This is a genomic window from Anaerobacillus sp. ABA4_114 (assembly GCF_056159065.1).
On the sequence record NZ_JBSWUM010000001.1, the window covers coordinates 2,186,594 to 2,244,264 of the forward strand.

At 42.0% G+C, this 57,671-nt stretch carries 60 protein-coding genes and 1 tRNA gene (2 of these 61 running past the window's edge); 8 read left to right on the top strand and 53 right to left on the bottom strand.

The window, feature by feature from the left end; genetic code table 11:
- A protein-coding gene (gene selB / locus ACXAEY_RS11055; protein WP_474812019.1) for a selenocysteine-specific translation elongation factor crosses the window boundary here: on the bottom strand, positions 1-430 show its 5' portion. 1,463 nt of this gene lie to the left of the window's left edge; 430 of the gene's 1,893 nt are visible here — the first part of the coding sequence; its start codon is at positions 428-430; its stop codon lies off the left edge, out of view.
- 436 nt (positions 431-866) lie between these two features.
- Here selB and ACXAEY_RS11060 point away from each other — a divergent pair.
- The 3 genes from ACXAEY_RS11060 (at position 867) to ACXAEY_RS11070 (ending at position 2,261) form a co-directional block, all read left to right on the top strand.
- Positions 867-963: transfer RNA gene (locus tag ACXAEY_RS11060), tRNA-Sec, on the top strand.
- 145 nt (positions 964-1,108) lie between these two features.
- Complete coding sequence (locus tag ACXAEY_RS11065) at positions 1,109-1,678, top strand: hypothetical protein (RefSeq protein WP_474812021.1); 570 nt, start codon at positions 1,109-1,111, stop codon at positions 1,676-1,678.
- A gap of 157 nt (positions 1,679-1,835) precedes the next feature.
- On the top strand, positions 1,836-2,261 hold the full coding sequence (locus ACXAEY_RS11070) for a DUF2621 domain-containing protein (protein ID WP_474812024.1): 426 nt from the start codon (positions 1,836-1,838) through the stop codon (positions 2,259-2,261).
- 33 nt (positions 2,262-2,294) lie between these two features.
- On the opposite strand, the gene ACXAEY_RS11075 is transcribed toward ACXAEY_RS11070, so the two are convergent.
- The 10 genes from ACXAEY_RS11075 to yneA all read right to left on the bottom strand — a co-directional run bounded on the left by ACXAEY_RS11075 (position 2,295) and on the right by yneA (position 7,750).
- Positions 2,295-2,777, bottom strand: coding sequence for a CcdC family protein (locus ACXAEY_RS11075; protein WP_474812027.1), 483 nt, complete (start codon positions 2,775-2,777; stop codon positions 2,295-2,297).
- A gap of 107 nt (positions 2,778-2,884) precedes the next feature.
- A complete protein-coding gene (locus ACXAEY_RS11080; protein ID WP_270181935.1) occupies positions 2,885-3,343 on the bottom strand; it encodes a Na(+)/H(+) antiporter subunit B in 459 nt (152 codons plus the stop codon).
- A gap of 19 nt (positions 3,344-3,362) precedes the next feature.
- The gene (locus tag ACXAEY_RS11085; RefSeq protein WP_270181934.1) at positions 3,363-4,073 is read right to left on the bottom strand and encodes a cytochrome c biogenesis protein CcdA; all 711 of its coding nucleotides are present in this window, start codon (positions 4,071-4,073) and stop codon (positions 3,363-3,365) included.
- A gap of 106 nt (positions 4,074-4,179) precedes the next feature.
- Entirely contained in the window at positions 4,180-5,046 is an 867-nt protein-coding gene (locus tag ACXAEY_RS11090) for a M15 family metallopeptidase (RefSeq protein ID WP_270181933.1), read from the bottom strand.
- 113 nt (positions 5,047-5,159) lie between these two features.
- Positions 5,160-5,384: a YneF family protein gene (locus tag ACXAEY_RS11095; protein WP_224882311.1), complete on the bottom strand. Its 225-nt coding sequence runs from the start codon at positions 5,382-5,384 to the stop codon at positions 5,160-5,162.
- 91 nt (positions 5,385-5,475) lie between these two features.
- Positions 5,476-5,919 carry a sporulation inhibitor of replication protein SirA gene (gene sirA, locus ACXAEY_RS11100; RefSeq protein ID WP_474812029.1) on the bottom strand — a complete coding sequence of 148 codons (444 nt, stop codon included), beginning with the start codon at positions 5,917-5,919 and terminating at the stop codon, positions 5,476-5,478.
- Positions 5,920-6,069: 150 nt separating this feature from the next.
- Positions 6,070-6,354, bottom strand: coding sequence for a HesB/YadR/YfhF family protein (locus ACXAEY_RS11105; RefSeq protein WP_270181931.1), 285 nt, complete (start codon positions 6,352-6,354; stop codon positions 6,070-6,072).
- Positions 6,355-6,472: 118 nt separating this feature from the next.
- The gene (locus ACXAEY_RS11110; protein ID WP_270181930.1) at positions 6,473-6,709 is read right to left on the bottom strand and encodes a DUF896 domain-containing protein; all 237 of its coding nucleotides are present in this window, start codon (positions 6,707-6,709) and stop codon (positions 6,473-6,475) included.
- A gap of 67 nt (positions 6,710-6,776) precedes the next feature.
- Positions 6,777-7,427: a YneB family resolvase-like protein gene (locus ACXAEY_RS11115; RefSeq protein ID WP_474812031.1), complete on the bottom strand. Its 651-nt coding sequence runs from the start codon at positions 7,425-7,427 to the stop codon at positions 6,777-6,779.
- The gene (gene yneA / locus ACXAEY_RS11120; protein WP_474812033.1) at positions 7,424-7,750 is read right to left on the bottom strand and encodes a cell division suppressor protein YneA; all 327 of its coding nucleotides are present in this window, start codon (positions 7,748-7,750) and stop codon (positions 7,424-7,426) included. The genes ACXAEY_RS11115 and yneA overlap by 4 nt, the downstream gene beginning before the upstream one ends.
- Positions 7,751-7,903: 153 nt before the next feature.
- On the opposite strand from yneA, the gene lexA reads away from it, so the two are divergent.
- Both lexA and ACXAEY_RS11130 read left to right on the top strand, forming a co-directional pair.
- Positions 7,904-8,524 carry a transcriptional repressor LexA gene (lexA, locus tag ACXAEY_RS11125; RefSeq protein WP_270181927.1) on the top strand — a complete coding sequence of 207 codons (621 nt, stop codon included), beginning with the start codon at positions 7,904-7,906 and terminating at the stop codon, positions 8,522-8,524.
- Between the two features lie 104 nt (positions 8,525-8,628).
- Complete coding sequence (locus tag ACXAEY_RS11130; protein ID WP_474812036.1) at positions 8,629-9,387, top strand: sporulation protein; 759 nt, start codon at positions 8,629-8,631, stop codon at positions 9,385-9,387.
- Positions 9,388-9,456: 69 nt separating this feature from the next.
- On the opposite strand, the gene ACXAEY_RS11135 is transcribed toward ACXAEY_RS11130, so the two are convergent.
- From ACXAEY_RS11135 to ACXAEY_RS11180, 10 genes are all read right to left on the bottom strand, one after another.
- On the bottom strand, positions 9,457-9,687 hold the full coding sequence (locus ACXAEY_RS11135) for a hypothetical protein (protein ID WP_270181925.1): 231 nt from the start codon (positions 9,685-9,687) through the stop codon (positions 9,457-9,459).
- Between the two features lie 258 nt (positions 9,688-9,945).
- Positions 9,946-10,491, bottom strand: a complete 546-nt coding sequence (locus ACXAEY_RS11140) for a 2'-5' RNA ligase family protein (RefSeq protein WP_474812038.1) — start codon at positions 10,489-10,491, stop codon at positions 9,946-9,948.
- 34 nt (positions 10,492-10,525) lie between these two features.
- Complete coding sequence (locus ACXAEY_RS11145) at positions 10,526-12,193, bottom strand: acyl-CoA dehydrogenase family protein (protein WP_474812040.1); 1,668 nt, start codon at positions 12,191-12,193, stop codon at positions 10,526-10,528.
- A gap of 115 nt (positions 12,194-12,308) precedes the next feature.
- Positions 12,309-12,830 carry a dihydrofolate reductase family protein gene (locus tag ACXAEY_RS11150; RefSeq protein ID WP_474812042.1) on the bottom strand — a complete coding sequence of 174 codons (522 nt, stop codon included), beginning with the start codon at positions 12,828-12,830 and terminating at the stop codon, positions 12,309-12,311.
- A gap of 126 nt (positions 12,831-12,956) precedes the next feature.
- Positions 12,957-14,294 (bottom strand): type I glutamate--ammonia ligase, encoded by a 1,338-nt coding sequence (gene glnA / locus ACXAEY_RS11155; RefSeq protein WP_270181921.1) that lies wholly within the window; start codon positions 14,292-14,294, stop codon positions 12,957-12,959.
- A 230-nt stretch (positions 14,295-14,524) separates the two neighbouring features.
- A complete protein-coding gene (locus ACXAEY_RS11160; protein ID WP_474812044.1) occupies positions 14,525-15,793 on the bottom strand; it encodes a methionine gamma-lyase family protein in 1,269 nt (422 codons plus the stop codon).
- 11 nt (positions 15,794-15,804) lie between these two features.
- On the bottom strand, positions 15,805-17,067 hold the full coding sequence (gene hflX, locus ACXAEY_RS11165) for a GTPase HflX (protein WP_474812046.1): 1,263 nt from the start codon (positions 17,065-17,067) through the stop codon (positions 15,805-15,807).
- A 55-nt stretch (positions 17,068-17,122) separates the two neighbouring features.
- Positions 17,123-18,049, bottom strand: coding sequence for a stage V sporulation protein K (gene spoVK / locus ACXAEY_RS11170; RefSeq protein WP_270182068.1), 927 nt, complete (start codon positions 18,047-18,049; stop codon positions 17,123-17,125).
- Between the two features lie 78 nt (positions 18,050-18,127).
- On the bottom strand, positions 18,128-18,487 hold the full coding sequence (locus ACXAEY_RS11175; RefSeq protein WP_474812048.1) for a hypothetical protein: 360 nt from the start codon (positions 18,485-18,487) through the stop codon (positions 18,128-18,130).
- A gap of 14 nt (positions 18,488-18,501) precedes the next feature.
- Positions 18,502-18,687, bottom strand: coding sequence for a cold-shock protein (locus ACXAEY_RS11180; RefSeq protein WP_270181917.1), 186 nt, complete (start codon positions 18,685-18,687; stop codon positions 18,502-18,504).
- Between the two features lie 109 nt (positions 18,688-18,796).
- Here ACXAEY_RS11180 and ACXAEY_RS11185 point away from each other — a divergent pair, with 109 nt between their 5' ends.
- The gene (locus tag ACXAEY_RS11185) at positions 18,797-19,774 is read left to right on the top strand and encodes a tyrosine-type recombinase/integrase (protein ID WP_270181916.1); all 978 of its coding nucleotides are present in this window, start codon (positions 18,797-18,799) and stop codon (positions 19,772-19,774) included.
- A 46-nt stretch (positions 19,775-19,820) separates the two neighbouring features.
- Here the strand turns inward: ACXAEY_RS11185 and hfq are convergent, their stop codons facing one another.
- The 25 genes from hfq to yfmF all read right to left on the bottom strand — a co-directional run bounded on the left by hfq (position 19,821) and on the right by yfmF (position 48,505).
- Positions 19,821-20,054: an RNA chaperone Hfq gene (gene hfq / locus ACXAEY_RS11190; protein WP_224882269.1), complete on the bottom strand. Its 234-nt coding sequence runs from the start codon at positions 20,052-20,054 to the stop codon at positions 19,821-19,823.
- Positions 20,055-20,100: 46 nt separating this feature from the next.
- Positions 20,101-21,039, bottom strand: a complete 939-nt coding sequence (miaA, locus tag ACXAEY_RS11195) for a tRNA (adenosine(37)-N6)-dimethylallyltransferase MiaA (RefSeq protein ID WP_474812052.1) — start codon at positions 21,037-21,039, stop codon at positions 20,101-20,103.
- A 45-nt stretch (positions 21,040-21,084) separates the two neighbouring features.
- Entirely contained in the window at positions 21,085-22,947 is a 1,863-nt protein-coding gene (gene mutL / locus ACXAEY_RS11200) for a DNA mismatch repair endonuclease MutL (protein WP_474812053.1), read from the bottom strand.
- 22 nt (positions 22,948-22,969) lie between these two features.
- Positions 22,970-25,573, bottom strand: a complete 2,604-nt coding sequence (mutS, locus tag ACXAEY_RS11205) for a DNA mismatch repair protein MutS (RefSeq protein WP_474812055.1) — start codon at positions 25,571-25,573, stop codon at positions 22,970-22,972.
- Between the two features lie 138 nt (positions 25,574-25,711).
- Positions 25,712-26,263: an outer spore coat protein CotE gene (gene cotE, locus ACXAEY_RS11210; RefSeq protein ID WP_224882245.1), complete on the bottom strand. Its 552-nt coding sequence runs from the start codon at positions 26,261-26,263 to the stop codon at positions 25,712-25,714.
- A 232-nt stretch (positions 26,264-26,495) separates the two neighbouring features.
- Positions 26,496-26,912 (bottom strand): YlbF/YmcA family competence regulator, encoded by a 417-nt coding sequence (locus tag ACXAEY_RS11215; RefSeq protein WP_270181912.1) that lies wholly within the window; start codon positions 26,910-26,912, stop codon positions 26,496-26,498.
- On the bottom strand, positions 26,912-28,450 hold the full coding sequence (miaB, locus tag ACXAEY_RS11220; RefSeq protein WP_474812057.1) for a tRNA (N6-isopentenyl adenosine(37)-C2)-methylthiotransferase MiaB: 1,539 nt from the start codon (positions 28,448-28,450) through the stop codon (positions 26,912-26,914). The genes ACXAEY_RS11215 and miaB overlap by 1 nt, the downstream gene beginning before the upstream one ends.
- 309 nt (positions 28,451-28,759) lie before the next feature.
- Positions 28,760-29,938, bottom strand: coding sequence for a glycine C-acetyltransferase (locus ACXAEY_RS11225; RefSeq protein WP_474812059.1), 1,179 nt, complete (start codon positions 29,936-29,938; stop codon positions 28,760-28,762).
- A 43-nt stretch (positions 29,939-29,981) separates the two neighbouring features.
- Complete coding sequence (gene tdh, locus ACXAEY_RS11230) at positions 29,982-31,022, bottom strand: L-threonine 3-dehydrogenase (RefSeq protein ID WP_270181909.1); 1,041 nt, start codon at positions 31,020-31,022, stop codon at positions 29,982-29,984.
- A 188-nt stretch (positions 31,023-31,210) separates the two neighbouring features.
- The gene (locus ACXAEY_RS11235; protein ID WP_270181908.1) at positions 31,211-32,077 is read right to left on the bottom strand and encodes a 2-oxoacid:ferredoxin oxidoreductase subunit beta; all 867 of its coding nucleotides are present in this window, start codon (positions 32,075-32,077) and stop codon (positions 31,211-31,213) included.
- Positions 32,064-33,815, bottom strand: coding sequence for a 2-oxoacid:acceptor oxidoreductase subunit alpha (locus tag ACXAEY_RS11240; protein ID WP_270181907.1), 1,752 nt, complete (start codon positions 33,813-33,815; stop codon positions 32,064-32,066). The genes ACXAEY_RS11235 and ACXAEY_RS11240 overlap by 14 nt, the downstream gene beginning before the upstream one ends.
- A 108-nt stretch (positions 33,816-33,923) precedes the next feature.
- Positions 33,924-34,847 (bottom strand): dipeptidase, encoded by a 924-nt coding sequence (locus tag ACXAEY_RS11245; RefSeq protein ID WP_270181906.1) that lies wholly within the window; start codon positions 34,845-34,847, stop codon positions 33,924-33,926.
- 86 nt (positions 34,848-34,933) lie between these two features.
- A complete protein-coding gene (gene spoVS / locus ACXAEY_RS11250) occupies positions 34,934-35,194 on the bottom strand; it encodes a stage V sporulation protein SpoVS (protein ID WP_066231967.1) in 261 nt (86 codons plus the stop codon).
- 106 nt (positions 35,195-35,300) lie between these two features.
- Positions 35,301-36,095 carry a TIGR00282 family metallophosphoesterase gene (locus ACXAEY_RS11255; protein WP_270181905.1) on the bottom strand — a complete coding sequence of 265 codons (795 nt, stop codon included), beginning with the start codon at positions 36,093-36,095 and terminating at the stop codon, positions 35,301-35,303.
- 102 nt (positions 36,096-36,197) lie between these two features.
- Positions 36,198-37,760: a ribonuclease Y gene (rny, locus tag ACXAEY_RS11260; RefSeq protein WP_270181904.1), complete on the bottom strand. Its 1,563-nt coding sequence runs from the start codon at positions 37,758-37,760 to the stop codon at positions 36,198-36,200.
- 376 nt (positions 37,761-38,136) lie between these two features.
- The gene (gene recA / locus ACXAEY_RS11265) at positions 38,137-39,180 is read right to left on the bottom strand and encodes a recombinase RecA (protein WP_474812063.1); all 1,044 of its coding nucleotides are present in this window, start codon (positions 39,178-39,180) and stop codon (positions 38,137-38,139) included.
- Positions 39,181-39,360: 180 nt separating this feature from the next.
- Positions 39,361-40,929, bottom strand: a complete 1,569-nt coding sequence (locus tag ACXAEY_RS11270; protein WP_270181902.1) for a DEAD/DEAH box helicase — start codon at positions 40,927-40,929, stop codon at positions 39,361-39,363.
- 11 nt (positions 40,930-40,940) lie between these two features.
- A complete protein-coding gene (locus ACXAEY_RS11275; protein WP_270181901.1) occupies positions 40,941-42,170 on the bottom strand; it encodes a competence/damage-inducible protein A in 1,230 nt (409 codons plus the stop codon).
- A 91-nt stretch (positions 42,171-42,261) separates the two neighbouring features.
- Entirely contained in the window at positions 42,262-42,840 is a 579-nt protein-coding gene (gene pgsA, locus ACXAEY_RS11280; RefSeq protein ID WP_474812065.1) for a CDP-diacylglycerol--glycerol-3-phosphate 3-phosphatidyltransferase, read from the bottom strand.
- A gap of 136 nt (positions 42,841-42,976) precedes the next feature.
- Positions 42,977-43,894 (bottom strand): helix-turn-helix domain-containing protein, encoded by a 918-nt coding sequence (locus ACXAEY_RS11285; RefSeq protein WP_474812067.1) that lies wholly within the window; start codon positions 43,892-43,894, stop codon positions 42,977-42,979.
- 17 nt (positions 43,895-43,911) lie between these two features.
- The gene (locus tag ACXAEY_RS11290) at positions 43,912-44,697 is read right to left on the bottom strand and encodes a DUF3388 domain-containing protein (RefSeq protein ID WP_270181898.1); all 786 of its coding nucleotides are present in this window, start codon (positions 44,695-44,697) and stop codon (positions 43,912-43,914) included.
- 158 nt (positions 44,698-44,855) lie between these two features.
- Positions 44,856-45,110 (bottom strand): DUF3243 domain-containing protein, encoded by a 255-nt coding sequence (locus tag ACXAEY_RS11295; RefSeq protein WP_224882202.1) that lies wholly within the window; start codon positions 45,108-45,110, stop codon positions 44,856-44,858.
- 71 nt (positions 45,111-45,181) lie between these two features.
- Positions 45,182-45,892, bottom strand: coding sequence for an elongation factor P 5-aminopentanone reductase (gene ymfI, locus ACXAEY_RS11300; RefSeq protein ID WP_474812070.1), 711 nt, complete (start codon positions 45,890-45,892; stop codon positions 45,182-45,184).
- Positions 45,893-45,941: 49 nt separating this feature from the next.
- Positions 45,942-47,225 (bottom strand): EF-P 5-aminopentanol modification-associated protein YfmH, encoded by a 1,284-nt coding sequence (gene yfmH / locus ACXAEY_RS11305; protein WP_270181896.1) that lies wholly within the window; start codon positions 47,223-47,225, stop codon positions 45,942-45,944.
- Positions 47,226-47,227: 2 nt separating this feature from the next.
- Positions 47,228-48,505 (bottom strand): EF-P 5-aminopentanol modification-associated protein YfmF, encoded by a 1,278-nt coding sequence (gene yfmF / locus ACXAEY_RS11310; protein WP_270181895.1) that lies wholly within the window; start codon positions 48,503-48,505, stop codon positions 47,228-47,230.
- A gap of 271 nt (positions 48,506-48,776) precedes the next feature.
- On the opposite strand from yfmF, the gene ACXAEY_RS11315 reads away from it, so the two are divergent.
- Positions 48,777-48,923 (top strand): hypothetical protein, encoded by a 147-nt coding sequence (locus ACXAEY_RS11315; protein WP_474812072.1) that lies wholly within the window; start codon positions 48,777-48,779, stop codon positions 48,921-48,923.
- A gap of 92 nt (positions 48,924-49,015) precedes the next feature.
- Positions 49,016-49,138, top strand: coding sequence for a hypothetical protein (locus ACXAEY_RS11320; protein WP_270181893.1), 123 nt, complete (start codon positions 49,016-49,018; stop codon positions 49,136-49,138).
- A gap of 348 nt (positions 49,139-49,486) precedes the next feature.
- On the opposite strand, the gene ACXAEY_RS11325 is transcribed toward ACXAEY_RS11320, so the two are convergent.
- The 7 genes from ACXAEY_RS11325 to ACXAEY_RS11355 all read right to left on the bottom strand — a co-directional run.
- Positions 49,487-50,449, bottom strand: coding sequence for an ABC transporter permease (locus ACXAEY_RS11325; RefSeq protein WP_270181892.1), 963 nt, complete (start codon positions 50,447-50,449; stop codon positions 49,487-49,489).
- On the bottom strand, positions 50,450-51,502 hold the full coding sequence (locus tag ACXAEY_RS11330) for an ABC transporter permease (RefSeq protein WP_270182067.1): 1,053 nt from the start codon (positions 51,500-51,502) through the stop codon (positions 50,450-50,452). It lies immediately after the preceding gene.
- Between the two features lie 2 nt (positions 51,503-51,504).
- Positions 51,505-53,034 (bottom strand): ABC transporter ATP-binding protein, encoded by a 1,530-nt coding sequence (locus ACXAEY_RS11335; protein ID WP_270181891.1) that lies wholly within the window; start codon positions 53,032-53,034, stop codon positions 51,505-51,507.
- 126 nt (positions 53,035-53,160) lie between these two features.
- The gene (locus tag ACXAEY_RS11340) at positions 53,161-54,258 is read right to left on the bottom strand and encodes a BMP family lipoprotein (RefSeq protein ID WP_270181890.1); all 1,098 of its coding nucleotides are present in this window, start codon (positions 54,256-54,258) and stop codon (positions 53,161-53,163) included.
- Positions 54,259-54,864: 606 nt separating this feature from the next.
- Positions 54,865-57,207: an FtsK/SpoIIIE family DNA translocase gene (locus ACXAEY_RS11345; protein ID WP_270181889.1), complete on the bottom strand. Its 2,343-nt coding sequence runs from the start codon at positions 57,205-57,207 to the stop codon at positions 54,865-54,867.
- A 113-nt stretch (positions 57,208-57,320) separates the two neighbouring features.
- Positions 57,321-57,545, bottom strand: a complete 225-nt coding sequence (locus ACXAEY_RS11350) for a YlzJ-like family protein (RefSeq protein WP_270181888.1) — start codon at positions 57,543-57,545, stop codon at positions 57,321-57,323.
- Positions 57,542-57,671, bottom strand: partial view of a ClpP family protease gene (locus ACXAEY_RS11355; RefSeq protein WP_270181887.1) — the end only. Its footprint extends 623 nt past the window's final position; 130 of the gene's 753 nt are visible here — the last part of the coding sequence; its start codon lies off the right edge, out of view — the gene reads right to left on this strand; its stop codon occupies positions 57,542-57,544. Before ACXAEY_RS11355 ends, ACXAEY_RS11350 begins: the two co-directional genes overlap by 4 nt.

Sequence of the window (57,671 nt, forward strand, 5' to 3'; positions counted from 1 at the left end):
CGTCCTCAAAGGCAGACCCAGATATGTATTCGATAATATCTTCTTTTACAAGTTCAATCATCTCTTCGTCAACAGCATCTGCTTTCGTAATAACGATGATTGATCGTTCAATGCCAAGAAGCGATAAGATTTCTAAATGTTCCTTCGTTTGAGGCATCACACCCTCATCCGCTGCAATAACTGGTATTACTATATCGATTCCTGCTACACCAGCGATCATTTGCCTGACAAATCGTTCATGACCAGGTACATCGATAATCGATACTTTCATATCATCTGATAATTCGAAAGGTGCAAATCCTGGCTCAATCGAAACATTCCGCTCTTTTTCTTCCTTGAGACGGTCTGTATCTACTCCTGTCAGCGCTCCAGTTAACGTCGTTTTTCCATGATCGATATGTCCCGCAAGACCTATCGTGTAATAATTCATTCTTCTCACCTGCCTAAATGAAGTCATCCTTCATTAACATTAATGAAATAATGTTCCCTACGCAACTGAAAGCCCTTCGACTTTAAAACCTTGAATATGCATCGATGTATGTTTATTCAACCGTGTATACGAAAAAAGTTATGCACATTTATCCACATCAGCATCTGTTATACTGATTATTTCACGCTGTACTAACCCTCATCCTGTTATAGTTCTCAATCAAGAACTGTACCACTCACTCCAAATGTCGAACAATGTCAGATGATGGATTTCATCGAGATTTGTCGTAATTTCTGGTTTCTTAAATGAATCAATTATTAATCGTTCTGTTTCTTGCTAATTCGACATAACCTCACAAAATATCTAACTAAACGCAATCAAATCGTTCAAATTAGTTGATTCTATGAAACGTATGCTTTATCATTCTAATAGCAATGGGGCTGGTTGTACGTCTGGTGAGTGCCACGGTCTTCAAAACCGCTTGTGACCTGCGTGCCAGGTCAGCTGGGTTCGATTCCCAGACGGTCCCGCCAATTTTTCACCTGAGTCCTCTAATGACGTTTCATTAGAGTTTTTTTATGCAATTTATCTCGTTTTTTCAACTACCGAATGAAATTGTACGGATTGTTTAGCCTATTCATTAAATACGTACTAAACAACGAGGTGAATAAAGTTATTATGAAATCTTCACATAAACTACTCTTCCTCGTAGTCCTATTTAGTTTTCTAGGACTACCCTACAATAAAACTCATGCCATCCAACAGCCACATTCAGCTACACTAAGTTTTATGAAATCAGAAACAAATAAAGACGAGAAATTAGAAGAAGCTTTCAGTAAAATCTTTCAATTACAGCCCGGTGATGTTAAGTACTATTACAACCGTATCGATTTAAATGAGGATGGCACCCCTGAAACGTTCGTCTATTTGTCAGGACCTTTAGTTTGTGGAACTGGAGGCTGCAGCGCACTCATCTTCCAAAAGATCAATGAAGAATACAAAATGCTTTCGCGATTCAGTCTAGTTAGAACTCCAATTATCATTAGTGAAACATCCACTAACGGCTGGAAGGATCTCATTATGTATGTATCAGGTGGTGGTATAGAGCCCAGTTATAAGAAGCTAACTTTTGCCGAAGGAACGTACCCTCTAAATCCATCCATACAACAAGATGTAGAAATCGATGAAGTGAAAGGCGTTGGAATAATAAGTGACAACATGTCAGAGGATACAGGAATCACCTATTAAGCTTTATTACTCTAGGAAAATGAAAGAAGTAAGAATGTTTCCCTACAATTCCTTTCAGAGGTCCTAAATTGTAGCCCCCACTCCCCTACTCTACTTGATTTATGCGTGTTTTGAGCGTATAATGTGACCGAGTTCAAAAGCATGAGAGGTGAATGCGATGGCAGGTTGGTTTCAGTATTTTATCGTCGGTTGGACAGTCGTGTTGATCTCGCTAATGGCGATCGGCGGTTTCTTCATGTTCCGAAAATTCTTAAAGCGTCTCCCTAAAGAAGATGGAAAATCCATACTGGATTGGGAAGACTATTACATCCAACAAACGAAACACATGTGGAACAATGATCAAAAAAAGCTTTTAGAAGAATTGGTATCTCCTGTTCCAGAACTATTCCGTGATATTGCTAGAAATAAAATCGCTGGGAAGATCGGTGAACTTGCGTTGAAAGAGAACAGCAAGGAAATGACGCAAGATCTCATTATTAGAGGATATATCATCGCAACTCCAAAAAGAGATCATAAATGGCTTATCAAAAAATTACATGATAAACGGATCGATGTTACACCATATCAGCATTTATTCCATTAAAAAACTCGTTTAGCATGATGCTAAACGAGTTTTTTATAATGTACTTTGATGTAATTCAGGGTTATGGCTTCTCTCTGTTTTACGAAACTGATAATACATAGCGACGCGCCATGGCACAATCATTCCAAAAGCAAGTATAAAAAACAGTGAGCTCGTTTGGAGGACAGGTATTGACTGACCGATTATGGTTTTAAAAGCGATCCTTACAACGAGTAATCCGAGCAAGATAAATACAAACGCTTTCGAACGTGTTAAATAAATCTTATTGTTTTTAATTTCAAATTTAGAAGTACGAATCAATAGTAACGAAAATGCCCCACCAACAAGCAGTGCCTCCATCGCTTCATATAATGGTACTCTAGCTTCTGGTAATACAAACATAAAAAAGCCTGTCGCCATAAAAAAAGGCGGTAGGATAATTTTCTTTATCGTTGCAGGTTTTTTGGAAGCCTTTAACCTGATCATAATCACACCTAGAGCCATCAATGCTCCTACTACTGTACTGAAAATCAGCATATTTTCATCCCTCACCTATCAGGTTACTGCTTATCATTTCCATTGTATGTGTAAGAACAGAAAAAAACAAGCGCACATAAAAGAACAGGACAAGCGTCCTGTTCTTATCATTGCGTATTTTGTTTGGAAAGCTCCTCTTCACCTTCATCTGCAGCAATGTTCAAAATAATCGTCATCGTAACACCAACTACTGTAAAATACACCCCTAAATCAAACAAAATCGCCGTAGCCAAGTGAGTGTGCCCTAGGATTGGAAGCTCAAAGTAAGCATCCGTATGGCTTAAAAAGGGCTGGCCGAAGAAAAACGAGCCGATTCCAGTTAAAACCGCTATCAACAATCCGATTGGAATAAAGTTTTTGAAGTCAAACCGAATGACCCGTTCCATCGTTTTAAATCCATAGGAGATATAAAGCAGCACAAGCGCTCCAGAAGTCATTAATCCACCGATAAATCCGCCACCTGGCGCATTATGACCAGCGAAAAAGAGATAGATCGAGAACCCCATGATGATAAAGACGATGATCGTCGTTGTTGTTTTTAAAATAAGATCGTTGCTACGTTGCATCGAGTCGCATCCTTTCTAGTTAGAATCCTTGAAAACCGTTAAAGAGATTGTTAACAAGGAATGAAGTGAACATCGTCATGAAATTAAAGTATAGCAATACTCCCATAACGATCATTAAATATCCGCCTGCTTTCATAATGACTGTGCTGTTCTTCTTAATCCACTGTAACTTTCCGATAAAGAATGATAACAGGAAGAACGGAATGGAAAACCCTAGCGTATATGCAACCATATAGAAGAGACCAGCTCCCGGGTTTGAAACACCAAGTGCGATAACTGCTGCTAAAATCGGACCAGTACATGGAGTCCAACCAGCAGCAAAGCCCATTCCGATCAACACAGATCCAATGAAGCCTGATGGACGATTCCGAATCGTTAACCGTCGATCTTTCAAAAGGAAAGAAGGTTTCCAAAACCCTACGACAACGAGTCCGAAAACTACAATTAAGATCGCCCCTACTTGTCTCAATAAGTCTTTATATTGAACAAACAAGTTTCCAATAAGTGAAGCAGACATTCCTAGAACGAGAAAAATAATCGAAAAGCCTAATAAGAAGAATACTGTATGTAGAATTGCTCTCCGCTGCATCATTCCCCGTTCTTCTTTTAAGTCATTTACTGATACCCCTGTAATGTATGAAATAAACGCCGGATAAAGCGGCAATACACAAGGAGAGATAAAGGACAGGAATCCCGCTCCAAAAGCTAAAAAAATATTTAAATCAGCCATAACCTAACTCCCGTTCTATGCACGCACTTAGCATGCGCATTCTGAAATCGTTTCAACCCCATTGTACCGGTTTTCACATTAAATTGTGTGAACATTACGTAACGATTTACTTTGCAAAGAATTCTTCAAGAGTTATTCCAGCTTCATGAATTTCTTTGGCAGCTTCTTTTCCTACATACCGAACATGCCAAGGCTCATATTGATAGCCAGTAATGTCTTCTTTTCCTTTAAGGTACCTCACAACAAACCCGTATTTGTATGCATTTTCAGCTACCCATTCACCTTCAGGGGTACTCCCGAACTTCTCAGTTAACGCACCATTCAGTGAAGGTGTACTAATATCCATCGTTAATCCTGTCTGGTGTTCACTCTGCCCTGCATGTGCACTCACCTGATTTGCTTTCTCGGCACCGTATCTTTCTGCGTTGTAAGCAAAAATCGCTTCCTGTCTTTCATAAGAACGGTAACCAGAGACAGCTTTGATTTGCATATCAGCTTCTTCTGCAGCTGCAAACATTTCTTCAAGCGCCTTTGCTGCTTCGTCTACCATCAGTCTCTTCGGATCACCTTCATTTGCATAAAAAGGGACATTAGGTTCTACAAGGTTTTTCGGAACAAAATCAGCCGGCAAATTTCTGTTTTTGTTAGCCACAACATAGATACTATCAGGATTTGTTACGATTTTTTTGCCATTTTCTTCCGTCACCGTTTCACCCATAGCTGGATAAGCATTTTGTTGTGACTCATCAGGTTCGTTATTCGCACCATTTTGATTCGTATCTTCATTTGAAGAGCTATTTTCTTCGTTCGCTTCACTATTGGTCTTGTTATCTTCGTTTTTTTCTTCTTTATCAGGCTCAGTCTGCTCCGACTTTTCATCATTCATCGTCTGATCACTCTGCTCATTCGATGAACAACCTGCCACAAGAGCGAGCGATAGCCCTGATACGAATACTAGCTTTCTTACCGTCATCTCAACACTTCCTAATAAAATATAGTCTATCTTATCATATCATCATCTAGAATATGCCCGTCAACCAAAACCTCTCCATATAAAAAGCACTCTGTTCCCAGAGTGCCAGTACATTATTTGTTATTATCCATTTGACTATTCATAGCCTTCATCATCTGATTAATCTTCTTCTGAGAAGGTTTTTGCCCCATTTGCATCATCATTACGCGAAGCATATTTTCATTGATAGGGGGATTTTTCTTTAGATAATCCATCATATATTTGCGGGCAATAAAAAAGCCAAGCGCAGCCCCAGCAATTAATGCTAGAACGCCCACAAGCGTATACATCCACCACATGCTGTATTTCCTCCTTATTCTTTCTCTTCCATTAGTGTACTACAACCCTTCCTGATTATACAATAACGTCTACTAAAATAGTAGGGTTTGTTTAAACTAGCTTTTGTTTTTTGAGCGGGTTGAGCCATCCATATCGATTCGATTGATGATCGATGGCAAAGAAAGTAGGAGTGAGCTTTCTTAGCACCTCAAAGAAGATCGTCTCTGCTTCATATGTACCGTTCGAATATACGTTGATTTTCTTTTGGTTTACAAACAGAGAGCCGTCACTTTTCGATTGTAAAATCGTTAAACAATGCCCTCCATTTCGATATTCATAATTCCGGAATCCACCTAATTCTGAAACAAGATATCGATTCACATCTATTACAGGGATAGACTCTGAAATAAATTCAATTTGTTTGTCTAGCAATTCTTTTGCTTCTTTCCGAAGCGTACGTTTTCTTTCATTAAATAGTTGATATAACAGGAGTTCTTTTCCACCATATTGAACGGCTATTTCTTGCTTGATCAAGTGCATCTCATAATGCCTCATATCGATTCCTCCTGTCTACCTTGTATAATAAACATAAGTATAAAGGAAATTCATTAAGATGATTGTCTATACCTGTAGTTCAGTTTCCACTAGTTTTGTCGAAACCAAAAAACCTGTACTATAACATATATGTTATAGTACAGGTTTATGTTATGCCATGCTCGGTAGGTCGCAAAGAACGCCACCGCACTTCGCATCATAATCTAGTTTCATTCGATCAACGAACCATTCATCTCCCGGCTTCACGAAGTAAGTGATTCCCCCAACTTCTTTTTTGAAATCGTCTGTAGCAGGCTTATCAGACATTACTCCTAGTGAAAATCCACCGCTATCTCCACTCCCAGCGTACCTTACAAAAAGTCTTAAACAATCCCCATTATTAAGCTCCATTTCATTCTTGTAAAACTCAGCCGCTGAATCCGTTACAACAAACATCCTATCCATCCTCTCTCTTTGTAATATAACACCTTGTTATAGTACAGTATAACGAATTTTCTAAAAATTGCAACCAAAAAAATAGCCTAATTTTGCGAAATGCAAAATTAGGCTATTTTTACTGAATCGGACCTCTATTTTTTTTACTCTCTTTTAGCTTGTCAGGTGTAACGTCATCGCCCGTCTCATCCACTACCTTAATGGAATGAAGTTGGTTTTCAAAGGAAGAACGAAGACTTTGAAGATATTCTTGACGAAGATCTTTTTGTTCTTTTTTCTCTTGATCTGTTAGTTGAGACTCTTTTGATTTTCTTGAGAGCTCATTAATTCGCTTTATTTTATCCTGTGATAACATACAGAAATAACTCCTTTATAACATCTAATTACTTTTATCCTAACGTAAGTCGTTACCACAGGCAAGTTTATAGCTTCTTCTCCAATTCGTCAACATGCTCCTTGTAGCGCCTATGAACCGTTGCTTTTGATGCTCCATAACCAAACCCTTTTAACGTAGCGGCAATCTCGTGGAACGTTAACCCTCTATCACGTAAATTCACTATTTCTTCGATTGGAACAATCTTTCGTTCCCTTCCCCCGTGCCGTTGGTCACTTAAATTCCGCTGAGGCTTATACCCCTCTCGTACCGCTTTCTCCATTCCTCGCTTTATTTTAAGGTTATGTAGTTTCCTTTGAAACTCCTCAACGATACTTACGATTTCAAGGACCATCGAATCAGCTTCAGATAGCTGTAGCTCACCGTTCTGGTTTACTGTATAAATCGTTCCGCCATACTTATGGATTGCATGAAGCAGGGCGATCTTAGCATTTCCTCTTCCTAATCTTGTTTCATCTTGAATAAGAAGAACGTCTGCTGAGCCTTCTTTCAACAAATCTAAAACTTCTAAGATGCCATTTCGATCAATGTCATATCCACTGTGCTTTTCCTCGATCACTTTATGTACTGTAAAACCAGATTGAGCTGCAAATCTTTGCAGCTCTTCTTTTTGCCTGGCAAGTGATGATTCCTGTGTTTCTTTCTTTGTACTTACCCGACAGTATATGATTGCATTCATTCCTTTTCCTTTACCCCCAGCGCTGTTGCATTTGCCTCAACAGGAATGATAAGTGTATCTCCTGCTACTATTCGATCTGCATCTATTTTGTTCGCTTCTTCCACCCAGCTGATAAAATTACGGTCAGACAGCTCATGTGCATCACGATATTCTTCTGCGATTTCAAGAACAGTATCTCCCCGCTCTAATTCAATTTCAGTATAACGATCATACCCTTCAGCAGCTGCTGCTCTCAATGATACAAACACGAATATTAATACGGCCACAAAAGATATAATGACAAGAAAATCAATTCCAGACAAGCCTCTAGCTTGTTTTCTCATCCCAATCACCCCGAATACGAATATTTGTTCTGGTTTCAGTATAAACAGAACCTCTGTTCGTGTCAACTGAATTTTCGAACTTATGTTTGTATGCGAACAAAAATTCTGGTATACTACTAACAAATAGATAGATTGGAACGAGGTGCCAGAGATATGAAACTATCAAACCGTCAGCAGGATATTCTGGACTTTATTAAAGTCGAAGTGAAACAAAAGGGTTATCCACCCTCCGTTAGAGAAATTGGTGAAGCTGTAGGACTCGCTTCAAGCTCAACTGTCCACGGACACCTTGCAAGACTTGAGAAGAAAGGTTACATCCGACGCGACCCAACGAAACCAAGAGCAATCGAAGTACTCGGACTAGATGAAACGATCGATATTCCTCGTCCAGAAACGGTGAACATTCCGGTCATTGGTAAAGTAACTGCCGGCCAACCGATAACGGCGATCGAAAATGTTGAAGAGTATTTTCCTCTACCAGAACACTTTGTACAAGATGACGAGCACACGTTCATGCTAATCATCGAAGGTGACAGTATGATCGAAGCTGGCATTTATAACGGTGACATGGTAATTGTGAAACAACAGCCTACTGCGAACAACGGAGATATTGTTGTCGCGATGACGGAAGATAGCGAAGCTACGGTTAAGCGATTCTTTAAAGAAAGCAACTACTTCCGCCTACAACCAGAGAATTCATCGATGGAGCCGATCATCCTTGATTCAGTTTCCATTCTAGGTAAAGTCATCGGTGTATTTCGTTCAATCCACTAGAAGCGCAAATTGCGCTTCTTATTTTTTTATTCTAAAAACATGAATCCTTTTTTTATCTCTTATCGTATAATCAGGAAACAGCTAATTATGAAAGGTGGAAAATCATGTTTAAGAAGTTTCTAGCAAGTGTCGGAGTAGGTGCTGCAAAGGTTGATACGCAGTTAGAGAAGGATTATTTCGTTCCGGGGGAAACCGTTAATGGTAAAGTTGTCATCAAGGGTGGTGAAATCGAGCAATCGATCGATGCGATTCATATCTTCCTTATGACAGAAGCTATCCGTGAAGTAGATGATAAAAAAGTAAGAGAAAAAGTGGCGCTAAAGAAATATAAGGTTGCTGATCAGGAGAAGATCTCAGAAGGTGAAACGAAAGAAATCCCGTTTTCCATTCAACTTCCATACGACACGCCAGCTTCACTCGGAAGGCTTCCAGTATGGTTTGAGACAGGGCTAGACATCCCGATGGCGCTTGATCCAAAAGATAGAGACCTTATTCAAGTTTCTCCACATCCACATGTAAAAAAAGTAATCGAAGCATTAGAAAGCTACCTGGGCTTCCATGTGAAAAAGGTGGAAATGGAGCAGTCTCGCTACGGCTATGTTCAAGAGTTCGAATTCACGCCTAGCGGGGAATATCGCGCTTACTTAGATGAACTCGAAGCGATCTTCTTTTTACACGATAACCATTTAGATGTCATGCTTGAAGTCGATCGCCGCGCTCGCGGACTCGGAGGATTGTTTGCAGAAGCTTTGGAAATGGACGAAAGCATTGCAAAAGTGACGTTAACAAACCAAGAGCTGAACGATTCATCTGACGTTATCGCAAGAAAATTACAGCTAAAAATTGATCAATATAAAAAGTAATGTTATAGATTCACAAAAAACTGTCTCGATTGTTTATCGAGACAGTTTTTTGATTACGGAGAGTTCACGTTATTTTAATGGTATTACTACCTTTGTGATATTCCCGACTCTTTCATCGATACCGTTATACAATTCCTTAAGCACTTCCAATGCTCTTTCGTTCGATTCAAACGTTCCTAACGTCTTTTTCCATTCGATGAAGAATCTTCTCTCTATGACCCCTTCGATCATGTTATCTTTTACAGTTATTTCTTTCACATTCACGAAGCTTTCAAGATTTTGAGTCATAACCCATATCATTCTCTTCTACCGCCTTCACATTTCGATGCTTACACTACAACTTTAAAAGAACCGAAACTTTTCTCATATTTAGTACGTACTACAGTTACAAAACTTTGGAGGTGCCTAGTGTAAAATACTGCTAAACTGATTTTAGTCGTAATAGCGAGCTTAGCTTTATGGGATGGAATTAAGTACATCTTCAAATCTTTTACTTAACAGAAAAACAGCTTCTTGTAGCTGTTTTCCTTCCAAATAAACATTTTCTATCAAGAATCACTACTCTTTTAAAGGCTTTGTATAGATTATAGGTGCATCAAAGCCTTCATCATCTACCAATTCAATAAGTGCAATTTCTTCAACTCTTCCTTCAAGTGTTTGAATTCGTTTCATACAATAGTTAAATGCTTCAGAGAGTTTATCGGATGATAAGTTATTTGCCAACGTACAATGCGGTATCCATTGATCAGGTTCATAGTATGGATTGGCATTCGTACTTAACTCACTAAAAAAATCATGGTGATTTGAATGCAGTTCTAATAGTTTTTTTGTATGTGTAGGTGATAGAAATAGGGTTTGATAATTTAAAAAGGATCCAATCGTATTAAATGTAATTTCGAAGCAACCTTTTGCTTCATAAAATGTTTTCATACCTTTAATGAATGCCTCTTTATCTAATTCGTAATAATGTCCCAATGTGAGATGAGGTCTCGCATCTTTCACTTCTTCTGAGTAAAAAGAAATCGAGTTTTGCTTTAGCTCTTCCCATATCGCTTTGATTTCTTGTTCTGTATTCTTATCAAATAACGCTACAACCCAAAACATGAAATTAGCCACCTTTAACAACGTTTATCGTTCACTAAGTCTTCACGCTTTCTTTATGTTCAATAATCATTTCATAATACGTTAAGGTTTGATCACTAAGCTCAAACTCATCTTTACCCCACGTGTCTCGTAAAAAAAGTTCCGCTATCGCACGCTTTCTCATCCCGCCTGCCGCGGCATCTCTTAACGAAATCACACTTTCATAGATAGACGTCATTAAGTTAGTAATACGTTTACAGTGGAGAGTCTGTCGTGCTTCATCCATCTTCTCCAATTGTGCCAATTTCTTCTCTAGTACTGAAATACCACCGTAAACAAGTTCTTTTCTACCTGCTTCTTGTGGAATTTTCTCTAACTCATGCTTCATTTTATCAATAAACATCCGATGGACATTGTGCTTTTTGATCAGCCTAAGCACCTCTAAACCAAGAATATTCGCTGTTCCTTCCCAAACCGTTAATACTTGAGCGTCTCGTAATAGTCTTGGTGTGACGAAGTCTTCTATGTACCCGTTCCCACCGTGCATTTCAATCGCTTCGTGCGCGAATCGAACTGCTTGCTCTGCGGATTCTTTTTTCACAAGAGCGATGAGCAACCGATTTAAGGCTTCGTCCTCTGTCGTCACATGTGATTGTTTATCCATCACACCGTCAAATAGCGAGATTGCAGAAAAAACGCTGCTGAGTTCAACCTCTTGTTTCACCTTTAACTTTACTAAACTTTCTTTTATCATCGGAAAATCTTTTAACTGCTTTCTAAACGCTTCACGCCTGTACGCATACTCCTTTGCTTCAAGAAAAGACCGCTGCATGATTCCTACTGAGGCGATCGCATTGCAAAGCCTTGAGAGGTTCAACGCTTCCATCATATAATAGAATCCCCTGCTCGCATCTCCAACTAGAAAGCCTTTCGACCCTTCAAATACTACTTCAGCTGAAGGGACTGCTCTCACGCCTAGCTTATCTTTCAGCCGCCTTATACTTAAGTCATTCACTTTACCATCTTCTTTTCTCCACGGAACAAGAAAGAGGCTTAATCCCTTCGTTCCCTCTGGGGCACCTTCGAGTCTAGCAAGTACCATCGCTATACCACACGTACCTGCATTACTAGCGAAGTATTTTTCTCCGTAAAGCCTATAATGACCTCCTTCATTAATGGCTTTCGTTTCGTTCGCACCTACATCAGATCCTCCCTGCCGTTCCGTTAAAAATGTCGCTCCTTCATATAACTCGACATCACCAGTAGAAAGGACATGTGGCAGGTATTTCTTCTTGAGCGCTTCATCTCCGTAGTGATCGAGAAGATACGCAGTCGCCATCGTTAATGTGACCGGACAATAAAACCCTGGTTCTGACTGTGACAAAAGGTAGCCTTGCGCGAACGAATAAAGATAGTTCCCTTTCGTACCGAGGTCCGGAATCTCTTTATGTACGTACGCTACGATGCCACGATTATACGTCTCTCTAACCGTTTTCTTGTACCCTTCGTTCACCCACACTTCAGATATATCGTTGCCCATCTTATCGTACTTAATGAGCCTTGGCTGGCCTTCTCGATCTGTATGTACTGCACGTTCATCAATCTCGGTCCCACAACGTTCTCCAAACTCGTGTAACTCTTTCTCAGCCCATTTATAAAAGTTGGGTTCTAAGTACTGCTCCAATACAGATGATAAGTTTGGATCTTCTAGATAAAAATTCATAGCTAGCCCCCTTTTTAATTTTAAATTTTCAGATAGTTTAATTCTACACTAACCTCTAGTTAAGTTCCATAAAATGTTAAGTATAATAAAAAGCTACAGGAGGTCCTGTAGCTTTTTATTTCACTTCATAATGTAGCTGTGCAAACTGACCATATTGCTTAACGGCTGTTAATAACAAATCTTGCTCGATGTCAGATTCCTTGAACAGTGGTATCCCTTTTCCAATAAGAGAAGGAGCGATGGAAATAATAAACCCATCCACTAGTTTTTCTCGCATCAAAGTATGGATAATCTCTCCACCACCGACTAGCCAAATCGTCTTGCCTTCTTGTTTTTTCAGCTCACGTGTGAATGTTGAAATATCTTCGTTAATAAACGATACATGCTCCGTATTTTCCTGCGCTCTCTTTGTAAATACATAACTTTCAATGCCCTTGTAAGGATAGTTCCCTTTTTCCTGATCCATCACCCAGTCATACGTTCTTCTACCGATCAATACGGTATCCACACTCTCAAGGAACTCAGAATAGCCAGCATCTCCTTCAATCTCTCCTCGGAACAGCCAGTCTAACGAATCATCGTTCGTTGCAATGTATCCATCTAGACTCGTTGCTATGTACACGACTACTTTTCTCACTCTCTTTCCCTCCTTTAAATTCAATGTCCATTTACTAGTTTACCTAATCTTTTGATTGAACGCTAATCAACACCCCATAGAAGAAGCTCCTAACCACCTGTGGTGGTTAGGAGCTTAAAGAATTTATTAATAAGTCGTCATATACTGTTCGCGTTCCCAAGGGTGAACTTGCGTACGGAACATATCCCACTCGATTTCTTTCGCTTCGATGAAGTGTTCAGAAGCGTGCTCACCAAGAGCGTTCATCATGACTTCATCCTTCTTAAGCAATTCAAGTGCATCGTGTAGCGTTGCAGGAAGATCAGTGATGCCTTCTGCTACACGCTCATCTTTGTCCATCACGTAGATGTTACGCTCTGTTGGAGCTGGAGGCGTCATGTTGTTCTTGATACCGTCAAGACCAGCTGCAAGTAGTGCTGCCATCGCTAAGTACGGGTTCGCTGATGGATCAACGCTTCGAACTTCGATACGCGTGCTGATTCCGCGAGATGCAGGAACTCGGATAAGTGGGCTACGGTTACGAAGAGACCATGCAACGTAACAAGGTGCTTCGTATCCTGGAACAAGACGCTTGTAAGAGTTGACCGTAGGGTTTGTGATCGCTGTGAATGCTTCTGCGTGCTTCATCGTACCAGCGATGAATTGACGCGCTGTTTCACTTAGGCCAATTTCGTCGTTCGGATCGTAGAATGCGTTCTTTCCATCTTTGAATAATGACATGTTCGCATGCATTCCGGAACCGTTAACGCCGAATAGTGGCTTAGGCATGAACGTTGCATGTAGTCCGTGCTGACGAGCGATCGTCTTTACAGCCAATTTAAACGTTTGAATGTTGTCACACGTTGTGATTGCATCTGCGTATTTGAAATCAATTTCGTGCTGACCAGGTGCAACTTCGTGGTGAGACGCTTCGATCTCAAAGCCCATGTCTTCAAGCTCAAGCACGATGTCACGACGGCAGTTTTCACCAAGGTCTGTAGGTGCAAGGTCAAAATAGCCACCTTTATCGTTTAGTTCGAGCGTAGGCTCACCGTTTTCATCCATTTTGAAAAGGAAGAATTCTGGCTCAGGTCCGATATTGAAGTCAGAGAATCCAAGCTCTTCCATCTCTTTAAGTACACGCTTTAGAACGGAACGTGGATCGCCGTCGAAAGGAGTGCCGTCAGGGCTATAGATGTCACAGATCAAACGTGCAACTCTTCCTTTTTCAGATGACCAAGGGAAAACGACCCAAGTATCTAGATCAGGATAAAGGTACATGTCCGATTCCTCGATACGTACGAACCCTTCGATAGAAGAACCATCGAACATCATTTTATTATCAAGAGCTTTTTCAAGCTGATCGACTGGGATCTCAACGTTTTTGATAATTCCTAGTAGATCTGTAAATTGTAAGCGAATAAATTTAACATTTTCCTCACTTGCGAGGCGCTTGATATCATCTGCTGTGTATTTGCTAGCCATGTAAATTAAATCCTCCTTAGAAATAAAAAGTTTAGAAATTGGGATAACCAAACCTGTGTTTTACAGACAACGGAAACAAAATATTTCTGAATTCATAGAACATTCCCAATTGCCGATCCCTTTCTCACTTATACTATACTATACACTAGACCGTTTGTCGTCGTGACAGAGTATGTTAGATTATCTAACATACTTTTAGGACGAATAAAAAGCAGGGGATTTCCCCTGCTTTAGCTGATCGATACGAGACCTTTTGTTAGAAGGTCATCAACTGCTCTCAATACACTAATTTTCACATGTTCATATGTTAATCCACCTTGAACATACGCCACATAAGGTGCTCTTAATGGTCCGTCGGCAGACAGTTCGAGGCTAGCTCCTTGAATAAATGTTCCTGCAGCCATGATGACGTCATCTTCATATCCTGGCATATAAGCAGGCTCTGGACGGACGTGCGCGTTTACTGGTGATGCTGCTTGAATCGCCTGGCAGAACGACACCATCCGCTCTCGGTCGTTAAACTGAACAGATTGAATCAGATCCGTTCGTTTACTATCCCAAGAAGGGCTCGTATTGAAGCCTGCGGATTCTAGCAGCGCAGAGCTATAAACGGCTCCTTTTACTGCTTGTCCTACAGTATGAGGAGCAAGGAATAGCCCCTGGTACATTTCCTGGAGCGAATACAGCGACGCTCCGACCTCTCTACCAATACCAGGCGAAGTTAATCGGTAACCACAAAGTTCGATTAAGTCTTCCCTTCCGACTATGTATCCACCGGTTTTCACGATTCCTGCACCTGGATTTTTAATCAATGAACCCGCCATTAAATCTGCTCCGACATGACAAGGTTCACGTTCTTCAACGAATTCTCCGTAGCAGTTATCAACAAATACGATCACATCTTCTTTGATCGATTTAACAAATGAAATCATCTCACTGATTTCATCGATCGTGAATGAAGGGCGGTTCGCATATCCTTTTGAACGTTGGATACCGATCATTTTCGTTTGTTCTGTAATCGCAGCTTTAACAGCTTCGTAGTCGATCGCATCATTCTTTAATGGGATAGCTTGATAGTCGATATGGAAGTCTTTTAAAGATCCGTGACCTTCTCCTCTTGTACCGACAATTTCTTCAAGCGTGTCATAAGGTGCTCCTGTAATATAAAGAAGCTCGTCTTGAGGACGTAATACCCCAAACAAGGCTGTCGATATTGCATGCGTACCAGAAACGATCTGAGGTCTAACAAGTCCTGCTTCTGCTCCAAAGACATCACCGTAAAGTTTCTCGAGTGTGTCTCTCCCATCATCATCATAACCATAGCCAGTTGATGGAGTGAAGTGGTAGTCGCTGATCTTATTGTTATGGAAGGCTTCAAGTACGCGGTATTGATTGCTTTCAACACGTTGATCGATTTCTTTCAGTATTGGGTAAATTCTTTCTTCTGCTTCAGTTGATAGCTGTTTCAATTTCTCTTGGTGTGTAAAGTGATTAAACATCGTTTCTTCTCCTAATCGTTGTTCCATTCTGTAGCGATACGTTGATAGAGGTGCGCTGGGGTGTAGCCTTTGCACCGGTAATGCTTATGATCTTCATCCCACTTTCGCTCGATGAGAATCGTATTTCTCTGAAGGAATGCGAGCTTATCTCCTTGATCTGCCTTTAGCGAGATCGAATAGTACTCCATTTGCTTTAACACTTGACTTTGAAGTGTCTCGTTCAGTTTACTTAGATCTTCTTTTTTCTTAGCTGAGATATGGATCTGCTCGTTCATGCTGCTTCTTACACCAGGTTCTGCGCGATCGATCTTGTTGAACACGGTGAGAACAGGGATATGAGAAGCGTCGAGCTCCTTCAGTAGATTCAGAACGATTTCTTCATGACGCTCCCGATCTGGATGAGATGCATCGATCACATGTAGGATCAAATCTGCTTCCTTTGCTTCTTCCAGCGTCGATTTAAAGGAAGCAACTAGCGTCGTAGGGAGGTCTTGAATAAATCCTACCGTGTCTGTAAGCAGTACGTTGTATCCATTCGGCAGTTTTAGCTGTCTTGTCATAGGATCGAGAGTAGCAAATAACTTATCTTCTTCATAAGAGTCAGCCTTGGTCAGTCCGTTAAAGATAGTTGACTTTCCAGCGTTCGTGTATCCGACAAGTGCAACTTGAAGGGTCTCATTACGCTTTCTGCGAAGCCTGTATTGCTCTCGATGCTTCACAGTATTGTCTAGCTGCTTCTTAAGGTCAGAGATCCGGTTTCGAATGTATCGGCGATCGGTTTCTAACTTCGTTTCACCTGGTCCTCTTGTCCCAATTCCACCACCGAGTCGAGATAAAGAAGATCCCTGACCAGCAAGTCGAGGCAGCATGTATTGCAGCTGTGCGAGCTCCACTTGCAGCATCCCTTCTCTCGATCTTGCTCTTTGAGCGAATATATCCAGAATAAGCTGCGTTCGATCGATCACTTTCGCTTCAAGCTGTTCTGAAAGATTACGAAGCTGACTTGGTGAAAGTTCACTATTAAAAATAATGACGCCAGCTTCGTTCTCGTCGATCAGGTGAGACAATTCTTCTACTTTTCCTTTCCCGATATAGGTTGCGGGATGGATGCGCTCTCTTTTCTGAGAAAGCGTTTCTAACACTACTCCGCCAGCCGTTTCTGTTAATGCAGCAAGTTCATCCATCGAATAGGCAAACTGCTCATCTGTTTGATCTGGAAGCTGACAGCCGATCAAGATTGCCGGTTCAGCTACTTCAATTCGGTCTTTTTTCAACAGTACGTTCCCTGCCTTTACTTATCAGTCTGCTCTCATCATACCAGATGGCCCTTTAATCTTCTATAGGGATGTCTTCTGGCAGGATTAGCTCGAGTGACGTCCGATCGATCACTTCCGCTCCGAGGAGCCGAACAGCCTGCTTTCGAATGGCTTTCTCGATAATATTACGAACGAATCTACCGTTACTAAAAGCCCCTGTCTCATCGATTCTCTTCATGATGAATGACTTTTTCAACTTCCATTCTGCTTCCTTAGAAAAACGATACTGACGCTCCGTTACCATCTTTCTGGCGATTTCTAACAATTCATCATTCGAATAGTCCGGAAAGTCGATCACAAGTGGAAAACGCGATGGCAGCCCCGGATTGAGAGATAGGAAGTTATCCATTTCTTCAGAATAACCGGCAAGAATTAAAATAAAGTCCTCATGGTTATCTTCCATCGCTTTCACCAATGTATCGATCGCTTCTTTCCCAAAGTCTTTCTCGCCACCACGTGCAAGGGAATAAGCCTCATCGATAAAAAGAATGCCTCCCTTCGCCTTTTTAACGAGCTCTCTTGTTTTCTGCGCGGTGTGTCCGATATATTCACCAACAAGATCCGCTCTTTCCACTTCGATCAAATGACCTTTCGATAGGACGTTCATTTCTAAGAAAAGGGTACCTAGTAACCTTGCTACTGTCGTCTTTCCTGTTCCGGGATTCCCTTTGAACATCATGTGAAGGGCCTGAGGATTTTGTTTCAAACCATTTTCTTGACGGCACTGGTTAACGAATAACCATGCATATACTTCTTTTAACAGGTGCTTCACTTCTTTTAACCCGATCAACTGTTCCATTTCTTTTTGAATCCGTTCAAGAGGAATATGCTTTCTCGCTGCTTCAGCAAGCGCAGAGTCAGCTGCTTCCAATTTCTCTTCAGCATGGTGCAAAACAATATTAATCTGACTTTTTCGCTGAGTGATGGATTGCTGCAAGATGCTCACCTCGTTTTATTCTGACACGATAGTATACGCACCCGCCCAAAAAGCGTGACAAATGCCCAAAAGAAAAACACTCTATTCGAGTGTTTTCCCTTGTATCATACGATCCACAAACTTCTCTGGTATGGTTACTTTTTGGTCAGCCGAGTCCTTTTCGAACGATCTGTAATGATGGAGATAGCGATCGTTTTCTGTGATGTCTAACTCGAGCACATTCCCGTTATCATGTTCGAGCTGCCTCACAAAAACGTCATCGTCCTTATACGTATACCTCTTGAACCCTATTCCAAGGTATGAAAATTCTTCAGACTTTACGCCAGAAAGGTCTTTGAAGACGGTAGAGAACCGCTGCTGAGGGATGACGTGTTTCCCCTTCCCTTCAGCTTTCGTAATGCTGAGCGCTTTATCAACTAATTTTTCGATCAGTTTATTCATATCACAGCCTCCGTTTACTTAATCTCAGGGAGGTTACGTACTTCACTCGCCATCTCACCGCCACATAACGGACATGAAGGTGTGTCTGAGAAGGAATAATCTGCTCTCATCCAACCAGAACAGTCCCCACTGGAACATGACCACACATCAGTGTCAACTTCAGGAATTGGTTCTTGTTGCTGTTTTGAAAAAAAGGCCATTGCAACCGCTCCTTTATTGTTTAGTATTGTTAGCATTCCCAAAAAAACCAAAATCATGTAATTCATTTCACGTTGTTTGTTATAATGGAAAAAAGAAAGGGGTAACGCAATGGAACTATTTGAGCAACCGCTACCTGATTTTCTAGAGGAGTACCTTACCTCCCTTGAAAGAAAGGGACGCCGGGCGTCAACCATCCGGCGTTATCGGTATGACCTTGTCGACTTTACAACCTGGCTCAAAACATTTCATCGAAAAGTTGAATTTCAAAACTTTAGTGAGCTATCGACAGAACAGCTACAATCATACATTCGTTACTTACATTTAGAACGTCATTATTCTGAGCGAACTCTCAAACGAATCATGACAGTATTGAATCAAGTATACCGTTATTATATGTCATTAAATCGGACAAAGAACAATCCTATGAAAGAAGTTGTCCTCCCCACGAATGAAGAAAGTGGATTTAAGGAAGAAGATTTTGTGGGGGAAAGCGAAAGCGAGCGGTTGTTAGAAACAATCGTTTCTCTTGCTGATTTAACTGAAAACCAATTAAAAGCACGTGAGTTCCTAATCGATCGGAACCTTATCATCGCACGTTTGTTTCTTAATTACGGCCTAAGCTTACAAGAGCTCTGCAAGTTATCCATGAAGCACGTATCTTTCGAACAGAACGAATTAGAAGTCAATTCAGCTTCAGGTAACAGGACGATCAAGCTCGATCCAGAACATAAGAAAATCTTATTCAGTTACTACCAAACGATACCTGCTCCTGTTCGTCCTCGATTAAAAAGTGATGACCCTTTATTCGTCGCATTTGATTTTCAACGTCAAACGTACCGATGGAGTTATGAAGTGGATCGTCCAAAACGACTGACAGAAATCGCCGTGCAAAAGATGATCCGCTTAGAAGTTCAGCGAGCAGGTATTCGAAAAGGGGTTTCGGCTCAGCATATGCGAAGGACGTGTGTGATCAAAGCGATTGAACAGGATGCTTCGATCGAACATCTACGGAGTAAGTTTGGACTGAAATCAGAGTTAACTCTCAAGAGATACTTCGATTATCTTGAAACTCATCAACCATCTTAGCTCTCATGAAGAAGTCCCTCGTCCTACCTAGAACGAGGGACCGGTATTACTTTTCAGAATCAAAATTTATTTCAACTGTACGCTGAGGAGCGAAAGTAGAAATCGCGTGTTTATAAATCAGCTGCTGCTTCCCATCGGACTCAAGAATGATCGTAAAGTTATCGAATCCTTTGATCGTCCCCTTTAGTTGGAATCCGTTCAGTAGGTACACTGTTACAAAAACATTATCTTTGCGCAGCTGGTTCAGAAATTGATCCTGGATGTTAATCTGTTGCTTCATATTCAGTCCTCCTCTTTTTCTCTAAAGGCATTCAATATGTACAGTTCTAGTTATCTGCTAACTTTCCTGCAACAGAGTGTAATATTTTTCGTATTTTTTCTTCTCTATTCTCCGTCATATCAAACCAGTCGATGTCCATCTGATGTCGAAACCATGTTAGCTGACGCTTGGCGTACCTTCTTGAGTTTTGCTTTAGTTCATCGACCGCATCCTCGTAGGATACCTTTCCTTCAATGTATCGATAGATTTCCTTATAACCGATCGCTTGGATCGATTGACAGTTCCTCACGCCTTGATCGTAAAGGGTGCGCGCTTCTTCCAATAGCCCCTCTTCCATCATTAGATCTACCCTCTTGTTGATTCTGTGATAAAGTGTGTCTCTATCCATCGTCAACCCAACATTAACAAGATGATAAGGCGAGTGCTCAGGTTGAGAATCTTTCGAGGCGGAAACTGGCTTTCCCGTTACATGATGGACTTCTAGCGCCCGAATTACTCGCCGAATGTTGTTCGGATGAATCGACTCATAACTCTTCGGATCGATATCTTTCAACCTCGAGTGGAATGCAACTGGACCTTCCTCGTTTGCAATCCGCTCTAGCTTTCTCCTATACGCTTCATCTTCTTTCACTTCAGAAAACGAATATTGATGCGTAACAGCTTTCACATAGAGACCCGTTCCGCCAGCGATGATCGGAACTTTCCCTCTTTCATTAATTTCACGAACAAGATTTGTCGCGAGTTCTTGAAATTCTGCCACTGAGAAGTTTTCTGTTGGCTCTTTTATATCAATCAGATGATGAGGGATGCCTTCCATTTCTGACTCCGTTACTTTGGCCGTCCCTATATCCATCCCTCTGTATATTTGCATCGAGTCACCGCTGATCACTTCTCCGTTCAACGCTTTCGCTAACTCGATGCTTGTTTTTGTTTTGCCCACTGCAGTAGGACCTAAAACCGTTACTAATTTTTGATCGTTAGTCATAACCTATTCACGTTCTTTCCACTGAGTTTGTTCTCATTTTCGACGTTACATCACTCGCTTAAACATTTTTTCCATCTCATAGGTGGAGTAATGAATGATGATCGGTCTTCCGTGAGGACACGTATACGGATCGATCGCCTTTCGAAGCGTCTCAAGAAGTGTGAACACTTCATCATCTCGTAAGTGACGATTCGCTTTGATTGACTTCTTACAAGACATCATGATCGCTGCTTCTTCTCTTAGCTTTTTCACATCGATCGAGCGATTGTCGATCACTTCTTGAACGAGTTCTTCGATCGTCTCCTGCTCTGCTCCGCTTGGAAACCATACAGGATGAGAGCTGACGAGATAGCTGTTGCGACCAAATGATTCTAAAAACACCCCAACACTCTGAAGATCTTCAATTCGGCTATCGATGATCGCACTTTCTGAAGTCGTATATTCAAGCGTGATCGGTACGAGGAGTTCTTGTACTTCCGGATCGATCTCGCCGACCTTCTCACGGTAAAACTCATATTTGATTCTCTCTTGAGCAGCGTGCTGGTCGATGATATAGAGGCCGTTCTCGTTTTGAGCGAGAATGTATGTCCCATGCATTTGTCCGATTGGATAAAGCGGAGGAATACGTGTTTCCTCACTCTTCTCCTTAACGTAGTCGATTGCACGTTCTAACTCATCGACTTTGCTTGTTTCCATAGTCTTTACGGGCGACTCATAGTTTGATAGTGACAGCTCTTCTTTTACACTAAAAGGTTCTACAAACGAATCGTTAGCCTCTTCAGTCGTAACTTTTTGAGGTGAAGGAGTCGCTTCTTCAATCGGACGCTTTTCAGGAACGTCCTGTTTTTCATGCTGAAAGTGAAAAGCCGGCTGCTCGCTCTCCTTTTCTTTCTGCTTCAATGGTTTTTGTTCTGGTATAAGCTCCGTTTTCTTGAATATTGCAGTGATTGCGTCTTCAATCGCTTTCGCGAGCTCTTGTTCTTTACTAATACGCGCTTCTAATTTCGATGGGTGCACGTTCACATCGATCAACGTTGGATTCATCTTGATATGAAGCACGACGATCGGATACCTCCCGATTGGAAGCAGCGTATGGTAGCCCTGCTGAATACCTTTCGTAATCGGATAGTTCTTAATATAACGGCCGTTGATGACGAGAGAGATGTACTGCCGTGAAGCGCGCGTTAGTTCTGGCTTTGCAACATACCCCGTCACGTTAAAATCAATCGTTTCTGTTTGTAACGGAAGCATTTTTCTAGCAGTATTGTAGCCATAGATCGCTGCGATGACTTGTAACAACTCTCCACTGCCATTTGTAGACAACAGTTTTTTACCATTATGAAAGAACCTGAAGGCGATCTCTGGATGAGCCATGGCCTGTCTGTTTACAACATCTGCAACGTTCGCAAGCTCTGTGTGCACAGTCTTCATATGCTTCAATCGAGCGGGTGTATTGTAAAAAAGACCTGAAATCGTCAGTTCAGTCCCTTTCCGACTATCTGTCGCCTTAAATTCGGTTACTTCTCCTGCTTCGATCTTCACATATGTGCCAGCACGCTCACCTGTCGAGGTCTTTAACTCGAGATGAGAAACTGCCGCGATACTTGGAAGTGCTTCTCCTCGAAACCCTAACGTTTCAATCTGAAACAAATCTCGCTCATTTCGAATCTTGCTCGTAGCATGTCTAAAAAATGCAAGTTTACAATCCTCTTCGTCCATGCCCGTTCCGTTATCCACGATTCGGATCTTGGAGAGACCGCCTTCTTCGATTTCGATCCTGATTTCACTGCTTTCCGCATCGATCGCGTTCTCTACAAGCTCTTTCACAACTGAGGCTGGTCTTTCGACAACCTCACCTGCTGCTATTTTATTTGAAAGCTGATCATCAAGTTGAACGATCTTCCCCATTTTCCTCACCTTTCTTTCATTCCTACTTTAGCTGTTTCTTTAATTCATAGAGTGTATTGATCGCATCCATCGGGGTCATTTCCATAATATCGACGGATTTGAGCTTCTTTAGAATCGCTTCCTCACCAGATGACTTTGAACGCCCCTTCTTTACATTTGATTCATCAAAGAAAGCTAGCTGTGCGACTTCGTTCGCTTTCACGTACTCTTGTTTTGGACTCGCACTCGTTTCAGTTGTTTCAGTCGTTTCTGTACTCGACTCGAACTCAGACAAGATCGTTTGAGCCCGTTTAATGAGTTGGTCTGGTAGATTCGCAAGTTGAGCTACGTGAATTCCATAACTCTTATCAGCTGAACCATCGTGTACACGGTGAAGGAATACAACTCGGCCTTGTTCTTCAACAGCCTTAACATGCACGTTCTTCACGCGCTGTAGCTCCTCTTCAAGCGATGTTAATTCATGATAATGTGTTGAAAACAATGTTTTAGCTCGAACATGATCATGAATGTACTCGATGATGGACTGCGCGAGGGCCATTCCATCATACGTAGAAGTTCCACGACCGATTTCATCTAGTAGAATCAAGCTATTTTCTGTCGCTTTCGTGATCGCATAGTTCGCCTCAAGCATTTCCACCATAAATGTACTTTGACCTGCAGCAAGGTCGTCTGCTGCTCCAATTCTAGTGAAGATTTGATCAAAGATTGGAAGTACTGCAGATTCCGCTGGGACAAAACAGCCGATTTGACCAAGTAGGGAGATGAGCGCTAACTGCCTCATATACGTACTCTTACCGCTCATGTTTGGTCCTGTAATCAATAGGATTTCGCGATCTTCATTCATCATTACATCGTTAGCAACATACTCTCGCCCTTTTAGCATCTTTTCTACAACCGGATGGCGCCCCGCTTCGATCGCTACTTGTCGATCTTTAGAAAAGGACGGTTTTGTAAAACGATTTTCTTCACTAACAACTGCGAATGCTTGCAATACATCGAGTTCACTAATCTTCTTTGCTAGTTTTTGCAGTTCTGGAATATACTGTTTCACTTGTTCTCTTAGATTCGTGAATAAGTCATACTCCAAGTCAACAATTTTTTCTTCAGCTTCAAGTATAAGAGATTCTTTTTCTTTCAGTTCAGGAGTAATAAAACGCTCTGCGTTAGAAAGCGTCTGTTTCCTTTCATACCTTCCTTCAGGAAGATTCTGAAGGTTAGATCTCGTCACTTCAATATAATATCCAAAGACTTTATTGTAACCTATCTTAAGCGAACGAATGCCCGTTCGTTCTCTTTCTTGCATCTGCAAGGAAGCGATCCAATCCTTCCCATTTCTGCTCGCATCACGATAGCGATCGAGATCGCTATTATAACCGTCTCGAATCATCTGCCCTTCTTTTACTGAGAGAGGTGGGTTGTCTTCGATTGCTTCACCTAAAAGCTCAGTCAGCTCATCGCATGTTAAGATCTCATCTCCAAGCTCACTAGCATACGTATTATCAAGTTCTGTTACGGCTTGTTTGATCCCAGGGATTTTCTCTAATGATTTACGAAGCTGGACGAGGTCTCTCGCATTCAGGTTTCCAAATGCAACTTTACCAGCTAATCTCTCGAGGTCATAAACCCCCTGCAGCTGTTCACGAATCGTTTCACGTTCGAAAAACTGCTTCATCATCGTTTCAACAAGCTCCTGTCGCTTCACGATTTCACGATGCTGCAATAGCGGTCGTTCTACCCATTGTTTGAGGAGACGCCCTCCCATAGCCGTGACAGTACTATCTAAAAACCATACAAGAGAGCCTGTCCGTTTCTTGTCTCTGATCGTTTCAACGAGCTCTAGGTTTCGTTTTGAATTCACATCGAGCTTCATATACTGTGAAACGTGATAATGACGTAATGGCTGAAGATGATCCATCGAGCGTTTTTGAGTTCGAATCAAGTAATGCAACAACCGGCCAAACGCACTCAGTAGCTTGCTCTGATCGATGTGCTCAGAAAGTTCCTGAAACTGCTCTGGAATCGTAACGTTATCCTCGGTCGAAACGGTAAGAGACATTCTTTCACGGATCGCAGTCGCTAACGGACCATCTTCAGTTCCAAGAATTACCTCTTTTGGAGATAGATTCGAAAGCTCACCAAGTACTTCATGATGATCGCCAGTTAAGATCGTGGCCATGGTTTCACCTGTCGTTAAATCGTTCGCAGCTAGGGAATATGTGCTATCTTCAAATTCAGATATCGCCACTATGTAGTTGTTTTCCTTTTCTTTTATCAAACGATCTGACATGACTGTTCCTGGTGTGATGAGTTGAACGACTTCTCGTTTCACCACGCCTTTTGCATGCTTCGGGTTTTCAGTCTGTTCACATATCGCAATTTTAAATCCTTTTTCTACTAGTTGAGAAATATAGTTTTCTGCAGAATGATAAGGAACACCGCACATCGGGATACGGTCTTCTCCCCCACCATCTCTACTCGTTAACGTTATTTCAAGCTCTTTAGATGCACGCGTCGCATCTTCAAAGAACATTTCATAGAAGTCACCTAATCTAAAAAATAAAAAGGCATCTTGATACTCTGCCTTAATCCGTAAATATTGTTCGATCATAGGGGTATATCGAGCCATACTTCTTCTCCACCAATCTACATTTCTATTCAGCTAACAGTATATCACATCATTCTTCCAAGCTTCTATGATAAAGAAGGTCGTGACTCGGCAAAAAAAAATAAAACCAGGAAGAAGAACCCCTTCTCCCTGGTACGACTATTCTTCAAGATCACCAATTAAAAAGTTCGGATCTAAATCTTCAAACTCTTCATCTTCTACTTCATATTCCCAATCGTCATCATCATCTTCACAGCCATCAGGATTCACGTAAACGCAAATTTTTGTTTCTCCAATCACTTCTACGAGAAACTCCCTTTCGACTTGAACGATAATTTTATTTCCGTTCGGTGCAATGGTAGCTTCAAGACAGTTCGGCTCTTGAATCGCTTTTGCAACCACTTCGTCCGTTTTGCAATCTTTATCCTTGTAGCGAAGAGGGATTTCTTCACGATATTTAACGTTTTCCGTTACGACTTCTGTTTTTGTGTTATGACTGTATGAGTACCAGATATTAATGTCATAAGAGCCTTCAACAATGACGCAATCATGGTGCTTTTTCGCCTTGAATTTGTTGTTGATGATCCAGCAACCAAGAATACTTGAAGGTTTGTGCTCTGGAGTAACTGTGTTTGTATCCTGAGTAAATTTACGCCCTTTTCCGCAAACAGCTTTGGCGAATATCTCTCTGTAATTATAATCCTCTGACATCGATCATACCTCCTCTTCCAATCTTCATTCTCATCCTATGCATGACAAATGACTAGTGTGCCTTTTTTTTATTAAGGCTGTTCCACTATCAGTCTATGACCCTTATGTACAATGCTTTACAACCTTTTGTAAAATTTCTAAAAAAAATACGGTGAATGAAATTAAAAACGGAATAGGAGCACGAATATCAGCATAACAAAGCATAAAAAAAAGCCGGGAAAACTCCCGACTTTTACTTACTACAACCAGATCCTTGTGCAGAGCCAGTCGTACCTTCTAGTACGTTACCACCAGTCGCTTCGATGATCTCATCTGTGACGGTGTTTGAGATTGTATTCGCAATAAGCTGAAGAAGATCATTCACATCTGACTGAGAACGTTTGAATTCCTGAACAACAGGAATTTCATCAAGCTGCTCCATCAGTTTGTCGATACGCTCGTCTTTTTCTTTCAACGCCTCATGCTTACCATAATGCTGAAGGTTAACCGCTTCTTTTTGTTCAAGCTTAATGCGAGCGATTAAACTTTGCACTTTCTTGTTTTCATTTATCTTTTCTTCTGCACGCTTGAAGAAATCAACTTCTTCCGTCTCAGATACGAGCTTAGCTAGCTCTTTTGCTTTTACGATCACTTCTTGTCTTGAAATCATTATGCTTTCACCTCTGCAGTATTTTCTATATATTCTCCGTCTAACGACCAGGTTTTTGCTTTCGTAATCTTCACTTGAACGAGCTCACCGATAAGAGACTTCGGTGCTCTGAAGTTAACTACTTTGTTTCTGCTCGTATAGCCCGATAGGACGTCAGGATTCTTTTTACTTTCACCCTCGACGAGCACTTCAACGATTTCCCCTTCGTAGGCTGCATTTTTCTTCGCTGCCATATCATTTACAAGGGCATTCAAACGCTGTAAACGCTCTTTCTTTACTTCCATCGGCACGTTATCCTTCATTTTTGCTGCTGGCGTACCATCTCGCTGTGAATAGATGAATGTATAAGCGCTATCAAACTCTACTTCTCTTACGAGTGACATCGTCTCTTCAAACTGTTCATCTGTTTCGTTTGGAAAGCCGACGATAATATCCGTCGTGAACGTTGCATTAGGCATAACTGCTTTAATTTTCCCAACAAGTTCTAAATACGTTTCTCTCGTATAACGACGGTTCATGAGCTTAAGAACATCATTGCTTCCGCTCTGAACCGGAAGATGAATGTGATCGAGCAGGTTGCCACCTTGTCCAAGAACTTCTACAAGACGATCATCAAAATCTCGTGGGTGACTTGTAGTAAAACGCACTCTTGGGATGTCGATCTTATGAATTTCATTCATTAGATCACCTAGGCCGTATTCCATATCCTCAAGGTCTTTTCCGTACGCATTCACATTCTGTCCTAAAAGCGTCACTTCTTTATACCCTTTTGCTGCGAGGTGCCTTACTTCCTGAATGATATCTTCAGGTCGGCGGCTTCGCTCCTTGCCTCGGGTATAAGGCACGATGCAATATGTACAGAATTTATCGCAGCCATACATGATGTTAACCCACGCTTTGATCTCACCTTTACGGGTTCTTGGAAGATTCTCAATGATATCGCCTTCTTTGGACCACACTTCCATAACCATTTCTTTACCGAAGACGGCTTGCTCCATCAATTGAGGCAGTCTATGAATATTGTGCGTTCCGAAGATCAAATCTACGAACTGATGCTTTTGCATGATTCGATTGACGACCGACTCTTCTTGAGACATACAGCCACATACCCCGATGATCAAATTCGGATTCTCCATCTTAAGAGGTTTTAAGTGACCGAGCTCTCCAAACACTTTGTTTTCCGCGTTCTCTCGTATCGCGCATGTGTTCAGCAAGATAACATCAGCTTCTTCCACAGCGGTCGTTGCTTCAAAGCCCATGCCCTCATAAATTCCAGCCATGATCTCAGTATCATGTTCGTTCATCTGACAACCATACGTACGGATCAAGTACTTCTTATCTTGACCTAGGTTTCGTATATTCTCAGGAATCTCGAAGTCATAATGTACGTTAACGTTTTCTTTTCCGCGCTTTTTCGCATCTTTTAACGAAGGTGGCTGATAGGTAGTCTGAAAATACTTCGCAAAGTCCTCAGTCGTTTTCTCCGTTTTCTTTGGTGTCTGAATTTGCGACGACGCAAGCCGCTGTTGTTCGTTCATATGTTACGTCTCCTTTCCAGTCAAAGGATAACTCTGCTATGAAAAGGAGCATGTTGCTCCTAAACTTAGAAAAAACAGGCAGTGCACATCGTGCTAGCCTATGTTCTTTATGTTTGATCCTTTAATGTTTAACGGTGGACATTACCTTATTATAAGGGGTTGTACGTATTTAAGCAATAAGACCGGATGATGAAAAGGCAGTATCGCTTTAGAATCTACTAAATTGTCGAACGAGTACCATTCTTTACATCGTAAACGCTTAACAGATAAAAACTCAGACTGCCGAGCTCGACAGTCTGAGTATGCTTCTTATTTTAAAATGCCTAATTCTTTTGCTGATTTTTCGAAAGCGTCTAACGCTTCTTGTAGCTCTTCTTTCGAATGCTGCGCAGTTACGATCGTTCTTACACGCGCTTTCCCTTTCTGCACTGTTGGGAATGCGATGCCTTGTGCAAATACTCCATTCTCAAACAGCTTGTCTGAAAACTTATGTGTCAGGGCTTCGTCCCCAATGATAACAGGAGTGACCGGCGTTTCACTGATCCCCGTATCAAAGCCTAACTTCTCTAAACCGTCTTTGAAGAATTTCGTATTGTCCCATAGCTTTCCGATCATCTCAGGCTCTTCTACGAGAACATCGATCGCTGCAGAGCATGCTGCGGTTACAGCAGGTGGATGGGATGTGCTGAATAAGAATGGACGGCCTTTATGAATCAAGTAGTCACGAAGTGTTTTTGAGCTTGCGATATAGCCGCCTAACACCCCGATCGCCTTACTTAATGTTCCTACTTGAATATGAACGCGACCGTTAAGATCAAAATGATCGACAGTTCCACGGCCATTACGCCCAAGTACGCCGCTTGCGTGAGCGTCATCAACCATTACGAGCGCATCGTATTTTTCACAAAGCTCTACGATTTCAGGAAGAGGCGCAATGTTACCATCCATTGAGAATACACCGTCTGTTACAACGAGACGAGTGCGGTACTCTTGCGTTTCTTTAAGAGCATTCTCTAAATCCTCCATATCCGTATGCTTGTAAATACGACGACCAGCTTTCGTTAAACGGATACCATCGATGATCGAAGCGTGATTAAGCTCATCAGAAATAACCACATCTTCTTTCGTCAAAATTGCAGATAGCACAGCCTGGTTTGTTGCAAACCCAGATTGTAGCACGAGAGCTGCCTCAGTGTGTTTGAATTCAGCAAGCTTTTGTTCAAATTCTTCATGCATTGATAGTGTTCCTGCGATGGTACGAACAGAACCTGTTCCCGCTCCGTATTTTTCGACAGCTTCGATTGCAGCTTGCTTCATTTTAGGATGATCTGTTAATCCAAGATAGTTATTAGAGGATAGCTGAATAACTTCTTTCCCTTTGATCGCAACACGAGATCCTTGTGCTGATTCTAGAGGGATCAAATTACGGAAAACACCCTCATCTTGCATTTGGTCAAGCTCTTCTTGGAGATATTCAAAACCTTTCATGTGACCTGCCTCCTTCTAATTATGTAAAAGCTCAACATGAGCTTTATGGATGTAATACTACCTTACCACATTTCCCTTCGAGCATTAATTCAAAGCCTTTCTCGAACTCTTCTAATGGAAAGTGATGAGTGATCATCGGTTCGACATCTACTTGTTCAGATTGTAACAAACCTGACACCTGACGCCATGTTTCAAACATCTTTCTCCCTGTAATCCCTTGAACGGTGATTCCTTTGAATACGATATCGTTTGTCACATCGATTTCAACAGGGCGTACAGGTAAACTCAATATGGAAACACGCCCGCCGTTCGTAACCATCTTAAAGCCCTGGTTCATCGCGATCGGGTGTCCTGACATTTCACATACAACGTCGACCCCATGACCGTCAGTCAGCTCTTTTACTTTTTCAAGAGGATCTTCATGACGAGAGTTCACAACAGTCGTTGCGCCCATCTTCGCCGCAAGATCTAGTCTGTAGTTATTAAGGTCGAAGGCAATAACCTCTGAAGCACCGGCAGCCTTCGCTACGCCAACTGCCATAATACCGATCGGACCACAGCCGATGATCGCAACTGTTTTACCAGCAACATCACCTGCAAGAACAGTGTGTACCGCATTTCCCATCGGCTCCTGCACAGAAGCAACATCAAATGAAAGAGACTTAGGGTTCTTCCAAATATTTTGAGACGGTAGCGCCACATATTCTGCAAAGCAACCATTTGTATCTACACCGATGATCTTCGTATTCTCACAAATATGAAACTTGCCAGTTAAGCATTGCGGACACTGGTTACATACGATGTGCGTTTCAGCAGATACGTGATCGCCAACCTCTACATTTGTTACTCGCTCTCCCTTTTCAACGACTACCCCTGCAAATTCATGACCGAATACATACGGAGGATTCACGCGACTTTGAGACCATTCGTCCCAAGCATAAATATGTACGTCAGTTCCACAAATGGACGTCGCTTTCACCTGTATAAGAACTTCATTTTCATCTATTTGTGGAATATCGACTGTTTGCAACTGCGCTCCTTTAGCTCGCTCGTGCTTTACAATCGCTTTCATCTTTCCTTCCACGACAAACACCTCTCTTTTTTCCAACCTTCTCACAATACTGTTACCACAATCATAGTACCACTTTTCCTATTTATCGTAAAGGAAAAATGTCCACTCTGCGCGGACACCTATAGTTTTATTTCTGGACTTTATTATCTCTTTTATAAACCAATAAAATCCCTCGTTTTTCAACGAGGGACAACTTATCATTACATAAATTCTGCCATCAATTCAGTAAACTTGTCTTCAGATAGCGTCAGGTTTTGTTTGGACAGAGGTGATTCACTATAACCTGTCACTGATTCCTGGTAGGATGGTTTCGTTGGGTTATGATAGATCAACCCTTTTACAAGACCATCATGCTCCATGAGGGTTTGCATCGCCAACATCCGATTCGTCGGATCGTAGCCTTCAATATCTTTTAAACTGATCAAGTTTTCTTTGAACCAATCATACGTGTTGATCTTATTGAATGTTACACAAGGGCTGAACACGTTGATCAATGAGAATCCCTTATGCTGAATACCTTGTTCGATAAGGGCAACTAAATCTTTTAGATCGGTTGAAAAGCTCTGTGCTACGAAGCCACAACCGCTTGATAGAGCTAATTCCATGATGGAGAGTGAGGATTCGATCGAACCTGATGGTGTACTCTTGGTTTTAAACCCTTCAGCACTCGTAGGAGACGTCTGACCCTTTGTCAGACCATAGATCTGGTTATCCATGACAATGTAGGTGATGTCAATATTGCGTCGCATCGCATGGATCGTGTGCCCCATTCCGATCGCAAACCCATCACCGTCCCCACCGGAAGCAATAACGGTAAGGTCTCTGTTTGCCATCTTAACACCTTGCGCAATAGGAAGGGAGCGACCGTGAATTCCGTGAAATCCGTAAGCGTTGATGTATCCACTGATTCTACCTGAACATCCAATTCCTGACACAACTGCTAAATCATCTGGTTCAAGTCCGACGTTCGCAGACGCACGCTGTATAGCCGCTTGAACAGAAAAGTCTCCACAGCCAGGACACCAGTTTGGTTTCACCTGATTTCGAAAGTCTTTAAATGTTGCCATCAGTTAACAGCTCCTTGCATTGTTGATGAATATCACCTGGTAAGAATGGATTGCCATCATATTTTAGGAGACTTTCAATCTTATCAGCATAACCTACGTTCATCTTCACCAAGCTCGCTAGCTGACCCGTTGCGTTATGCTCGATGATCACAACCTTCTTAGCAGCTTCAAGCATCGGTCTCAGCTCATCCGCTGGAAATGGATGTACGAGTCGAATGTGTGCATGATTTACTTTGTACCCATCTTCTTCTAGTCGAGGGATCACCTCTTCGATCGACCCTCTCGTGGAGTTAAAGCCTACCAATAGCACATCAGGTTCTTTATGCTTCTCATCTTTATAGACAGGGGTGTCGAACGTTAGTCCTCTGACCTTACGAAGACGTTTTTCCATCTGATCTTTCCTGTTCTGAGGCACTTCAGAAGGTTTTCCTGTCTCGTCATGCTCAACACCTGTCACATGAAAGATTCCGTTCTTTGTACCTGGGATAACGCGGGGTGACACACCGTCTTCCGTCACTTCAAATCGCTTGAAATAGGACTTATCCTCTCTCTCAGGTAAATCATAGTCCGCCAGTTTCCCTCTTCGGATTTGAATTCTATGATAATCTAAAGGTTCCACCGTTTGTTTTCCTAGAGATAGTTGAAGGTCAGAAAGTAATATCACAGGGCACTGGTACTCTTCAGCGAGATTGAACGCTTCTATTGAATCATAGAAAGCTTCCTCTACAGTACTTGGTGCGATTACAATCTTAGGGATTTCCCCATGCGTACCATAGATCATCGCAAGGAGATCTGACTGTTCCTGCTTTGTAGGAAGACCGGTACTAGGACCGCCACGCTGTGTATCGACGATGACGAGAGGTGTTTCTGTGATACCAGACAGTCCGATCGACTCCATCATGAGCGATAGTCCAGGTCCAGCTGAAGCAGTTAGTGTCCTTACCCCTGCATAGTTTGAACCGATCGCCATCGTAGCGGCTGCGATCTCATCTTCTGTCTGAATAACCGTTCCGCCGAATTCAGGAAGCTTCTTGATTAAGTATTCCATGATCTCAGATGCTGGAGTGATCGGATAAGCAGCCATAAGCCTTGCGCCACCAGCAATCGCACCGAGGGCGATCGCATCGTTCCCAATCATGAACATGCGATTCTTCCCATCAGCTTTTTTAAGAGAAAGCGTCTTAAGGTTTGAGTCAGCTGTCTGTTTAAATGCTTCAGCCCCGCGCTGAATCGCTTCCATATTACTATTGACGACTTTTTCCCCTTTTCTTCCAAAGATTTCATCGACAACTGCCTTATATGTCTCCGTATCGATCCCAAGAGCTGCGCTAGTTGCACCGATCGCTACCATATTCTTCATGAGTGAGGTACCGAGCTCTGTTGCAATTTCCGTAAACGGAACAATCACGAGCGTTGCTTTGCAATCATCTGGTTTAACAGGCTTGAATTTTGCATCTGCGATGATGATTCCATCCCCATGTAATTCGTGGCCGTTAACATCGATCGTTTCCTGATCAAATGCGATGAGCATGTCCAAGTCATCTGAAACAGCGCGAACTTCCTTCGTGCTTACGCGTATCTTATTATTCGTATGTCCACCTTTAATACGGGAAGAAAAATGCCTATACCCGTACAAGTAATAACCCATACGATTAAGTGCTATCGCAAAAATTTCACCTGTGCTGTCGATACCTTCCCCCTGCTGTCCGCCAACTTTCCATGAAAGTTGTTCGATCATATTGCCCCACCCTTTCTAGTCTAGTGAGAGAATCACTTGCATATAGTACTAGTTCGAAATAGGAACGGTTTTCCCTGCTCTATCATATTTATATTGTTAATTTCTACCTTAAGAAGGGATTCGTTCTTGCAAGTTCCTCCATAAAAAGCCTTCCACTTCCTTATTCGAATATCGCATGCGTAATTCCTCTATCAACTTTGGGTAATCTCCATAACTTCTTAAGTCTCTAGGTACTTGGTCGATGCCGTCAAAATCTGAACCAAGCGCAATATTAGCGATTCCACCGAGTGAAACGATATAGTCGATATGGTCTAAAATATCTGCGATGCTCGCATTCCGATCGTTTCGAAGGAACTTCGGTACAAACGTTACGCCTATAACTGCATCTTTCTTAATGAGAGCCTTCAGCTGCTGATCATCAAGGTTTCTCGGATGCGTACATATTTTCTTTACGTTTGAATGAGAAGCGATAATAAGATCTGTTTCCTCTAACACATCCCAAAATGCCTGTATCGATAAATGGGACACATCTGTCCAAATACCATTTTCATTATGTAATCGTACGATACGCTTACCAAAATCAGTAAGCCCTCCACCCCGTGTTTCAAGAATCCCATCACAAGCGGCGTTTCCATAATTCCACGTCAGTCCAACTGAACGTACGCCAAGTCTAATGAGTGTCTTTAACCTCGTAATCTCTCTACCAATCGCGTCACAGCCTTCTAAAGTAAGCATCGCGCCAATCTTACCAGGAGGTAGTCGTCTCGCTTCTTCCCTCGAATAAACAGCTACAACGTCATCGTATGGTCTTATGATACGATCATAAAAAATATCGACCATCTCGAGCGCACAATCAAACTTTGCAGCATCTGGTACGCTTTCTGGTATATAAATCGCAAACAGCTGCAAACCGGCTCCCGCACTTCTCATTTGCTGTAAGTTCGTATGAAGGTCTGCTCCATCGAGAAATGAGAGTGAAGGATCATTCCACATCTTACTTAGTACGTCACAATGTGCATCGTATATTTTCATAGATATCCTCCAATGCCTATGTATTTCTCTAATCCGTATAAAAAAACCTGTTTGTAAAAACAAACAGGTTATCTTAACGGAATCACTTATCGCGGTTCAACAATTAACTTGATAGCGGTTCGTTCCTCACCATCAATTTGAATGTCGGTAAAAGCAGGGATACAAATGAGATCAACTCCGCTCGGTGCTACGAATCCTCTTGCAATTGCTACAGCTTTGACAGCTTGGTTAAGCGCTCCTGCTCCAATTGCTTGAATCTCAGCATTACCTCTCTCTCGCAGGACGCCAGCAAGTGCACCAGCTACAGAATTTGGATTGGATTTTGCTGAAACTTTTAAGATTTCCATTTTGAAAGCCCCTCCTTAATTTGAGCATCCATTACCACTCTAGACTATATTCCTTGCCATAAGCTTGTATTCCTGCTGATTCCGTTAATTTTTCAAGCTTTCAAACCTATTCGTAGAATGGATGATCCTCATTGATTGCGATTCGTTCGATAGCTTTAGCTGTACCAGTTTTTGGGTCAACTGTTAAAAAGACCCCACTAAGTTGTTCCCGACCTTTGGTTACTTCAAACCTTACGGGCATCGTTGTTAGGAATTTTTTAATAACCGCTTCTCGCTCCATTCCAAGGATACCATCATATGGTCCCGTCATCCCCGCGTCAGTCAAATAAGCTGTCCCTTGTGGCAAGATCCGTTCGTCTGCAGTTTGAACGTGAGTGTGCGTACCGATTACCGCAGAAACTCTTCCATCTAAGTACCAGCCCATCGCTAGCTTCTCGCTTGTTGTTTCAGCGTGGAAATCCACAAAGATAACGGACGTACGCTTTCTCATTTCCTCTACAAGTTCATCCGCTTTAGTAAATGGATCATCGATTGCAGGAAGAAACGTTCTCCCCTGTAGGTTGATGACACCAACTTCCGTTCCATTTATATTAACGATCGTAGATCCATTTCCTGGTGTACCTTCAGGAAAGTTCGCTGGACGCACGAGCTTTGGCGCACGGTCGATGAACTCGAAGATTTCTCGATTATCCCACGTATGGTTTCCCATCGTGATCACTTGAGCTCCTGACTCTAAGAAATTACGGTAAATCTTCTCTGTAATTCCTCTTCCTCCTGCAGCGTTCTCACCGTTTACAATCGTAAAAGTCGGCTTGTACTTTCGTTTTAAACGAGGTAAATAGTGAGATACCATATCTCGCCCCGGCGATCCAACAACATCTCCAATAAATAATATCTTCATAATACAACTCCAATCTGTCTAGTCTTACTTAGTTTATCAAATGCTTCGCCGCTTTTTAAGCATTATAGAAATAAATAAAGCGATGCACGAGGCATCGCTTTATTATTTCGCATACTCTACTGCCCTAGTTTCACGAATGACCGTGACTTTAATGTGTCCTGGGTAGTCGAGTTCATTTTCGATTTTTTTGGTGATTTCTCTTGCGAGTCTGTAGGATGTTACATCGTCTACGATATCTGGCTTAACCATAATTCGAATCTCACGACCAGCCTGAATCGCAAATGACTTTTCAACACCGTCGAACGACTCAGAGATTTCTTCGAGTTTTTCAAGGCGTCGGATATACGTTTCGAGTGTCTCTCGACGTGCACCTGGACGAGCTGCGGAAAGTGCATCCGCTGCTGCAACAAGTGTCGCGATAACCGAAGTAGCTTCCGTATCACCGTGGTGTGATGCAATCGCATTGATGACGACCGGATGCTCTTTGTACTTCGTTGCAAGCTCAACGCCAATCTCAACGTGACTTCCTTCAACTTCATGATCGATCGCTTTACCTAAATCATGTAAGAGACCTGCACGTCTAGCTAACTGTACATCTTCTCCAAGTTCAGCTGCCATCAGTCCAGTTAAATACGCAACTTCCATAGAATGCTTCAATACGTTCTGTCCGTAACTTGTACGGAATTTCAAACGACCAAGAATTTTGATCAGATCTGGATGTAGCCCATGTACCCCAATTTCGAACGTGGACTGCTCTCCTACTTCTCGAATGTATTCATCCACTTCCCTGCGAGATTTCTCGACCATTTCTTCAATTCTCGCTGGGTGAATTCTACCATCCTGTACGAGTTTGTCCAGAGCATTTCGTGCGATCTCTCTTCGAATCGGATCAAAACCGGAAAGAATAACTGCTTCCGGAGTGTCATCGATGATAAGATCGATCCCAGTCAGCGTCTCAAGAGTTCGAATGTTTCGGCCTTCACGACCAATGATTCGACCTTTCATCTCATCATTTGGCAGGTTAACAACGGATACCGTTGTTTCTGCTACGTGATCTGCTGCACAGCGCTGAATTGCAAGGGAAAGGACCTCTCTTGCTTTCTTATCAGCTTCTTCTTTCGCATTGTACTCACGCTCTTTTACCATTTGCGCAAGTTCATGTTCGAGTTCCTGCTCACTTTCACGCATGATGATCTGCTTCGCTTCTTCCCTAGTTAAACCGGAAATCCGCTGCAGTTCACGCTGTTGCTCTTGAAGCATCTCCTCCACTTTGCTTTCCATCTCTTCAATATGTCGTTGTTTTTTGGCGAGAGCGTCCTCTCTTCTTTCCAGGGAATCCTCTTTTTTGTCTAGAGTCTCACTTTTTCGATCAAGGACCTCTTCTTTTTGAACCAAACGATTCTCTTGTTTTTGTAACTCATTTCTGCGTTCACGAATTTCACGCTCTGCTTCAACACGAAGATTATGATTCTCATCCTTCGCTTCGAGCAAAGCTTCCTTCTTCATAGCTTCCGCATCGTTTTTACCTTCTCTGATAATCCGTTGCGCTTCTAATTCTGCACTGGAGATCTTCGCTTCAGCAATCGTTTTGCGAACAAGAAATCCAACAACTGCTCCGACGATTACAGAGACAAGCACAGTGGAGATGATGATAAATATATCCATCGAACTCACCTCCTCCTGCTATTAACTTGTTGGTTTGCTGTCATGTTAGTTCTTTGTACCACTTGCAAGATTTCAATCCAGCACATTTCATGTGTTAAAGTAAAGTTATAATTTTGCTAGAAAATTATAATTATACACTTAATATTGTAGCTTTCACCATTCAGGTTGTCAAGAGAGTGTCAGAAGGCGAAATTGCTTTAAATCCCTCTTTGTTACTCATTTTTTCTTGCCATTTAACAAGATAAGGTGATTCCTAGTATTGCCAACATTTCCTTATGCTAGACGATTTTTACTAGTTTTCATAGAAACATCATCTATGATATGCACCTTTATCTAATAAGAAAGAGCCGATCGAATTCGATCGGCTCAGTTTATTTTACTCATCTTCAAGAAGTGAATCTTGTCCAGCAGCTGTTTCGTCCACCTGCTTATCAGCATCTAAGTTATGATGCGCGCGTACGCGTGCATTGATTTCGTCTTGAATTGCAGGGTTTTCTTTCAAGAATTGCTTCGCATTCTCACGACCCTGTCCTAGACGTTCGCCTTCGAACGAGAACCATGCACCGCTCTTCTGAACGATCTCAAGGTTAGAACCAATATCAAGGATTTCACCTTGCATAGAGATTCCTTCACCATACATGATGTCCACTTCAGCTTGCTTAAATGGAGGTGCTACTTTGTTCTTTACAACTTTGATACGGGTTTTGTTTCCGACCATATCATTTCCTTGCTTGAGCGTTTCTGCACGACGAACTTCAAGACGTACAGAAGAGTAGAATTTAAGTGCTCTTCCACCTGGTGTTGTTTCAGGATTACCGAACATAACGCCTACTTTTTCACGGATCTGGTTGATAAAGATAGCGGTTGTTTTCGACTTGCTGATTGCTCCAGACAGCTTACGAAGCGCTTGAGACATCAAACGTGCTTGAAGACCAACGTGTGCATCTCCCATTTCCCCTTCGATTTCAGCTTTAGGAACTAATGCTGCTACTGAGTCAACAACAACCATATCTACTGCTCCACTACGTACTAGGGCTTCAGCGATTTCAAGCGCCTGCTCACCAGTATCCGGCTGTGAAAGCAATAGCTCATCTATATTAACACCTAACTTTTCTGCATATACAGGGTCTAGAGCGTGCTCTGCATCAATAAATGCAGCTTGACCTCCTGTGCGCTGAACTTCTGCGATCGCATGAAGTGCAACCGTTGTTTTACCAGAAGATTCTGGTCCGTATACTTCGATAATACGGCCCCTTGGATATCCACCTACACCAAGAGCAATATCTAGAGCAAGTGAACCACTGGATACTGTAGAAACACGCTGCTCAGCCTGTTCGCCAAGCTTCATGATCGATCCTTTACCGAATTGTTTTTCTATTTGTCTCAATGCCATATCTAAGGCAGCTTTGCGATCACTCACGAAAAATTCCTCCTCGTTATTAAACTATCACTATCATATCTCTTTTTGGACGATTTGCCAATAGAAAACCGAACATTTATTCGTCTTTTTTTTATATCGACTTCTTCTACTTCGCCATCCTAGCTTACCATAGGTACTTTAAAAAGAAGAACGATCAGCTCTTGAGCTGATCGCCTGGTATTATACTCTGCTTTTTTGAGGTTTTGCAGGTTCAAGGTGGATTGATTTACCACTTACTCCGCCTGCGCGAAGTGCTTCATACACGAACGGTGCTACGTCTTCAGGTACTTCAAAGAAGGAGAATTTCTCAAAGATATCGATTCTCCCAACAGTTGAGGTGTTTACGCCAGCAAGTGTTGAAAGCTCTTCAAGAAGCTTTTTCGGATGCAGGTCAATATTTCTTCCGACGTTTAAGAAGAAACGAACCATGCCGTTTTGTCCGCCTGTTTCCCCGAAGTTGTACTCAGAAGGCGTCGTGTTTTGTTTCTCCTCGATGGCATTCTCAAGAAGTGACTGAACGACGCTATGTGCATCGTATTTAGAAAGAAGCAGATCTGCAATCTCACTTGCAGTCGAATCTTGTTTGAGTGACTTCATCTGCTTTTCAACAGATTTAACGATATTCTCAAGGTCGACCGTTTCATCTTGGAGTGGTTCTGCTGATAGGTTCAACTTGATCTTTGATTCGATCGACTGTAGAAAACGCATATCTTTAGGTGTGACTAACGTTAATGCAACACCTTTGTTTCCAGCTCGACCCGTACGCCCTATTCTGTGAACATAGCGCTCAGGATCTTCTGGAATATCGTAGTTGATCACGTGGCTAACGTGCGCTACGTCGATACCACGAGCTGCGATATCTGTCGCAACTAAAAAGTTAAGCTGCGAACGTCTAAACTGCTTCATAACACGTGTACGCTGTTGCTGTGTTAGGTCTCCGTGCAGCTCCTCTGCACGATAACCGCGTTTTTTAAGAGACTCAGTCAGCTGAGAAGCGCCCTTTTTTGTTTTTGTGAAAATGATACCGAGACGAACCTGTTCATTTTCAATAACACGACAGAGCGTATCGAATTTCTCACTATCGAACGTTCGATAATAGACTTGCTCAACCGTATCTGCAGTCACATCACCTTTTGAAACGGAAATCGTAAGCGGATCCTTCAAGTACTTTCCTGAAAGCTTACGGATCGGTGCTGGGATCGTAGCTGAAAACAGTAAAGACTGACGTTTGTCTGGTAGCTGCTTAAGAATCAATTCGATGTCGTCGATAAAGCCCATATCCAACATTTCATCGGCTTCATCGAGGATTGCTGTGTGAACGTGGTCCGTTCGTAGCGTCTTTCGTTTCAAGTGGTCAAGCATACGCCCCGGTGTACCTACAACGATATTGACACCTTTTTTTAGAGCTCGGATTTGATGGTAGATCGGTTCTCCACCGTATACAGCCAGAACATTTAACCCTTTGTAACGAGAAATCTTCTGAAGTTCAAGCGCAACTTGAATTGCGAGCTCTCTTGTTGGAGTTAAAATGATCGCTTCCGGTCCGCCTCGCTTCGATACTTTCTCAACGAGAGGGATACCGAACGCAGCGGTCTTACCAGTTCCTGTTTGAGCCTGGCCAATCATGTCTCTACCTTCTAAAATAGGTTCAAGAGCCTTTTCCTGTATAGGAGTAGCCTCCTTGAATCCCATTTCTAGAACCGCTTTTCTTACTTCTGGTGATAAATCAAAGTCTTCAAAATTCTTCATACGTCCGTAATTCACCTTTCTAGCTTCAATAATGTATTAAATCCATATTTTACTGTTCGTTTTCGGATAGCATCTCGATTACCAGCAAGCTTTAAGCAAATGACTTCCTCACCTCGAGGAGATGCCATTCCAATAAAAACAGTGCCGGCTTCCTTTCCTTCAATTGAGTCAGGTCCGGCCACGCCGGTGAAACTAATGCCGATGTCTGTGTTATACGTATTCTTGATACTTCTCGCAAGTTCGATCGCACATTCTTCACTTACAGCGCCTTGAGAAGAAAGCGTTTCAGCTGAGACGCCCACCTTCTGTTTTACTTCGTTAGAGTAACACACAATTCCCCCATAAAAAAGCGATGAAGCTCCGGAAATACTCGTAAGCTCCTGACTGAACATACCTCCAGTGAGGCTTTCTGCAACAGCGATCGTCCAGTTTTGCTTTTGTAATAGAGAGAATGCTTCCAACGAAAGAGAGGTTTGGTCGTACCCATAAAAATACTTGCCAACTCTCTTTTGGATTTCTTTCTCTGTCTTTTCGATCAGCTTACTCGCTTCTTCTTCAGAGGCAGCTCTTGCTGTAAGTCTTAACGTTACTTCCCAATCACCAGCTAACGGGGCGATTGTCGGATTCGTCTGTTGATCGATTAAATCTTCGAGCTCAGTCTCTAGGCTGGATTCGCCGATACCAAAGAAACGTAGGACGCGAGAAATAATTCTCTCCTCCTGCTTCATTTCCTTCAACAAAAATGGTTCAGCGTAACTTGTAAACATCGGATAAAGTTCTTTTGGCGGTCCTGGGAACAGCATATATGTACACTCATTATTCGAGAATGCCATTCCAGGTGCCATCCCATTATCATTTGGAAGAACAGTAGACCCTTCGATGACTAGAGCCTGCTTACGGTTATTCTCTGACATGGTGAGACCAGTCTTCTTATAGTATGCTTCGATGTTATCCATTGCTTCCTGGTTGTAAACGAGCTGTTTTGAAAGAGCTTTCGCGATGGTTTCTTTCGTGAGGTCGTCTTTCGTAGGACCTAGCCCTCCAGTGAATATCAATAAATCTGAGCGGCCCTCAGCAACTTCGATCGCCTGTTTGAGACGAGTGCTGTTATCGCCGACAGCAGTGTGGTAAAACACATTTATCCCAAGGTCCGCAAGACGCCTCGAAATAAACTGAGCATTCGTGTTAGCGATTTGTCCTAATAATAATTCTGAGCCGATTCCAATAATCTCTGCATTCATAAGCTAACGCTCCTCCTCAAAACTTAAGCATAGTTCCTTTATATGTTGCGGGAGACAAAAAGGAACAGAAGAGTCTGTTCCTTTTTTGACATCAACGAGACTTTAGTAGAATCTCTTTGTTCTTATTAAAATAATTCCATCCTGAATAAACTGTGATGATTAACGCAGCCCATAAGGATATTGTTGCAAAAGGAAATCCTATCGCTTCAAAAGGGATGTTATTGATAAGTAGGGCTGAGATCGCTACGATTTGAATCCAGGTTTTGAGCTTACCGAGATTACTCGCAGCCAGAACCTCACCTTCAGATGCCGCAACGAGTCGAAGTCCTGTTACTGCAAATTCACGGCTCAAGATGAATACTACGATCCAAGCAGGAGCTGATCCGAGCTCTACTAATGAAACGAAAGCAGATGTAACAAGTAACTTGTCAGCTAGCGGGTCAAGAAACTTCCCAAGATTCGTCACGAGATTATGCTTCCTCGCAATGTAACCATCCACCCAGTCCGTTACAGAAGCCACAATAAAAATAATGGCAGCAATAAGCTGAGAATTTGAAATAAGTGTACCTGCAATTTCAGTTTCCCCTAATGGAAGTGGCGCTAATAAAAATAAAAGAAAAACAGGGATTAGAAATATTCGAGATACTGTAATTTTGTTAGGCAAGTTCACGTGTGTTCCTCCTAGAGATCATTTAGCAAAATCGTTTTCTATTTTATCATTGTTCCCTCAGACCAGAAAGGAAAACATATCCAGATCGGTTTTAAAAGAAGCAGGGGCCATCTCAAATAAGATGACCCCCAAGCTGCTACTCTGCTTTTTTGTAATTAAAGGTAACATTCTGGACTACTGGTTCGTTAGGGATATCAATCTTCTCACCGTTTACAAGAACGGTAATGTTTGGCGAACTGCCGATTCGTAAGGAAGCAGAAGCTACATTCGTTAAATCATGAGTGACCTTTTTATCTTTCTTGAGGCTTTCGTAGATATATTTCTTATTATCTCCACCGATTAAGGCAACCCAGCTACTTCCTTTTGCTTCAACGGTAATCTCAAACTTTTCGGCATTTGTAATTTCATATGTTGAACTAGATGCATTGCCTTCTGTTTTATTGATTTCCATTGCAGGAGCTGGCTCCTCTTCTGGCTCTTCATTTACTTCAGAATCTTTTTCATCTTCGGCTGAAGGCTCTTCGTCAGCTGCTGGCTCTTCTTTCGAGTCATCCTTTGGCTCGTCTTTCACTTCATCAGATGCAGGAGCATTTCCACTATTTTCGTCGCTCGACACCTGTTCTTCTGTTTGGTTCGACGCACCGTTTTGACTTGTTGTCGCATCGTTTCCTTGTACAACAAACCATATGATACAGGCTACCCCAATGATCAATAAGATAACTAGAACGGAAGGAAATACGGATGACCACCTGTTTGGCTTACTTGGAACGGTCGGTCTCGTACGCCTAGGGGGAAGGTTTTCTGGTACATCTGAGTTTGATTTTGGTATTTCTGAGGCATACTCCTCCAGCAGTTCTTCACCGTGAAGGCCAACTGCTTCCGCATAGTTTTTAATAAAAGCACGCGTATAAAAATTACCTGGAAGCAGTTCGTAGTTCCCTTCTTCTATTGCAAGAAGATAACGTTTTTGAATTTTTGTAATGGATTGAATTTCATCGAGCGATAAATCTTTATCGTTTCGAGCACTCTTCAATCGTTGACCTAGCTCTGTCAATGGAAAACACCTACCAATTAGTTAAAGTCAAAACCACCCGAAAACCCAGAAGCTTGATTGTCGATAACTTGATATGTAATCTCTTGCTCTGGATCGTCACGCAATTCAATTATATAATCAAAATCATTCATCGTATACTCTGTTTCTCTCACAAAAATATCTGGATGTTCTACAACCTTCGTTGCAGGTAATCTCATCATATCACGTAGCAATTGCCAATGCTTCTCAGAAGACCTTTTAGCAGATACGATTCCATCGATGATAAAAATATGGTCGCTATTCATCTCATCATCAGCGATTTGCTGGCGAACCGTTTGCTTTAACATCGTAGACGAAAGGAAAACCCATCTTCTATTCGCACAAACGCTTGATGCTACGATCGATTCTGTTTTTCCAACTCGCGGCATACCTCTAATTCCAACGAGCTTATGGCCATCCTGCTTAAAGATTTCCGCAAGAAAATCAACGAGTAATCCTAACTCATCTCGAATAAATCGAAACGTCTTTTTATCATCTGCATCACGCTGTATGTATCGGCCATGACGGACAGCGAGTCGATCACGAAGCTTCGGCTCCCTTAGCTTGGTTACTGTAATGTTGTCCATCGTGTTCAAAATCGATTCTAAACGCTCGATCTGTTCAATTTGTTCAACGAGTAATAGCATCCCTCTTCGTTGATTATCAACACCATTGATCGTGATGATATTAATCCCGAGCATACCTAATAATGATGCGATGTCACCGAGAAGACCCGGTCTATTTTTGTGTATTTCGTATTCCAAGTACCATTCCTTCTTCTCCATATAGCAACTCCTTACACCTACACATTTTCCCATGTTTATTTAATCATAAATGATTTTAGGTAAGGTTAAAAGAGATGATTCAGTATTTTGTTTACTTTTCTTGTCTGCATTGGTAAATAAATAAAAAAAGAAGGGTGATAGCACCCCTCTCGCACTTGTTATTTATTTTGACCTTGAACAAGTTTCACCATCATGTTGGCAATCGCATGCTGTTCTTCTTCATCAGCAACATGCCATAGATCAGCTAGTAACTGTTCTTCTTCATTCTTCGCTTTAACGCCATCAGCTAAATAACCGCCGATTTGATATGCAACATCAGAGATTACTTCTTGAGAAAGCCCCTGCTGCTCCCCTTGAGATAGGCGGTCATGCAGAAAGCCCTTCCAGCTATCAAAGTTATCGAGTACAGACATCTTTGTCCCTCCTTTATTAGGTCATCACCTATATGTTGTCTAGAAGAGATTCCAATTATGCACAGATCTTTTTAAATCCAAGCTCCATCAACAGAAATAATTTGTCCACTTATATATGAAGAGTTCGTGGAATCTAGAAACGTTATAACGCCTGCGACTTCTTCAGGTGTACCCGCTCGACCTAAAGGAATCTCATTGATCAAATTCTGTTCATCCTCACTCGATAAGGAATCGTTCATATTTGTAGAAATGTACCCGGGAGCGACTGCATTCACACGAATTCCGCTTGGTCCAAGCTCTTTCGCAAAACTTTTCACAAAGGCATTCAATCCACCTTTTACAGTGGAATAGACCACTTCACAAGATGCACCTGTTGCCCCCCATACAGATGATACAACGATGATACTTCCACTTTTTTGTTGTACCATCGACGATGAGTAATGTTTCGCAAGCTTGACAGAAGACGTTAACTGCAGCGTGATCATGTGATCGATGTCTTTATCATTCATATCTGTTAAGAGTCCAATAAAGCTTGATCCGGCATTTAAGATAAGCGTATCGACTTTCTCTGCAATTCGATAGACGTGATCTAGTTCAGCATTGTTAGATAAATCTGCACGCACAGGAATGATATCTGCATTCGGATATTCAGCCATCATCTCCTTAACCCTTCTTTCGTTCGAATGAAAATGAGCATAAACGCGGTAGCCCCTCTGTATATACTCCTTCATCGTCGCTCGCCCGATCCCCCCGCTTGCTCCAGTAATCAAAACGTTCTTCATCACTACTCTCCCTTTCTACGCTAAAAAAAGCACCGCGCGGGTGCTTTTTTTACTTTGGAACTACTTGACATACCGTAAATGAATCTTCTCTGAAATGATTTTTAACGGCAGCTTCTACATCTTTTGCAGTCAATTCTTCAAGTACCGGAACAACTTCAAAAAGATCCATGTCGTTGAAGCGGTAACGTGTGAACTGATTTGCGATAAATTCTGGTGAGTTCAGAGCTCTTAAAAAGCTTCCGATCTTTTTCTTTCGTATACGCTCAAGCTGGCTCTCATCGATCGGATTTTTGGAAAAGTCTTGAACCATCTTATACAATCGATCCGCAAGTTCATCTGGAGAACTCGTGTTGCTTCCCATCACTGAGAAACCAAACTTTTCTTCTTCTGTAAAATCATAAGAAAAGCTTTGGTCGATCAGTCCTTCATTATACAATGCTTCATAATTCTCAGAGCTTTGACCAAACATCAAATCGAGGGCGAGATTGATCGAAAGCTCATGCTTTAGAAGTTCTCTCCCTTGACGACCAGGATTAGGTTCCTTAAATCCTACGAGGCACTTCGCCACTTGAACGGACATCGGCAGTACCTTCTTCTTCTCTGCCACGCTCTCTGGCTCATTATCAAAGAAACGCTCGATGGGTGGTTGATCTTTGTATGATTTTGAAGCTTGATTGCTTTCCACAAACGTCATGATCTCTTCAGGATCAACGTTTCCAACGACAAAGAGCAGCATGTTGGAAGGATGGTAGAACGTCTCGTAACACGTGTAAAGGGACTCTTTTGTAATCTTAGCGATCGAGTCAATCGTACCTGCAATATCGATTTTTACAGGATGCTTATGGAACATGTTTTCGATCACACCAAAGTACGCACGCCAATCGGAGTTATCGTTGTACATTTCGATCTCTTGCCCGATGATGCCTTTTTCCTTCTCTACACTTTTGTCGCTGAAATAAGGAGCCTGAACGAAATCGACAAGCGTTTCAAGATTTTGCATAACATTTTGTGTTGTTGAGAAAAGGTAAGCTGTTCTCGTAAACGACGTAAACGCATTTGAGGATGCACCTTGTTTACTGAAATCTTGAAAAACATCACGATCTTCTTTTTCAAATAGTTTATGCTCAAGAAAATGAGCGATCCCATCTGGAACTTTTACATCTTCAGAACCATTTAATGGAACGAAATGGTTATCGACGGAACCGTATTTCGTCGTAAATGTGGCATATGTTTTGTTAAACCCTTTCTTCGGGAGTACATACACATCAAGGCCGTTATCCATCGTTTGATGGTAAAGCGTTTCCTGAAGCTGATTAAATGGAATAGTTCTCATCCTTATGCCTCCTCCCCTTTTAAGAAATAAACGGTGTCGAGCTTCACTTGAGCTGCTACCTTTTTAATATCTTCTTCAGTGACCGCATCGATTCCGTCCAGCCAATCTTCTAGCGATCGAAGCTTCTGAGAAACAACACCATGATAAAGGAGTTCTACCATTCCTTTTGCGTCGTCTACCGTTTCAAGGAGCTGATTTCGAATCATTGTTTTCGTTTGCTTCATCTCACCATCGTTAAAATCGCCATTCTGCATCGCAGTTAACTGTTCTTTGATGATGTCGACTGTTTTATTATAGTTCTTAAACTCGATACCAGACATGACGATAATCAAACCTTTATGACTTTCATATCTTGATGCCGCATAGTAAGCAAGACTCTCTTTTTCCCGAACGTTTCTAAAGAGTTTTGAATGTGAAAAGCCTCCGAACATTCCGTTAAACACCTGAAGCGCATAATAAGCATCATCGGCGTAGCTAATTCCAGAACGAAAGCCCATATGAAGCTTACCTTGTTTAATCTCCTGCTCTTCTTTCACTTCTTTTTCTTCCACTTCTAACGACGCTTTTTCAGTAATGTCCGTAGAAGCTTGCGTTCTTTCTTTAAAAGGAAATAGATCCGTTACTAAATCCTTGATCGAAATTTCGTCTAAATCTCCTACGATATAGAGGTCGACTTCGTCTTCGTTACAAACTTTTTCGTAATACTCGAATAAGTTGTTCGCATCGATGCCATCGATTTGGTCTTTTACTCCATACACATGCAGGCCAAAAGCCTCATTCGGGAACATTTCCTCCGTTAGTCTCATATTGGAATATCTCATCTTATCATCGTAAATCGATTGAATACGCTGCTTAAGTGTGCGTTTTTCTTTATCAACGATTGAAGAATCAAAAGCCCCATCGACTTTCTTAGGGTTCATCACCACTTCTGCAAACAAACCAAGCGCTTTCTCTAGAAGTGGTTTATCCTCTGATAGGAACTTCTCATTGGCAAAATCCATTCTAAACGTCATGATATGAAAGTCGCCTTTCTTCGCTAAATCCACACCTAACGTCGCACCATAAAGCTTTTCAAGCTCCGTACGAAGAGCCTTCGATGATGGATAATTTTCTGTTCCACTTTGAAGCACATATGGCAGAAGCGCACGCTTCGTCACAGTATCTTCGGTTAACCGAGACTTAAACTGCATGACCACAGTGGTCGTCTTATACTTCTCAGTCTGAATCTTATGTAGCGTTAAACCGCCGCATGAGCTCTTCTCATGAGGGATAATTGCCATACAACTCACTCCTTTTCATCTCTCCATCGTTTTCCAACACAGGAAACCAATTCTTATTCCCTTTATACCATAGTATGTGTCAATGTGTAAGTAATTAACACTTGAAAAGCGAAGGTGGGCGTTTAGAAACGGAGATATTGGAGCTCTTGAACTGGAACACGCTTTTTGTGTTCAAGTGAAAGAGCGAAATATCGCAGTTTCTGCCCACCACAGCTGGACACTAAAAGCGGAAGTGACCGTTTAGGTCCGACAAGCGCTGGAGCATTTCAATATGAACACGGTTTTTGTGTTCGGATTGAAATGTGAAGCGATCGAGGACCTGGTCACTGCAGCTGGACACTTGAAAAGCGAAGACGAGCGTTTAGAAACGGAGATATTGGAGCTCTTGAACTGGAACACGTTTTTTGTGTTCAAGTGAAAGAGCGAAATATCGCAGTTTCTGCGAGTCGCAGCTAGACATTAAAAGCGGAAGTGACCGTTTAGGTCCGACAAGCGCTGGAGCATTTCAATATGAACACGGTTTTTGTGTTCGGATTGAAATGTGAAGCGATCGAGGACCTGGTCACTGCAGCTGGACACACGAAAAGCGAAGACGAGCGTTTAGAAACGGAGATATTGGAACTCTTGAAATAGAACACGCCTTTTGTGTTCTGTTGAAAGAGTGAAATATCGTAGTTTCTGCGAGTCGCAACTGGACATTAAAAGCGGAAGTAGCCGTTTAGGGCCGAAAAGCGCTGGAGGTATTAGGAAAGAACACGCTTTGTGTGTTCATTGTTCAGATCAACCCCAGTCAACTTCACAACTACTCAACACGTTATTGTCCAAATTCTTCTTTTATTATCTAAAATCTATTTTTATTGTCCAAAATCGCGTTTTATTAGCCAAAATCATTTTTTATTGTCTAAACTAATATTTCTAATCAGTTTACTAGCTGCCAAACAAAAAGAACCCTCTTCAAATGTAGAGGGTTCTTACTTTCACCTAACGTTTTCCTTTTTCATAAGGTTGACCGATTGCTTTTGGTGCATCTGCTCGTCCAACGAGCCCTGCTAGTGCGAGGATTGTTAAGACATACGGTGAAATGAGGAGGTAAACTTCAGGAATTTCTTTTAGCCCAGGAATTTGTTGTCCTGTAATACTCAGTGACTGAGCTAGTCCGAAGAATAAAGCTGCTCCCATTGCACCAAGGGGATGCCACTTACCGAATATCATCGCTGCAAGTGCCATGAATCCTTGGCCAGAAATCGTTGCGTGACTGAAATTACCTGCGATGGATGTTGCATAAACAGCTCCACCTAGCCCCGCAAACCCACCACTTAGCATTACGGCAACATAGCGCATTTTTGTTACGTTGATTCCCATCGTGTCTGCAGCCATCGGATGTTCCCCAACCGAACGCAAGCGCAAACCGAACGGCGTCTTATAGATCACCCACCAAACGAGAACTGCAAGAGCAATCGCGATGTAAGAAGTATAGTAAGCATTTGAGAAAAATAGTGGTCCGATAAAAGGAATGTCACTTAAGAATGGTACATTCGTTTTATAGATACGTTCTTGAATAATTGGCGTCTGACCTGCATCAAAGATCTTCTTCACTAAAAAGATCGCAAGTCCTGCTGCTAGAAAGTTTAGTGCTACACCACTTACGACTTGGTCCGCTCGTAACGAAATACTTGCAACTGCATGGATTAGTGAGAACAGCGCTCCGATAATGATTGCGACGATTAGTGAGAACCAAGGTGAAGCTGCACCCATTCCCCACTGTTCCCCTAAGTATGTGAATAATGCTCCTGTAAATGCCCCCATTAGCATTAAGCCTTCCAAACCGATGTTAACAACACCTGACCGTTCACTGAATACACCACCTAATGCGGTGAAGATCAGGGGAGCGGCTGAAAAGATAGCTGCAGGGATGACGATTTGTAGAATCTGCATCATATCCATTTAAATTTTCCCCCTTTTGTTCACCCTATTGCTGATCCAGTGAATGAGATAGCTTGATGCAACAAAGAAAATAATCATGGCTATAACAATTTCAACGAGCTGAGTTGGCACTTGTGCCACAGACTGCATGTTCAAAGCACCGATTTTCAATCCTCCGAACAAAGCAGCAGCTAACACTACACCTAGTGCACTATTGGCACCGAGCAATGAAACTGCGATCCCATCGAAACCTACTCCAGTAAAGGCTGGCATGATTGTCATATAACCATATGTTCCAAGTCCCTCCATCGCACCTGCAGCTCCTGCAAATGCACCTGAAACGACCATGGAAAGGATGATGTTACGACGCACGTTAATGCCGGCATATTCTGATGCATACTTATTGAATCCTACAGCTCTAAGCTCGTAGCCTGTAGAGGTTTTCCATAGTAAGAACCACATGATGATCGCACCAATAATCGCGACGATAATGCCATAATGTAGTCGTGAGAAGTCCGTGACACTTTCAAGAAATGCTGATTGAAGTGACGCAGATTGATGAATTTCTTCTGTTCTTTCCCCAGGTGCTAGAAGATAAGTACGAATGATGGCATTGACTACGTGAAGCGCAACATAGTTCATCATAATCGTTGTGATTACTTCATGAACGTGATATTTTGCTTTTAATAAACCAGGCACAAATGCCCAGATTGCACCAGCCACTCCAGCTGCCAAAATCGCTAGCGGAATGTGAACGAATGGACTTAACCCTTCAAATTGAAGGCCAACGTACACAGATGCTAACCATCCTACTAAAAGCTGCCCTTCAACACCGATGTTGAAAAGTCCGGTACGAAAAGCAAACGCAACTGCAATACCTGAAAGGATAAGGGGCGTCATTTGACGAATCGTTTCCCCAAGAACATACGTATTTGAAAAGATTCCGTTAAAAAGGGCAGCATATGCTACGAACGGGTTGTAACCGCTCACTAGCATAATGATTCCGCCGACGAATAAACCAAGCATTACCGATAGAAGCGGGACTGTTATTGCTGACCATTTCCCATTTAGTATTTTCAAGATGTCTCACCAGCCTTTTTCCGCTTTCCACCGGCCATAAGTAACCCAAGTTCTTGTTCGGTCGTTTCTTCCGGCTTTACAATCGCAACGATTTTTCCTTCGTAGATGACGGCGATACGGTCACTTACGTTCATGATTTCATCAAGTTCGAATGAGATGAGAAGTACTGCTTTTCCTTTGTCTCGTTCCTCTATTAACTTAGAGTGAATAAATTCAATCGCGCCCACGTCTAGTCCACGAGTCGGCTGTGCTGCAATTAGGAGATTTGGACTACGATCAATCTCCCTTGCGATAATCGCTTTTTGTTGATTACCCCCTGACAACGCTCTCGCTGGTGTTGATTCACTAGGAGTACGAACATCAAACTCACTGATCAACGACTTCGCTTTATTTACAATCGTAGAAAAGTTAAGGATTCCATTTTTCGAAAAAGGTCTTTTATAGTAGGTCTGAAGGACCATGTTTTCGCCAATTGAAAAATCCAATACAAGGCCATGCTTATGTCTATCTTGAGGGATATGACCAAGACCACTTTCAGTTACACGACGTGGTTTCCAGTTCGTGATGTCTTTTCCCTTTAGCATTACGTTGCCGGATTTTGTTTTTCTGAGGCCTGTGATCGCCTCGATCAGTTCTGATTGTCCATTTCCATCTACCCCAGCGATACCGACGATTTCTCCAGCTTTAATCGAAATGTTTAGTCCGTTCACAGCTGGCACGTTCCTGGCATCTTCTACGACGAGGTTTTGTACTTCTAAAACGCTTTCTTTTGGTTGTGAAGGTTGTTTTTCAACTGAGAAATTTACTTCTCTACCTACCATCATCGAAGCTAAATCGTCCGGATTCGTTTCAGAAACGTCGACCGTTCCAATTCCTACACCACGTCTTATTACAGTACATCGATCGCATACTTCCATAATTTCTTTTAACTTATGAGTAATCAAGATGATCGATTTTCCTTCTGAAATCAATTTCTTCATGATCTCGATCAATTCTTTGATTTCCTGTGGTGTTAGAACTGCAGTGGGCTCATCAAAAATCAGGATATCCGCACCGCGATAAAGTGTTTTGAGGATTTCAACTCGCTGCTGCATACCAACTGATATGTCTTCTATTTTTGCTGTAGGATCGACTGCAAGACCATATTGTTTTGAAATAGCTTCTACTTCTTTTTCAGCTTCTTTCAAGTTAACCTGCCCTTGCTTTGTTGGTTCGTTTCCTAGAATAATATTTTCAGTAACCGTAAACTTTTCTACAAGCATAAAGTGTTGGTGTACCATTCCGATCCCAAGCTCATTTGCTATGTTCGGATCTGTGATCTGAACTTTATTTCCCCGAACATAGATATCACCTTTTTCGGGCTGATAAAGTCCAAATAACACGTTCATCAAAGTTGATTTTCCAGCACCGTTTTCACCAAGAAGAGCGTGTATTTCGCCTTTTTGTAGCTGAAGGGTGATATTATCATTCGCAACAATTCCAGGGAACTCCTTACGAATGTTTCTCATTTCAATAACATACTCCATACAGATTTCACTCCCTTATGCGCTAACATAAAACAAAGGCTAGCCTATGAAAGTACTAGCCTTCGACATGCTATTTTCAAGATGAGACTTTCTCCAGGACCGACGAAGCCCCTGCTTCGATACTCCTTATAGAGAGCTTTCGAACGCTTCGTATTCTTCGTCAGTTTTAGGAACTTCTAATTCGCCATTCTGGATCTTCTCTTTATACTCTTCTACTTTTTTCAGTGCTTCTTCAGAAACGTTTTCTTGTGTTTCAGCGATACCTACACCGTCTTCTTCAAGACCAAACTCTGTTACTTTTCCACCTGGGAAGTTATCTTCCATCGTTTGTTTTGACACTTCCATAACTGCAGTATCAACACGTTTAACCATAGAAGTAAGCGTTACGTTCTCAGGCATACCTTCTTCATGCTGGTCACGGTCTACACCGATAACCCAAACTTCTTCTCCGTTTTTCGCACGGTTCTTCGCTTCAGTGAACACGCCGTTTCCTGTTCCACCTGCAGCATGGTAAATGATATCTGCACCTTTATCGTAAAGTGTTCCAGCAATTGCTTGTCCCTTCTCAGCTGCGTTAAAGTCACCAGCATACTGTTCGAAGATCTCAGCGTCAGGATTTACAGATTTAACACCTGCTTTAAATCCGCTCTCAAATTTCTTGATAAGCTCGGAATCTACTCCACCGATAAAGCCTACTTTATTTGTTTTTGTTTGCATTCCAGCGATAACTCCAACTAGGAATGAACCTTGGTGTTCTTTAAATGTAATACTTGCTACGTTCTCTAGAGGCTCGCCACTCTCGTTAACTGCTACACTATCTACTAAAGCAAGCTGAGCTTCAGGCTTTTGCTGAGCAATCGCTTGAATATCTTGCTGCATTAAAAATCCAATTCCGAAGATCAAGTCATAGTTATCACGCACAAGACCTGATAGGTTTGGTTGATAATCACTTGCTGCAGTGGATTGTACGTACTTGTACCCTTTATCTTCTTCTAGTCCATTCTCTCCACCAAACTCTTGTAGTCCTTCCCAAGCTGATTGGTTAAAGGACTTATCATCTACACCGCCAGTATCTGTAACCATAGCAACTTTGAAGTTATTTTTGTCTCCTTCTCCGCTACCGCCGCCAGCGTTCTCACCACTCGTGTCGTTCGAACCACATGCTGATAACAGCGTACCTGCAGCTAAAACAGCTGACATCATAAAACCATACTTCTTTCTCATCTTCCTAATCCCCCCAATGGTAATTAACTTAAGCCTAGCAATCTAGGAACAAGTTTGTATCCGTTTTCATAGTGATCAAAATATTTTTGGATAAAATATCCTTCTATGAAAACGATTTGAAAAATAAGTCATTTTTCGACATAACTATACCATTATTAATAAGATAAATAAATAGTTTTTTGAAAAAAAGCTCGATTACTAATATTTAAAATCGGAGGTGAATTCTCTTCCTTCGCCGACTATTTCACAAAAAAAGAAGCATAGTCCTAATGGACTGTGCTTCTCAATGTCAAGAAACCTAAGTTATTATTCTGAGCTCCCAATGCCGTAGTCGATGACGATCGCATGCTTTCCGCGGACGAACGTCCAAGCCCGAGGTTAAACTCACACCCCGGTCTCGGCCGCCCGTTCAACCGCAGAAGTCCGCGATCGTCTCTCCTACTTGATAAGAATTAATCCAAAACAAACATTCCGTCCCAATGGTTTAGGAGAAGGATATTGCGATTCTGACCATCCAATTATCCATCAATTTTAATTTGGGAAAGAAATGATCGACTACTCTCATTTCAACACCGCGCATTTCTCACCCTGTAAGAAGTATAGTCCTTAACTTGACTGTGCTTCTTCTTCTTTACTTACAAGAACTTCTCTTGGTTTACTGCCTTCATAAGGTCCAACGACTCCTCTTGCTTCCATCGCATCGATCAACCTCGCTGCTCTTGTATATCCGATTCTAAATCGACGTTGCAGCATCGATACAGATGCTGTTTGCATCTCTGTGATGAGCTGAACGGCATCATCGTACAAGTCATCTTCCACTTCAGGTTGGTCTTGTTCAGGCTTATCCGTTGGAATCATTTCTTCTTGATACTGAGCTTTTTGCTGCGCAATGACAAAATCGACAAGCTCCTCAACTTCTTCATCTGATAAGAATGCACCTTGAACTCGTTTAGGTTTGTTCGCGCCTACTGGTAGGAAAAGCATATCCCCTTTTCCGAGTAGCTTTTCGGCGCCACCCATATCTAGGATCGTTCTAGAATCTGTTTGGGATGACACGCTAAACGCAATACGAGATGGGATGTTTGCTTTGATTACGCCAGTGATCACATCAACAGATGGTCGTTGTGTAGCGATGATCAAGTGGATACCAGCAGCACGGGCCATTTGTGCGAGCCTTGTAATCGCATCTTCCACATCACTCGAAGCAACCATCATCAAATCAGCTAACTCATCCACGATAACGACGATATAAGGCAACGTTGGTTGCTTTGATTCAGCAGTTTCGTTATGGCGCTTGATATAATTGTTGTACCCTTCGATGTTTCTCGTTCCACTATGTGAAAAGAGCTCATAGCGCCGCTCCATTTCACTCACTACTTTTTTCAACGCTTGTGAAGCTTTCTTAGGATCAGTAACAACAGGAGCGAGCAAGTGCGGAATCCCATTGTAAACATTTAGTTCGACCATTTTTGGGTCGATCATCATCATCTTCACTTCATGAGGTTTCGCCTTTAGCATGATGCTTGCAATGATTCCGTTAATACAAACACTTTTTCCACTCCCTGTCGCACCTGCGACGAGAAGGTGCGGCATACGGGAAAGGTCTGAGATGACCGCTTCGCCAGAAATATCTCTTCCAAACCCAATCGCAACTTTGGAATCGTGAGACTGATACTCTTTTGACTCTAACACTTCACGGAGCGTTACCATCGCCACTTCTGAGTTTGGTACTTCAATTCCAATTGCAGACTTCCCTGGAATAGGAGCCTCTATACGTAGATCTCTTGCAGCTAAAGCTAATGCAAGATCGTCAGTAAGGTTTACAATTTTACTAACCTTTACACCAGTGTCTGGGTACACTTCATACTTCGTAACAGCTGGTCCAAGGTGTACTTTCATTACCTTCGCTTTTACACCGAAGCTTTCAAACGTCTTCTCTAGTTTTCTAGCGTTTGCTGAGATTTGTTGACGCTCATTCTCTTGCGTGATTTTCTTCGGCGGTTGAAGTAGTGAAAGGGATGGTAATTTATAATCTTTGTTCTCAAGTTCTCCAACTGTGAGTGTTTGAAGAGGCTTATCTTCTTGAGGTTCTTTCGGTTCTGTTTTTACTTGTTCAGGCTTTGATTCGGTAGCCTCTTGTTGTGGCTCTTGATTTGCATATGCACTTTCAGTAAATGTACGTATCTCAGGCTCAAAATCCCCTTCTTCATCAGATGAGAGATCGTACGTTTTTTGTTCTTCAGGTATTGCTTCTTCTTCTTTCTTAAGTGCTTGCTGACGTTCTTTCTTATCTTTTCGAGACTTTTTACTATCTGCCATCAGTGTTTTTGCTTCATCATACGTATTAAGGACAAAGGCTTTCACCCATTCGATCGCTTTTCCAAATACGTCGCTGAAAGACTTTCCTGTAATTAGAACGAAAGAAAGTAGGATGAGCAGAAATGCGATCACTTGTGTACCTGCAGCATCGAAAAGCCTATAACAGAATGCGAATAGCAGAGCACCGATCATGCCTCCACCAAGTGGACCTGGGTTAGCTGGGTCTGTTACGCCCATTTGGAAGAGTTCGTATGTATTGAGAATCACAGATGCATTTTCCCACTCTCCATTTCGGGACAATGTTTCAAATAGACCCACATGGCTTAACAATAATAATGATACGCTCAATAAATAAAATCCCGAGAGTCTTCTTGTCCAAAAGCTCGGCATTTTTCTCTTAACGATTAAGTAACAAGCGAATAGAACTAATCCAGCTACGATTAAGCCGTACCATTCCCCTGCGAAAAATCGGAACATATGATAGAACGCTCGACCAACGATCCCCATCTTCAATACACCTAGAATCGTGAATGCAAGAATAGTCAGACCGATAAATTCCATTTTTACTTGTGATTGCCAGGCCTGTTTTTTCTTTGTTGTCGTCTTTTTTCTTTTTCGTCTTTTTGCCATATTCTCACCTCATTACAAGCCGTAGCTGGTGCGAAAAAGCAGCCGTTTCCGGCTGCTTTTTTTCTCACCAATCTATTCCTAGTATACCACATGTTACCGTGGTGCTATAGGCTCTATTTTTGAGGCGGCGTTAACGTCAACATCTGCCCAGGCTGTGTCGATTCATTTAAAAAATCTTGAGGATCTGTACTCAGTACTTGAACGACTCGACATTCACTGTGTGAAGTACGTTCAACAACGAGCTGTACGCCGTTCCAGTCGATCACCTGTTGCTGCTCATAAGCACTTTGTTCAGTTGGAAATACGGCTTCATTCGGTAAAATCGTATAAAGGATCACTGTACAACTTCTCCTTCCTGTGTTCCTTTATAATCCTCAATCAATCCGTTCAGCTTTTTCATCGCCTGTCCTACTGCTCCAACTTCATCGATCAATCCATAATTCACCGCATCTTGACCTACTACA

Bases quoted from the DNA above. Each gene is read 5' to 3' on its own strand.
- ACXAEY_RS11065 (WP_474812021.1), top strand. From the start codon at position 1,109: ATGAAATCTTCACATAAACTACTCTTCCTCGTAGTCCTATTTAGTTTT.
- ACXAEY_RS11070 (WP_474812024.1), top strand. From the start codon at position 1,836: ATGGCAGGTTGGTTTCAGTATTTTATCGTCGGTTGGACAGTCGTGTTG.
- ACXAEY_RS11075 (WP_474812027.1), bottom strand. From the start codon at position 2,777: ATGCTGATTTTCAGTACAGTAGTAGGAGCATTGATGGCTCTAGGTGTG.
- ACXAEY_RS11080 (WP_270181935.1), bottom strand. From the start codon at position 3,343: ATGCAACGTAGCAACGATCTTATTTTAAAAACAACAACGACGATCATC.
- ACXAEY_RS11085 (WP_270181934.1), bottom strand. From the start codon at position 4,073: ATGGCTGATTTAAATATTTTTTTAGCTTTTGGAGCGGGATTCCTGTCC.
- ACXAEY_RS11090 (WP_270181933.1), bottom strand. From the start codon at position 5,046: ATGACGGTAAGAAAGCTAGTATTCGTATCAGGGCTATCGCTCGCTCTT.
- ACXAEY_RS11095 (WP_224882311.1), bottom strand. From the start codon at position 5,384: ATGTGGTGGATGTATACGCTTGTGGGCGTTCTAGCATTAATTGCTGGG.
- sirA (WP_474812029.1), bottom strand. From the start codon at position 5,919: ATGAGGCATTATGAGATGCACTTGATCAAGCAAGAAATAGCCGTTCAA.
- ACXAEY_RS11105 (WP_270181931.1), bottom strand. From the start codon at position 6,354: ATGTTTGTTGTAACGGATTCAGCGGCTGAGTTTTACAAGAATGAAATG.
- ACXAEY_RS11110 (WP_270181930.1), bottom strand. From the start codon at position 6,709: ATGTTATCACAGGATAAAATAAAGCGAATTAATGAGCTCTCAAGAAAA.
- ACXAEY_RS11115 (WP_474812031.1), bottom strand. From the start codon at position 7,427: ATGAATGCAATCATATACTGTCGGGTAAGTACAAAGAAAGAAACACAG.
- yneA (WP_474812033.1), bottom strand. From the start codon at position 7,750: ATGAGAAAACAAGCTAGAGGCTTGTCTGGAATTGATTTTCTTGTCATT.
- lexA (WP_270181927.1), top strand. From the start codon at position 7,904: ATGAAACTATCAAACCGTCAGCAGGATATTCTGGACTTTATTAAAGTC.
- ACXAEY_RS11130 (WP_474812036.1), top strand. From the start codon at position 8,629: ATGTTTAAGAAGTTTCTAGCAAGTGTCGGAGTAGGTGCTGCAAAGGTT.
- ACXAEY_RS11135 (WP_270181925.1), bottom strand. From the start codon at position 9,687: ATGATATGGGTTATGACTCAAAATCTTGAAAGCTTCGTGAATGTGAAA.
- ACXAEY_RS11140 (WP_474812038.1), bottom strand. From the start codon at position 10,491: ATGTTTTGGGTTGTAGCGTTATTTGATAAGAATACAGAACAAGAAATC.
- ACXAEY_RS11145 (WP_474812040.1), bottom strand. From the start codon at position 12,193: ATGAATTTTTATCTAGAAGATCCAAACTTATCATCTGTATTGGAGCAG.
- glnA (WP_270181921.1), bottom strand. From the start codon at position 14,294: ATGGCTAGCAAATACACAGCAGATGATATCAAGCGCCTCGCAAGTGAG.
- ACXAEY_RS11160 (WP_474812044.1), bottom strand. From the start codon at position 15,793: ATGTTTAATCACTTTACACACCAAGAGAAATTGAAACAGCTATCAACT.
- ACXAEY_RS11175 (WP_474812048.1), bottom strand. From the start codon at position 18,487: ATGAATAAACTGATCGAAAAATTAGTTGATAAAGCGCTCAGCATTACG.
- ACXAEY_RS11180 (WP_270181917.1), bottom strand. From the start codon at position 18,687: ATGGCCTTTTTTTCAAAACAGCAACAAGAACCAATTCCTGAAGTTGAC.
- ACXAEY_RS11185 (WP_270181916.1), top strand. From the start codon at position 18,797: ATGGAACTATTTGAGCAACCGCTACCTGATTTTCTAGAGGAGTACCTT.
- hfq (WP_224882269.1), bottom strand. From the start codon at position 20,054: ATGAAGCAACAGATTAACATCCAGGATCAATTTCTGAACCAGCTGCGC.
- miaA (WP_474812052.1), bottom strand. From the start codon at position 21,039: ATGACTAACGATCAAAAATTAGTAACGGTTTTAGGTCCTACTGCAGTG.
- mutL (WP_474812053.1), bottom strand. From the start codon at position 22,947: ATGGGGAAGATCGTTCAACTTGATGATCAGCTTTCAAATAAAATAGCA.
- mutS (WP_474812055.1), bottom strand. From the start codon at position 25,573: ATGGCTCGATATACCCCTATGATCGAACAATATTTACGGATTAAGGCA.
- cotE (WP_224882245.1), bottom strand. From the start codon at position 26,263: ATGTCAGAGGATTATAATTACAGAGAGATATTCGCCAAAGCTGTTTGC.
- ACXAEY_RS11215 (WP_270181912.1), bottom strand. From the start codon at position 26,912: ATGATTTCAAGACAAGAAGTGATCGTAAAAGCAAAAGAGCTAGCTAAG.
- miaB (WP_474812057.1), bottom strand. From the start codon at position 28,450: ATGAACGAACAACAGCGGCTTGCGTCGTCGCAAATTCAGACACCAAAG.
- ACXAEY_RS11225 (WP_474812059.1), bottom strand. From the start codon at position 29,938: ATGAAAGGTTTTGAATATCTCCAAGAAGAGCTTGACCAAATGCAAGAT.
- ACXAEY_RS11235 (WP_270181908.1), bottom strand. From the start codon at position 32,077: ATGGCAACATTTAAAGACTTTCGAAATCAGGTGAAACCAAACTGGTGT.
- ACXAEY_RS11240 (WP_270181907.1), bottom strand. From the start codon at position 33,815: ATGATCGAACAACTTTCATGGAAAGTTGGCGGACAGCAGGGGGAAGGT.
- ACXAEY_RS11245 (WP_270181906.1), bottom strand. From the start codon at position 34,847: ATGAAAATATACGATGCACATTGTGACGTACTAAGTAAGATGTGGAAT.
- spoVS (WP_066231967.1), bottom strand. From the start codon at position 35,194: ATGGAAATCTTAAAAGTTTCAGCAAAATCCAATCCAAATTCTGTAGCT.
- ACXAEY_RS11255 (WP_270181905.1), bottom strand. From the start codon at position 36,095: ATGAAGATATTATTTATTGGAGATGTTGTTGGATCGCCGGGGCGAGAT.
- rny (WP_270181904.1), bottom strand. From the start codon at position 37,760: ATGGATATATTTATCATCATCTCCACTGTGCTTGTCTCTGTAATCGTC.
- ACXAEY_RS11270 (WP_270181902.1), bottom strand. From the start codon at position 40,929: ATGAAGAATTTTGAAGACTTTGATTTATCACCAGAAGTAAGAAAAGCG.
- ACXAEY_RS11275 (WP_270181901.1), bottom strand. From the start codon at position 42,170: ATGAATGCAGAGATTATTGGAATCGGCTCAGAATTATTATTAGGACAA.
- ACXAEY_RS11290 (WP_270181898.1), bottom strand. From the start codon at position 44,697: ATGGAGAAGAAGGAATGGTACTTGGAATACGAAATACACAAAAATAGA.
- ACXAEY_RS11295 (WP_224882202.1), bottom strand. From the start codon at position 45,110: ATGTCTGTACTCGATAACTTTGATAGCTGGAAGGGCTTTCTGCATGAC.
- ymfI (WP_474812070.1), bottom strand. From the start codon at position 45,892: ATGAAGAACGTTTTGATTACTGGAGCAAGCGGGGGGATCGGGCGAGCG.
- yfmH (WP_270181896.1), bottom strand. From the start codon at position 47,225: ATGAGAACTATTCCATTTAATCAGCTTCAGGAAACGCTTTACCATCAA.
- yfmF (WP_270181895.1), bottom strand. From the start codon at position 48,505: ATGGCAATTATCCCTCATGAGAAGAGCTCATGCGGCGGTTTAACGCTA.
- ACXAEY_RS11315 (WP_474812072.1), top strand. From the start codon at position 48,777: ATGAACACGGTTTTTGTGTTCGGATTGAAATGTGAAGCGATCGAGGAC.
- ACXAEY_RS11320 (WP_270181893.1), top strand. From the start codon at position 49,016: ATGAACACGGTTTTTGTGTTCGGATTGAAATGTGAAGCGATCGAGGAC.
- ACXAEY_RS11325 (WP_270181892.1), bottom strand. From the start codon at position 50,449: ATGGATATGATGCAGATTCTACAAATCGTCATCCCTGCAGCTATCTTT.
- ACXAEY_RS11335 (WP_270181891.1), bottom strand. From the start codon at position 53,034: ATGGAGTATGTTATTGAAATGAGAAACATTCGTAAGGAGTTCCCTGGA.
- ACXAEY_RS11340 (WP_270181890.1), bottom strand. From the start codon at position 54,258: ATGAGAAAGAAGTATGGTTTTATGATGTCAGCTGTTTTAGCTGCAGGT.
- ACXAEY_RS11345 (WP_270181889.1), bottom strand. From the start codon at position 57,207: ATGGCAAAAAGACGAAAAAGAAAAAAGACGACAACAAAGAAAAAACAG.